The sequence below is a fragment of the Streptomyces sp. NPDC051219 genome (genome assembly GCF_040682335.1).
Lineage (GTDB): Bacteria > Actinomycetota > Actinomycetes > Streptomycetales > Streptomycetaceae > Streptomyces.
Map to the genome: position 1 here is coordinate 1 of NZ_JBFBAS010000033.1, position 56,989 is coordinate 56,989.

General features: G+C 70.1%; 48 protein-coding genes and 3 pseudogenes. 24 read left to right on the forward strand and 27 right to left on the reverse strand.

Features of this window, described 5'->3' with window-relative positions; all coding sequences use genetic code 11:
- Positions 1 to 92: 92 nt before the first annotated feature.
- From AB0M62_RS27985 to AB0M62_RS28005, 5 genes and pseudogenes are all read right to left on the reverse strand, one after another.
- A pseudogene (locus AB0M62_RS27985) lies at positions 93 to 856 on the reverse strand (IS5 family transposase); the annotation flags it as partial.
- A gap of 53 nt (positions 857 to 909) precedes the next feature.
- Positions 910 to 1,212, reverse strand: a pseudogene (locus AB0M62_RS27990) (GntP family permease); the annotation flags it as partial.
- A gap of 98 nt (positions 1,213 to 1,310) precedes the next feature.
- Complete coding sequence (locus tag AB0M62_RS27995; protein WP_366077067.1) at positions 1,311 to 1,730, reverse strand: RidA family protein; 420 nt, start codon at positions 1,728 to 1,730, stop codon at positions 1,311 to 1,313.
- A gap of 16 nt (positions 1,731 to 1,746) precedes the next feature.
- Complete coding sequence (locus tag AB0M62_RS28000; protein ID WP_366077068.1) at positions 1,747 to 2,511, reverse strand: IclR family transcriptional regulator; 765 nt, start codon at positions 2,509 to 2,511, stop codon at positions 1,747 to 1,749.
- Positions 2,508 to 3,737, reverse strand: a complete 1,230-nt coding sequence (locus AB0M62_RS28005; RefSeq protein WP_366077069.1) for a sugar kinase — start codon at positions 3,735 to 3,737, stop codon at positions 2,508 to 2,510. The genes AB0M62_RS28000 and AB0M62_RS28005 overlap by 4 nt, the downstream gene beginning before the upstream one ends.
- 141 nt (positions 3,738 to 3,878) lie before the next feature.
- Between AB0M62_RS28005 and AB0M62_RS28010 the strand changes: the two genes are divergently transcribed.
- The 10 genes and pseudogenes from AB0M62_RS28010 (at position 3,879) to AB0M62_RS28055 (ending at position 14,872) form a co-directional block, all read left to right on the forward strand.
- Positions 3,879 to 5,171 carry an alanine racemase gene (locus AB0M62_RS28010; RefSeq protein WP_366077119.1) on the forward strand — a complete coding sequence of 431 codons (1,293 nt, stop codon included), beginning with the start codon at positions 3,879 to 3,881 and terminating at the stop codon, positions 5,169 to 5,171.
- Between the two features lie 10 nt (positions 5,172 to 5,181).
- On the forward strand, positions 5,182 to 6,816 hold the full coding sequence (locus AB0M62_RS28015) for a D-aminoacylase (RefSeq protein WP_366077070.1): 1,635 nt from the start codon (positions 5,182 to 5,184) through the stop codon (positions 6,814 to 6,816).
- A 164-nt stretch (positions 6,817 to 6,980) separates the two neighbouring features.
- Entirely contained in the window at positions 6,981 to 7,844 is an 864-nt protein-coding gene (locus AB0M62_RS28020; protein ID WP_366077071.1) for an arylamine N-acetyltransferase, read from the forward strand.
- Between the two features lie 183 nt (positions 7,845 to 8,027).
- Positions 8,028 to 8,117 (forward strand): annotated as a pseudogene (locus AB0M62_RS28025) (RNA-guided endonuclease TnpB family protein); the annotation flags it as partial.
- A gap of 353 nt (positions 8,118 to 8,470) precedes the next feature.
- Positions 8,471 to 9,682 (forward strand): pyridoxal phosphate-dependent aminotransferase, encoded by a 1,212-nt coding sequence (locus AB0M62_RS28030; RefSeq protein ID WP_366077072.1) that lies wholly within the window; start codon positions 8,471 to 8,473, stop codon positions 9,680 to 9,682.
- A gap of 85 nt (positions 9,683 to 9,767) precedes the next feature.
- Positions 9,768 to 10,145 carry a hypothetical protein gene (locus tag AB0M62_RS28035; RefSeq protein WP_366077073.1) on the forward strand — a complete coding sequence of 126 codons (378 nt, stop codon included), beginning with the start codon at positions 9,768 to 9,770 and terminating at the stop codon, positions 10,143 to 10,145.
- Positions 10,146 to 10,336: 191 nt separating this feature from the next.
- Positions 10,337 to 11,446 (forward strand): hypothetical protein, encoded by a 1,110-nt coding sequence (locus AB0M62_RS28040; RefSeq protein WP_366077074.1) that lies wholly within the window; start codon positions 10,337 to 10,339, stop codon positions 11,444 to 11,446.
- Between the two features lie 12 nt (positions 11,447 to 11,458).
- Positions 11,459 to 12,634 (forward strand): toxic anion resistance protein, encoded by a 1,176-nt coding sequence (locus AB0M62_RS28045; RefSeq protein WP_366077075.1) that lies wholly within the window; start codon positions 11,459 to 11,461, stop codon positions 12,632 to 12,634.
- On the forward strand, positions 12,631 to 14,280 hold the full coding sequence (locus AB0M62_RS28050; protein ID WP_366077076.1) for a substrate-binding and VWA domain-containing protein: 1,650 nt from the start codon (positions 12,631 to 12,633) through the stop codon (positions 14,278 to 14,280). The genes AB0M62_RS28045 and AB0M62_RS28050 overlap by 4 nt, the downstream gene beginning before the upstream one ends.
- Positions 14,267 to 14,872, forward strand: coding sequence for a hypothetical protein (locus AB0M62_RS28055; protein WP_366077077.1), 606 nt, complete (start codon positions 14,267 to 14,269; stop codon positions 14,870 to 14,872). The genes AB0M62_RS28050 and AB0M62_RS28055 overlap by 14 nt, the downstream gene beginning before the upstream one ends.
- A 42-nt stretch (positions 14,873 to 14,914) precedes the next feature.
- Here AB0M62_RS28055 and AB0M62_RS28060 read toward each other — a convergent pair whose 3' ends face one another.
- The gene (locus AB0M62_RS28060; protein WP_366077078.1) at positions 14,915 to 16,735 is read right to left on the reverse strand and encodes a phosphoenolpyruvate carboxykinase (GTP); all 1,821 of its coding nucleotides are present in this window, start codon (positions 16,733 to 16,735) and stop codon (positions 14,915 to 14,917) included.
- A 200-nt stretch (positions 16,736 to 16,935) separates the two neighbouring features.
- Between AB0M62_RS28060 and AB0M62_RS28065 the strand changes: the two genes are divergently transcribed.
- Entirely contained in the window at positions 16,936 to 17,670 is a 735-nt protein-coding gene (locus tag AB0M62_RS28065; protein WP_366077079.1) for a hemolysin III family protein, read from the forward strand.
- Positions 17,671 to 17,914: 244 nt separating this feature from the next.
- Here AB0M62_RS28065 and AB0M62_RS28070 read toward each other — a convergent pair whose 3' ends face one another.
- The 5 genes from AB0M62_RS28070 to AB0M62_RS28090 form a co-directional block, all read right to left on the reverse strand.
- Positions 17,915 to 20,284, reverse strand: a complete 2,370-nt coding sequence (locus AB0M62_RS28070; protein ID WP_366077120.1) for a galactose oxidase-like domain-containing protein — start codon at positions 20,282 to 20,284, stop codon at positions 17,915 to 17,917.
- A 62-nt stretch (positions 20,285 to 20,346) separates the two neighbouring features.
- Positions 20,347 to 21,546 carry a glycosyltransferase gene (locus AB0M62_RS28075; RefSeq protein ID WP_366077080.1) on the reverse strand — a complete coding sequence of 400 codons (1,200 nt, stop codon included), beginning with the start codon at positions 21,544 to 21,546 and terminating at the stop codon, positions 20,347 to 20,349.
- Positions 21,543 to 23,090: a phospholipid carrier-dependent glycosyltransferase gene (locus tag AB0M62_RS28080; protein ID WP_366077121.1), complete on the reverse strand. Its 1,548-nt coding sequence runs from the start codon at positions 23,088 to 23,090 to the stop codon at positions 21,543 to 21,545. Before AB0M62_RS28080 ends, AB0M62_RS28075 begins: the two co-directional genes overlap by 4 nt.
- A 110-nt stretch (positions 23,091 to 23,200) precedes the next feature.
- Positions 23,201 to 24,463 (reverse strand): glycosyltransferase, encoded by a 1,263-nt coding sequence (locus tag AB0M62_RS28085; protein ID WP_366077081.1) that lies wholly within the window; start codon positions 24,461 to 24,463, stop codon positions 23,201 to 23,203.
- Between the two features lie 398 nt (positions 24,464 to 24,861).
- On the reverse strand, positions 24,862 to 26,901 hold the full coding sequence (locus tag AB0M62_RS28090; protein WP_366077082.1) for a thioredoxin domain-containing protein: 2,040 nt from the start codon (positions 26,899 to 26,901) through the stop codon (positions 24,862 to 24,864).
- A 116-nt stretch (positions 26,902 to 27,017) separates the two neighbouring features.
- On the opposite strand from AB0M62_RS28090, the gene AB0M62_RS28095 reads away from it, so the two are divergent.
- Positions 27,018 to 30,272 (forward strand): tetratricopeptide repeat protein, encoded by a 3,255-nt coding sequence (locus AB0M62_RS28095; protein ID WP_366077083.1) that lies wholly within the window; start codon positions 27,018 to 27,020, stop codon positions 30,270 to 30,272.
- A gap of 129 nt (positions 30,273 to 30,401) precedes the next feature.
- On the opposite strand, the gene AB0M62_RS28100 is transcribed toward AB0M62_RS28095, so the two are convergent.
- On the reverse strand, positions 30,402 to 30,632 hold the full coding sequence (locus tag AB0M62_RS28100; RefSeq protein WP_366077084.1) for a hypothetical protein: 231 nt from the start codon (positions 30,630 to 30,632) through the stop codon (positions 30,402 to 30,404).
- Between the two features lies 1 nt (position 30,633).
- Positions 30,634 to 31,509 carry a mycothiol conjugate amidase Mca gene (gene mca, locus AB0M62_RS28105; RefSeq protein ID WP_366077085.1) on the reverse strand — a complete coding sequence of 292 codons (876 nt, stop codon included), beginning with the start codon at positions 31,507 to 31,509 and terminating at the stop codon, positions 30,634 to 30,636.
- Positions 31,510 to 31,605: 96 nt separating this feature from the next.
- Between mca and AB0M62_RS28110 the strand changes: the two genes are divergently transcribed.
- Complete coding sequence (locus AB0M62_RS28110) at positions 31,606 to 32,013, forward strand: DUF4307 domain-containing protein (protein WP_366077086.1); 408 nt, start codon at positions 31,606 to 31,608, stop codon at positions 32,011 to 32,013.
- A 143-nt stretch (positions 32,014 to 32,156) separates the two neighbouring features.
- Entirely contained in the window at positions 32,157 to 32,654 is a 498-nt protein-coding gene (greA, locus tag AB0M62_RS28115) for a transcription elongation factor GreA (RefSeq protein WP_366077087.1), read from the forward strand.
- 80 nt (positions 32,655 to 32,734) lie between these two features.
- Here greA and AB0M62_RS28120 read toward each other — a convergent pair whose 3' ends face one another.
- The 3 genes from AB0M62_RS28120 to ilvA all read right to left on the reverse strand — a co-directional run bounded on the left by AB0M62_RS28120 (position 32,735) and on the right by ilvA (position 36,034).
- Positions 32,735 to 33,592: an ABC transporter permease gene (locus AB0M62_RS28120; RefSeq protein ID WP_366077088.1), complete on the reverse strand. Its 858-nt coding sequence runs from the start codon at positions 33,590 to 33,592 to the stop codon at positions 32,735 to 32,737.
- Positions 33,589 to 34,650, reverse strand: a complete 1,062-nt coding sequence (locus tag AB0M62_RS28125; RefSeq protein ID WP_366077089.1) for an ATP-binding cassette domain-containing protein — start codon at positions 34,648 to 34,650, stop codon at positions 33,589 to 33,591. Before AB0M62_RS28125 ends, AB0M62_RS28120 begins: the two co-directional genes overlap by 4 nt.
- Before the next feature lie 154 nt (positions 34,651 to 34,804).
- A complete protein-coding gene (gene ilvA / locus AB0M62_RS28130; RefSeq protein WP_366077090.1) occupies positions 34,805 to 36,034 on the reverse strand; it encodes a threonine ammonia-lyase in 1,230 nt (409 codons plus the stop codon).
- Positions 36,035 to 36,180: 146 nt separating this feature from the next.
- Here ilvA and AB0M62_RS28135 point away from each other — a divergent pair, with 146 nt between their 5' ends.
- The 4 genes from AB0M62_RS28135 (at position 36,181) to AB0M62_RS28150 (ending at position 37,798) form a co-directional block, all read left to right on the forward strand.
- On the forward strand, positions 36,181 to 36,705 hold the full coding sequence (locus tag AB0M62_RS28135; protein ID WP_366077091.1) for a MarR family transcriptional regulator: 525 nt from the start codon (positions 36,181 to 36,183) through the stop codon (positions 36,703 to 36,705).
- A gap of 43 nt (positions 36,706 to 36,748) precedes the next feature.
- On the forward strand, positions 36,749 to 37,252 hold the full coding sequence (locus AB0M62_RS28140; protein ID WP_366077092.1) for a sigma factor-like helix-turn-helix DNA-binding protein: 504 nt from the start codon (positions 36,749 to 36,751) through the stop codon (positions 37,250 to 37,252).
- Complete coding sequence (locus tag AB0M62_RS28145) at positions 37,249 to 37,500, forward strand: hypothetical protein (protein ID WP_366077093.1); 252 nt, start codon at positions 37,249 to 37,251, stop codon at positions 37,498 to 37,500. Before AB0M62_RS28140 ends, AB0M62_RS28145 begins: the two co-directional genes overlap by 4 nt.
- A 106-nt stretch (positions 37,501 to 37,606) precedes the next feature.
- Positions 37,607 to 37,798, forward strand: coding sequence for a DUF1059 domain-containing protein (locus tag AB0M62_RS28150; RefSeq protein ID WP_366077094.1), 192 nt, complete (start codon positions 37,607 to 37,609; stop codon positions 37,796 to 37,798).
- Positions 37,799 to 37,936: 138 nt separating this feature from the next.
- Here AB0M62_RS28150 and AB0M62_RS28155 read toward each other — a convergent pair whose 3' ends face one another.
- The gene (locus AB0M62_RS28155) at positions 37,937 to 39,082 is read right to left on the reverse strand and encodes a cystathionine gamma-synthase (RefSeq protein ID WP_366077095.1); all 1,146 of its coding nucleotides are present in this window, start codon (positions 39,080 to 39,082) and stop codon (positions 37,937 to 37,939) included.
- Between the two features lie 51 nt (positions 39,083 to 39,133).
- On the opposite strand from AB0M62_RS28155, the gene AB0M62_RS28160 reads away from it, so the two are divergent.
- Together AB0M62_RS28160 and msrA are read left to right on the forward strand one after the other, a co-directional pair.
- Positions 39,134 to 40,240, forward strand: a complete 1,107-nt coding sequence (locus AB0M62_RS28160; RefSeq protein WP_366077096.1) for a hypothetical protein — start codon at positions 39,134 to 39,136, stop codon at positions 40,238 to 40,240.
- 175 nt (positions 40,241 to 40,415) lie between these two features.
- A complete protein-coding gene (gene msrA, locus AB0M62_RS28165; RefSeq protein WP_366077097.1) occupies positions 40,416 to 41,078 on the forward strand; it encodes a peptide-methionine (S)-S-oxide reductase MsrA in 663 nt (220 codons plus the stop codon).
- Positions 41,079 to 41,196: 118 nt separating this feature from the next.
- On the opposite strand, the gene AB0M62_RS28170 is transcribed toward msrA, so the two are convergent.
- From AB0M62_RS28170 to AB0M62_RS28180, 3 genes are all read right to left on the reverse strand, one after another.
- A complete protein-coding gene (locus AB0M62_RS28170; RefSeq protein WP_366077098.1) occupies positions 41,197 to 41,586 on the reverse strand; it encodes a TraR/DksA C4-type zinc finger protein in 390 nt (129 codons plus the stop codon).
- Between the two features lie 253 nt (positions 41,587 to 41,839).
- Positions 41,840 to 42,196 (reverse strand): YciI family protein, encoded by a 357-nt coding sequence (locus tag AB0M62_RS28175; protein ID WP_366077099.1) that lies wholly within the window; start codon positions 42,194 to 42,196, stop codon positions 41,840 to 41,842.
- Between the two features lie 155 nt (positions 42,197 to 42,351).
- Positions 42,352 to 42,987: a GNAT family protein gene (locus AB0M62_RS28180; protein WP_366077100.1), complete on the reverse strand. Its 636-nt coding sequence runs from the start codon at positions 42,985 to 42,987 to the stop codon at positions 42,352 to 42,354.
- A 214-nt stretch (positions 42,988 to 43,201) separates the two neighbouring features.
- Between AB0M62_RS28180 and AB0M62_RS28185 the strand changes: the two genes are divergently transcribed.
- Positions 43,202 to 44,809 carry a hypothetical protein gene (locus tag AB0M62_RS28185; RefSeq protein ID WP_366077122.1) on the forward strand — a complete coding sequence of 536 codons (1,608 nt, stop codon included), beginning with the start codon at positions 43,202 to 43,204 and terminating at the stop codon, positions 44,807 to 44,809.
- Between the two features lie 234 nt (positions 44,810 to 45,043).
- Here the strand turns inward: AB0M62_RS28185 and AB0M62_RS28190 are convergent, their stop codons facing one another.
- Together AB0M62_RS28190 and AB0M62_RS28195 are read right to left on the reverse strand one after the other, a co-directional pair.
- The gene (locus AB0M62_RS28190) at positions 45,044 to 45,388 is read right to left on the reverse strand and encodes a DUF1330 domain-containing protein (RefSeq protein ID WP_366077101.1); all 345 of its coding nucleotides are present in this window, start codon (positions 45,386 to 45,388) and stop codon (positions 45,044 to 45,046) included.
- A gap of 372 nt (positions 45,389 to 45,760) precedes the next feature.
- Positions 45,761 to 46,861 carry an NAD(P)-dependent alcohol dehydrogenase gene (locus tag AB0M62_RS28195; RefSeq protein WP_366077102.1) on the reverse strand — a complete coding sequence of 367 codons (1,101 nt, stop codon included), beginning with the start codon at positions 46,859 to 46,861 and terminating at the stop codon, positions 45,761 to 45,763.
- A 177-nt stretch (positions 46,862 to 47,038) separates the two neighbouring features.
- Here AB0M62_RS28195 and AB0M62_RS28200 point away from each other — a divergent pair, with 177 nt between their 5' ends.
- Together AB0M62_RS28200 and AB0M62_RS28205 are read left to right on the forward strand one after the other, a co-directional pair.
- The gene (locus tag AB0M62_RS28200) at positions 47,039 to 47,896 is read left to right on the forward strand and encodes a helix-turn-helix transcriptional regulator (protein ID WP_366077103.1); all 858 of its coding nucleotides are present in this window, start codon (positions 47,039 to 47,041) and stop codon (positions 47,894 to 47,896) included.
- A 334-nt stretch (positions 47,897 to 48,230) separates the two neighbouring features.
- The gene (locus AB0M62_RS28205) at positions 48,231 to 48,800 is read left to right on the forward strand and encodes a DinB family protein (RefSeq protein WP_366077104.1); all 570 of its coding nucleotides are present in this window, start codon (positions 48,231 to 48,233) and stop codon (positions 48,798 to 48,800) included.
- A gap of 134 nt (positions 48,801 to 48,934) precedes the next feature.
- Here AB0M62_RS28205 and AB0M62_RS28210 read toward each other — a convergent pair whose 3' ends face one another.
- The 5 genes from AB0M62_RS28210 to AB0M62_RS28230 form a co-directional block, all read right to left on the reverse strand.
- Entirely contained in the window at positions 48,935 to 52,225 is a 3,291-nt protein-coding gene (locus tag AB0M62_RS28210; RefSeq protein ID WP_366077123.1) for a S8 family serine peptidase, read from the reverse strand.
- Between the two features lie 201 nt (positions 52,226 to 52,426).
- Complete coding sequence (locus tag AB0M62_RS28215) at positions 52,427 to 53,110, reverse strand: ABC transporter ATP-binding protein (protein ID WP_366077105.1); 684 nt, start codon at positions 53,108 to 53,110, stop codon at positions 52,427 to 52,429.
- 49 nt (positions 53,111 to 53,159) lie between these two features.
- Positions 53,160 to 54,614, reverse strand: coding sequence for an ABC transporter permease (locus tag AB0M62_RS28220; RefSeq protein ID WP_366077106.1), 1,455 nt, complete (start codon positions 54,612 to 54,614; stop codon positions 53,160 to 53,162).
- Between the two features lie 146 nt (positions 54,615 to 54,760).
- Positions 54,761 to 56,029: an Ig-like domain-containing protein gene (locus AB0M62_RS28225; RefSeq protein ID WP_366077107.1), complete on the reverse strand. Its 1,269-nt coding sequence runs from the start codon at positions 56,027 to 56,029 to the stop codon at positions 54,761 to 54,763.
- 191 nt (positions 56,030 to 56,220) lie between these two features.
- Positions 56,221 to 56,562: a hypothetical protein gene (locus AB0M62_RS28230; RefSeq protein ID WP_366077108.1), complete on the reverse strand. Its 342-nt coding sequence runs from the start codon at positions 56,560 to 56,562 to the stop codon at positions 56,221 to 56,223.
- A 108-nt stretch (positions 56,563 to 56,670) separates the two neighbouring features.
- On the opposite strand from AB0M62_RS28230, the gene AB0M62_RS28235 reads away from it, so the two are divergent.
- On the forward strand, positions 56,671 to 56,934 hold the full coding sequence (locus AB0M62_RS28235; protein WP_366077109.1) for a hypothetical protein: 264 nt from the start codon (positions 56,671 to 56,673) through the stop codon (positions 56,932 to 56,934).
- The last annotated feature ends 55 nt before the right edge of the window (positions 56,935 to 56,989 follow it).

Genomic DNA, 56,989 nt, shown 5'->3' on the forward strand with positions numbered 1-56,989 from the left:
CATCATCAGCAGACCATCATGAACACCGGATCGGAAGGAACCGACGACGATGCCATCGAGCCACAGGTATGACAGCACTGCGGCTTGCTCGTCTCGACTTCGTTGCGGCGGCGGTAGGCCGTCTTGTCGAACCCGGTGGGTCGGCCACCTCGGCTGCCGCGGCGCTGGCGGTTGGCCCGCTGGTCTCTCGGCTCGGGGATCGTGTGCTTGATCTGGCGCCTACGCAGGTGACGCCGGTTACGGCGTGACGAGTACGCCTTATCGCCCCCGACATGGTGGGGTCGAGTACGCGGTCGTCCACCAGCCTGCCGGGGCACGCGGATCTCTTCCAAAACGGGAATCATCTGCGGTGCGTCCCCCCACTGGCCGGGCGTGATCACAAACCCGAGCGGGCGGCACCCGCCCTCCCCGGCAAGGTGAATCTTGCAGGTGAGCCCGCCTCGCGAGCGTCCCAGGGCCTCTCAGAACGGTGACGCGCCGGTCTCCTTCGCCGACCCGGAGACTTCGGGGCGCGAGTGGGGGCGCCAGCCGCGTGCTGATGAGCGCGGCAAGTCGTGGAATCGACGCTGACCATGCTCCAGTCGATCCGGCCCTCGGCATCGGCGTCGGCCTGGACGGCCCGCAGAATTCTCTCCCACGTGCCGTCCGCAGACCACCTTCGATGACGGTCGTGAACCGTCTTCCAGCTGCCGAATCGGGACGGCAGGCCCCGCCAGGGGAGGCCGGTCCGCTGCCGGAACAGAATCCCGTTGATCACACGACGGTGGCATTGCCAGCGTCCACCCCGCCCGCGGTTCGCCGGCAAGTGCGGCTCCAACCGAGCCCATTCTTCATCCGAAAGATCTCCCCGCCCCATATCCCCCGAAACGAGTGCCCAGCGGGAGCGTCACACGACCCATCGGACACGACCTAGACGGCCAGGCTCAGTGCGGCCGCGACCGCGAAGCCCGCGACCGAGAGGACCGACTCCAGAACCGTCCAGGACTTGAGGGTGTCGCGCTCGCTGATACCGAAGTACTTCGCGACGATCCGGAACCCGCCGTCGTTGACGTGCGAGGCGAAGATCGAACCGGCGGAGATCGCCGTGATCACCAGGGCCAGGAAGGCCTGCGAGTGACCGCCGCCCTCCACCAGCGGCAGGACGATGCCGGCCGTGGTGACGATCGCGACTGTCGCCGACCCCTGGGCCACCCGCAGGGTGAGGGAGATCAGTAACGGGGGACTTTCCGGGCAGGGGGGATCACGGCACGGCACCCTGCCGGCTGCCGTGCCGCGGTGCTGGAGCGGCGGGGGGCCGGGCCGGCTGTGCGTCAGCCGAGGACGGCCAGGGCGTCGATCTCGATGAGAAGGCCCTTGGGCAGACCGACGTACACGGTCGTACGGGCGGCAGGGGCCTCCTTCAGGCCCTGCTCCTCGAAGTACGCGTTGTAGATCGCGTTCATCTCGGCGAAGTGGTCCACGTCGGTGAGGTAGACGCGCATCATCATCACGTCGTCCCAGCTCGCGCCGCCCTCCTCCAGGATCGCCTTGACGTTGGCGAAGGTCTGGAGAGTCTGCTCGCGCAGGGTCGGTCCGGCGGTCGTCGGGGCCTTGCCCTCCACCGCGGGCAGGAAGCCGACCTGGCCCGCGACCTGGAGGATGTTGCCCTTGCGGACGCCGTGCGAGAACTTGGCGGGCGGGGCGGTATGGGTGGCGGGCGTGAGTGCGGTCTTCTCGAGCTTCTCGGTCATGCGGTGTCCCTCTCGGTCATGGGGTGCTGTCCCCCTTCGGGCCGGTTCCTGAGTACTCCCGGCTGATGGCATCGGCGGTGCGACGCACCAGGGGCAGGAGGGCGAGGAGTTCCTCGGCGGTGACGACGACGTTCGGCGCGGAGACCGACATGGCGGCGACGACCCGGCCGTCCGCACCGCGGACGGGGGCCCCGATGCAGTTGATGGACTCCTCGTGGCCGCCGAGGTCGGTGGCCCAGCCCTGTTCGCGCACGGTCGCCAGCTCCTTGAGGAAGGCTCCGGCATTCGGGATCGAACGGGGCGTGTACATGGGGTAGTCGAGCTTCTCGGCGATCGCGCGCCGCTCGGTCTCCGGCAGGTCCGCGAGCAGCAGCTTGGCCACGGCGGCGACCGTGATCGCGACGGGCTTGCCGATCCGGGAGTACATCCGGACCGGGTAGCGGCTCTCGACCTTGTCGATGTAGAGGACCTCTTTCTCCTCGTACACCGCGAGGTGGACGGTGTGGCCGCACTGCTCGTTGAGCGCGGTGAGGTGCGGGTGTGCGATCTCCCGGACGTCGAGGTTCTCGACGGCCTCCTGGGCGAGTGCGAAGAGGCGGGCGCCGAGGCGGTAGCGCTGGTCCTGCTGGCGGTAGACGAGGCCGTGCTCGTGGAGCGTGCGCAGCAGCCGGAGGGCGGTTGACTTGTGCACGCCGAGGCGGTCGGCGACCTGCCCGAGGTCTGCGGGCCCCTCCGCGAGCAGCGGCAGGATGCTCAGCGCGCGGTCGACTGTCTGGCTCATACGGTACGTACCTCCACCTGGTCCTCCCCTGCCCCTGCCGCGGTCCAGCCGGGGCCGAGGTGAAGTGTCTCCCAGGCCGGGCCGTCCAGTTCGGCAAGGCGGTCCGCGTGTGCGCGGGAGGGCGGAGTGCCGAGGTCACCTGGGACGGTGAGGGCGGCGGCGGCCATGAGGTGTCCGTGCCGGAGCCGCAGTTCCGGGGGCAGTCCCCGGAGCGTGGCGGAGAGGAACCCGGCGGCGAAGGCGTCGCCGGCCCCGACCGACGCGACGACGTCGACGTCGACGGCGGGCACGAAGGTGACGGTGTCGCCGCCGGGTGCCCGCGCGCTCCCGCCCGCCCGCGCATCCGCGAGCGGGAGGCCGCCGGGAGCGGGAGCGTCGCCGGCCCCGCAGGTGTAGGCCGTGGCTCCCCCGGCGCCCTGCTTGACCACCAGGACTTGCGGTTCCGGGAGTGCCGCGCGGATGGCCTGGCCGTCGGTCAGACCCCAGGCGGCCTCCGCCTCGTCCTCGCCGACGAAGACGATGTCGGCGCCGCGCGCGAGGTCGAGGAGGGCCCGGGGGCCCTCGGCGCCGCGCCACAGGCCGGCGCGGTGGTTGACGTCGAAGGAGACGAGGGGCCGGCCGGGGCGACGGGTGGTGAGTTCGCGCATCAGGGCCAGGCAGTCGTCGGAGAGGGCGGCGGTGATCCCGGAGAGGTGCAGGATCCGCCCGGACCACAGGTCCCGGTACGGCATGGCCCGCGGCGACATCGCGGAGGCGGCGGAACCGGCCCGGTAGTAGGCGACCTCGGCGAACCCGTCGGCCCCGGCGGCGGGCGCGGCACTCGTCCCACCGCCCGCCGGCACGGCACTCGCCCCACCGGCGGCGGCTCCAGCGTGCGCCGGTGCCCGGCCCGTGGCGCGTTCTCCGGCTGTGCGGAAGTAGATGCCCGTCGGGCGGCGGGGGTCACGCTGGACCGCCGTCGTGTCGACGCCGTACGCCGCGATCGCGGCGACCAGGTGGTCGCCGAAGCCGTCCGCGCCGACCCGGCTGATCCACTTCGCCGTATGCCCGGACGCCGCCAGGCAGCAGGCGACGTTGGACTCGGCGCCGCCGATTGCGCGCTCGAACGACGGCACGTCGGCGAGGCTGCCCGGGCACGAGGGGAGGAACGTGACCATGGACTCGCCGAGTGCGACGACATCCGCGTATCCGGTCGTGCAGCCGGTTGCCGGTCCGGGGGCGGTCACGATCGCTCAGGCTCCTCAACTGTCCGTCGACGGGCACCATTGACCCGCCGTTGGCTCGGATGTTAGACAGCGGTAAGCGAAATGCGCAATGGGCGTTGCAGAGAGTGCAACGCGATGGATGCGACCTTCCTGGAGGACCCCATGGCCGCCGACACCGCCGTCGGACGACTCGCCCTCGAACCGGCCGACCACCGCTTCAAGGCCCTGCCGCCGGACGCGGAGGCCGCGGGCCTCACAGTCGGCGCCCTGGCGGCCGAGCACCGGAACCTCTTCACCGGCGGGTTCACCACCCCCGTACTCGCCCTGTCCGCCGAGTCGCTCGAACACAACCTCGCCCTCCTGGAGACGTACGCCGAGCAGCACGGGCTCGCCTTCGCCCCGCACGGCAAGACCTCCATGTCGCCGCAGCTCTTCGAACGCCAGCTGGAACGCGGTGCCTGGGGCATCACCGCCGCCGTCCCCCACCAGGCACGTGTCTACCGCGCCTTCGGCATCCAGCGGATCTTCCTCGCCAACGAGCTGGTCGACGCGGCGGCTCTGCGCTGGCTGGCGGGGCAGCTGGACGCCGACCCCGGCTTCCGGTTCATCTGTTACGCCGACTCGGTGCGCGGCGTCGAGCTGATGGACGCCGCGCTGCGCGACGCGGGCGCCCGCCGGCCCGTCGATGTGGTCGTGGAGCTGGCCGCGGGCGACGGCGCCCGTACCGGCGCCCGCAGCGACGCCGACTGCGCCGCGGTCGCCGACGCGGTCGCCGCGGCCGGCACCCTGCGCCTGGTGGGCGTGGCCGGTTACGAGGGCGAGGTACCGGACGCCGACAGCGGCCGCGTGCACGCCTGGCTGCGCCGGCTCACCGCCCTCGCGGCGGACTTCGACAAGGCGGGCCGGTTCGCCGGGTGCGGGCTCGACGAGATCGTCGTCAGCGCGGGCGGCAGCGCCTGGTTCGACGCGGTGGCGGACGTCTTCGCGGAGATCCCCGACCTCTCCCTCCCCGTACTGAAGCTGCTGCGCTCCGGTGCGTACGTCTCCCACGACGACGGCCACTACAAGCACCTCACCCCCTTCAACCGGGTCCCCGGGGAAGGCGCACTGGAGCCGGCCTTCCGGCTGTGGGCCCAGGTCGTCTCACGACCCACCCCGCAGCAGGCGTTCCTCAACGCCGGCAAGCGCGACGCCGCCTACGACCTCGGCCTGCCCGAGGCGCAGGTCGTACGTGACGCCCGCACCGGCGACATCCGCCCCGCCACCGGCATCACCGTCAGTGGCCTGTCCGACCAGCACACCTGGGTACGTACCGACGAGTCGGCGCGGCTGGAGGTGGGCGACTGGGTGGGCCTCGGGCTGTCCCACCCCTGCACGGTGTTCGACAAGTGGCAGCTGATCCCGCTGGTGGCGGCGGACGGCACGGTCACCGACTTCGTCCGCACGTTTTTCTGAGAGGCGCGCCATGGAACTCGTCATCCGCGACGCACAAGTCGTCGACGGTACGGGCGGCGCCTCGTACCGGGCCGATGTCGCCCTGGACCGCGGCCCGGACGGCTGCCGGATCGCCGCCGTCCGGCGCGAGGGGGACGGTCCGCGCCTCTCCGGCAGACGGACTCTGGACGCGAGCGGCCTCGCGCTCGCCCCCGGTTTCATCGACATGCACGCGCACAGCGACCTCGCCCTGCTGCGCGACCCCGACCACTCCGCCAAGGCCGCCCAGGGAGTGACCCTCGAAGTCCTGGGCCAGGACGGGCTGTCGTACGCGCCGGTCGACGACCGCACACTCGCCGAGGTGCGCAGCCAGATCACCGGCTGGAACGGCGACGGCTCCGACATCGACTTCGACTGGCGGACCGTCGGCGAGTACCTGGACCGGCTCGACCGGAACTTCGAGGGGCAGGGCGTCGCCGTCAACGCGGCGTATCTGATCCCGCAGGGCACGGTCCGGATGTACGCGGTCGGCTGGGAGGACCGCCGCGCGACCCCGACCGAGATACAGCGGATGAAGCAGCTCGTCGCGCAGGGGATGGAGGAGGGGGCGGTCGGCATGTCGTCCGGCCTCACCTACACGCCCGGCATGTACGCGAACGACGCCGAACTGGCCGAGCTGTGCCGGGTCGTGGCGCAGTACGACGGCTACTACTGCCCGCACCACCGGTCCTACGGGGCGGGCGCACTCCAGGCGTACGAGGAGATGGTCGGCCTCACCCGTGACGCCGGCTGCGCCCTCCACCTCGCGCACGCCACGATGAACTTCGGCGTGAACGAGGGGAAGGCGCCGGAGCTGCTCGCACTGCTGGACGACGCACTGGCCGGTGGCGCGGACATCTCCCTCGACAGCTATCCCTACACGCCGGGCTGCACCACGCTCGTCGCGATGCTGCCCAGCTGGGCGAGCGAGGGCGGTCCGGAAGCGGTCCTGGCACGGCTGCGGGACGACGAGACGGCCGAGAAGATCCGATACGTCCTGGAGGAGGTCGGCGCCGACGGCTGCCACGGAGTGCCCATCGAGTGGGACACCATCGAGATCTCGGGGGTCGCCGATCCGGGGCTGGCCGGCTGCGTCGGCAAGACGATCGCACGCAGCGCGGCGGAGAGGAACGAGGAGCCCTGGGTCACCGCACGCCGTCTGCTGATCGACGACAGGCTCGGTTCGACGATCCTCCAGCACGTCGGCCACGAGGAGAACGTCCGCGCGATCATGCGGCACCGGGTGCACACCGGCGGCAGCGACGGAATCCTCCAGGGCTACAAGCCGCATCCGCGCGCGTACGGCACCTTCCCCCACTACCTCGGCCGGTACGCGAGGGAGTTGGGCATCCTGAGCCTGGAGGAGACGGTCGCCCACCTGACCTCCCGCCCGGCGGCCCGTCTCCGCCTCCCCGACCGCGGCCTCGTACGGGAGGGCTACCGCGCCGACCTCGTCCTCTTCGACCCCGAGACGGTCGCGGCGGGCTCCACCTTCGACGCCCCGCGTACCCTCCCGACCGGTATCCCGCATGTCCTGATCGACGGCCGTCTCGTGATCGAAGACGGAAGGCGGACGGATGTCCTGGCGGGCCGGTCGGTCCGGCGTACGTCGTCAAGACCGACGTGACGGGATCGTCGCACAGAACGACCGACCTCCGAAGGCGGCCCAGGAGCGACGGCAGCCCGGGACCGAAGCCGGCCCAGGTCCGAAACGGCCTAGGACCAAGGGAGGAATGCCGGTCACCGCGTGGGCCGAGGCAGGGCCGTGGAGGGGTACGTAGGGTCAACCGTATGGCCGATACAGAGAACACCCCGCAGTTCGACCTCGGCGCCTACCTCGCCCGGACCGGCTGGACCGGGGAGCGGCGGGCGGACGTGCAGACGCTGCGCTCCCTGCACCTCGCCCATATGTACGGCATCCCGTTCGAAAACCTGGACCCGCTCGCCGGGTCCGCGCCCTCCCTCGCGCTGCCCGACCTGGAGGCGAAACTGGTCCGCGGTGGCCGGGGCGGATACTGCTACGAGCACAACACGCTCTTCGCCGCCGTGCTGGAGGCGTTCGGCTTCGGCGTCACGCGCCTGGCCGCGCGCGTCGTGCTGGGCGCCAAGGGTGCGATCCGGCCGCGTACGCACATGCTGCTGCTGCTCGACGTGCCGGGTGAGGAGCAGCCGTATATCGCCGACGTCGGCTTCGGCGCGGGCGGCGCACTGCTCGAAGCGGTCCCGCTGGTCGCGGACACCGAGTTCCGGGACGGCACCCGCCGGCACCGCCTCGTCCACCAGCCGCACAACGGGCCGTTGGAGCTGTGGGTGCTCCAGGCGTACGAGGACGGCGCGTGGACGGACCAGTACGCCTTCACCCTGGAGCCGTACGAGCCCCCGGACTTCGAGGTCATCAACTGGCACGTCGCGACGAATCCCCGCTCCCCCTTCTCCCACACGCTCTACATCCAGCGGACGACGCCGGACGCCCATCTTTCGCTCAACGATCATCACTTCGTCGAGACCCGGCCGGACGGCACCCGCACGGAACGGGACCTGTCCGGTCACGACGAAGTCGTGCGTGTGCTGAGGGCCGACTTCGGCATCGCGGTACCAGAGAAATCTCTGCGACAGGATGCAAAAGGCAGCCAGGTTGGGAAACCGGGATTCTGAGGCCCAGTCACCACTGTGTCCACAGGCCGTGATCCGGACACTGCCGTTGTCCGTCGGTTCGATCGCCGCCACATCGCGCCAGAGCAAGGACCGGCCCTGGCGCTCAAGCCCTTCTGTGCGCAGCACGGTTTCCCCGAATTCCACGGGCCTGCCGGAGTCCAGGGCCGTGGCTGCTTCGCGACCATGGTCCGCGCACCCAAGGCGAAGCCCGACCCGAAGACGCCTGGCAGTTTCCGGCCGAACGGCGCTGCCGCGAAGGCCGGGCTGAACAAGGCGGGCTGTGCCGGGGCTGCCGGAAGGTCCCCGACCCAGTCGACCCGCGTCTCCTCCCGCCCCAGGAAGTGCGCCGACGGGTGACGGCCCTCAGCGCCGTCACCGCGTCCGGGCACCGATCCGGTACCGGCAGCCTGCCCCTCCGGGGGTGACGAGGACAACATCGCCGGCCGTCGGCCGCTCCTGCCCCGCGTAAACCGCAGGTGTCGGCCGCGTCGCGTCGGTGTTTTCGAAGGGCAGACGGCGCTCCCACCGAGTGATGCGCCAAACGGGACATTCTCGTCACGGCCGTGCGGCTCAAAAGCGCCTCAAAAGACGAGGCGGACGTCACCGAGGCCCCGTAAGCTCCCGGCATGCAGGTGATCCAGTCAACGAAGCTCGCCAACGTCTGTTACGAAATCCGGGGCCCGGTTCTCGAGGAGGCGATGCGGCTCGAGGCAGCAGGTCACCGCATCCTCAAGCTCAACACCGGCAACCCCGCCGCCTTCGGTTTCGAGTGCCCGCCCGAGATCCTCGAAGACATGCTGCGCAACCTCGGCGGCGCGCACGGGTACGGCGACGCGAAGGGTCTGCTGTCCGCACGCCGCGCGGTCATGCAGCACTACCAGACCAAGGGCATCGAGTTGGACGTCGAGGATATCTACCTCGGCAACGGCGTCTCCGAGCTGATCCAGATGTCGATGCAGGCGCTGCTCGACGACGGCGACGAGGTCCTCGTGCCGGCCCCGGACTATCCGCTGTGGACCGCGTCGGTCTCCCTCGCGGGCGGCACGGCCGTGCACTACCGCTGCGACGAACAGTCCGACTGGATGCCCGACCTCGCCGACGTCGAGCGGAAGATCACCGATCGCACCAAGGCGATCGTCATCATCAACCCGAACAATCCGACGGGCGCGGTGTACGACGACGAGATGCTGCGCTCCCTGACGGAGATCGCCCGCCGGCACAACCTGGTCGTCTGCTCCGACGAGATCTACGACAAGATCCTCTACGACGGCGCCACGCACACCCCGACGGCCGCCATCGCCCCGGATCTGCTGACCCTGACGTTCAACGGGCTGTCCAAGAACTACCGGGTCGCGGGCTACCGCAGCGGCTGGATGGCGGTCTGCGGGCCCAAAGCGCACGCCGCCTCGTACATCGAGGGTCTGACGATCCTGGCCAATATGCGGCTCTGCGCCAACATGCCCTCGCAGCACGCGGTGGCCACGGCGCTCGGCGGCCGCCAGTCGATCGAGGACCTCGTCCTGCCCGGCGGCCGGATCCTGGAACAGCGGAACACCGCGTACGAGCTGCTCACCGCTATTCCCGGGGTGACCTGCGTCAAGCCGAAGGGCGCGCTGTACCTCTTCCCGCGGCTCGACCCCAAGGTCTTCAAGATCAAGGACGACCGGGCCATGGTCCTCGACCTCCTCCGTGCCGAGAAGATCATGGTCGTGCACGGCACGGGCTTCAACTGGCCGGAGCCGGATCACTTCCGGATCGTCACCCTGCCGAACACCGAGGATCTCGCGGACGCGGTCACCCGGATCGGGAACTTCCTGGACGGCTACACCCAGCCGTAATCCGGCCACCCTCAGACACCACTCAACTTTAGACTGCATCTAAGCTAGGATGGCCTCCTGACGACCCGCGCAGGAGGCCATCCCCATGTACGAGCCGATCCGCACCAAGTCGGTCCATGGCATGGACCGTGGCGCCGACTACCCGCACCGCAGCCGCGAGGAGGAGCTGGACATCCAGCTCGCAGGCCATCTGGCCGCGCTCCTTGCGGTCACCGACGAGCTGGGCGACGCGGGGGCCGCCGAGCGCATCGCCGGCCAGGTTGCCAGGCTGCGCGGCGCCCCGCCGGTCCGCCACACGGGCCTCACCGACGCCGGCGCCGGCGTCCTCCACCGCCGTGCCTACGACATCGCGGGCCGCGCCCTGGTCGTCGCCGCCTCCCGTGCCGACACCGCCGCCGCGATCCTCGCGGCCGAGCGTATGGACGCGCACTCCGCCGCGCTGGAACTGGCGAGCGCCCACTGACGGCCCCGGTCCGCGGGCCGCGGAGGCGCGCGGACCGGGTGCCACACACCCCCTTCGAGCCCGGGCGCACGCCCGCCCGGCCGGAGAGTCCTGTCCGAGAGTCCCGGCGGAGAGTCCCGGCGGAGAGTCCCCTTCCGGTTGCGTACCGGGATCAGGCGGACACCCGTCGTTCATTCAACTCAGCCTGGAATGTGGGTTTCCGCGGGCACGCTGCCCCCGTGAGACGAATCCTCGGAATCGTCCTGGCGGTCCTGCTCATCGGCGGCGTGGCAGTAGCCGTCGTGGCAGGCCGGAAGAGCCAGGAGTCGGAAGGCGCCACGGCAACGAAGACCGTGCGCGGAGTGATCGGATCGGAGAAGGCGGAGTTCTTCGCCGATCCGGATGTGGTGAAGGCCCTTGCTGCCAAGGGCTTCACCGTGAAGGCGGAGACCGCCGGCTCCTGGGCGATGGAACAACTCCCGCTCAAGGGCTACGACTTCGCCTTCCCCGGCAGCAAGGCACCGGCCGATGAGCTGCTGCGCAAGTCTGCCCTCAAGGGCACGCCGCCGCGGCCCTTCTACTCGCCGCTCGTGGTCGTCGCGCACAGCGGCGCGGCACGCGTCCTCGCGGCCAACGGCCTGGCCAGGATGGGCGGCAAGGCGACCGGCACGCTGCTGATGGAGCCTTATCTGAAGGCCGCCGGGGCGGACAGGACCTGGCAGCAGCTGGACGGCGCCGCCGGACAGAGCGAGCTGACCGGGACGGTCTTCATCACCACGACCGATCCCGTCGCCTCCAACTCGGGGGCGCTGTATCTGGCCGCCGCGTCCTATGTCGCCGACGGCGGCAAGGTCGCCACGGACGACGCGTCCGTCGGCCGGACCGCTCCCCTGCTCCGGAAGCTGGTCACCGTCCAGGGCGCGCAGCAGACCAGCAGCGACGCCCCGTTCCGGGACTTCATCAGCGGGGTCGGAAACCCGCTGGTGCTGGTCTACGAGTCGCAGGTGGCCTCCCTGCTCATGCGTGAGCAGGAGGTGGGTGACCTCGTGGTCCTCTACCCGGACACCACCGTCGCCAGCGACCACACCCTCGTTCCCCTGACCGAACTGGGGCGAGCCCTGGGCGAGTTGCTCAGCACCGACAAGCGGCTGCGCGAGCTGGCCGTACGCCACGGCTACCGCCCGCAGGGCGCCGCGCCCGAGTTCACCGCCGCGACCGCGGCCCACACCGCTTACCTCAACCAGAAGCTGACCGGAGTCCGCCAGGCGCCCGTGCCCACCTCCAAGGTGCTGCACGCGATGGCGCAGCGGGCCCGGGGCTAGGGAGTCCCGAAGATGACAACCGAACAGAGTGAGCTGGTCCTCACCCCGCCGGAGCCGGTCGCCCGGGTCGGCAGGGAACAGGCCGCCGGGCTGGTACCGGTCGGCGACGGCGTACGGGAGGACATGGCGCGCCGCGCCGCGGAGTACGTCGCCACCCTCGTCGGCCTGGACGCACGCTCCCCCGAGTTCGCCACCCGGATCGGCGAGATCGCCGGGCTCGGGTCGGGCGACATCCGCAGCGCCGCGCAGCAGTCGAACCGGATGCTGGACCGTACCGTGCGCAGCCTGTCCACCGGTGGCGAGGACGCTCAGTCCCGCGTCTCCTCCTCCCTGGTCGAACTCCGACGCACAGTGGAGGACCTGGACCCGCGCGACACCCCGGGCAAGGGGGCACGGCGGCTGCTGGCCAAACTGCCCGGCGGCAACAGGCTGCGGGACCATGTCGCCAAGTACGCCTCTTCGCAAGCCACTCTGAACAAGATCGTCGGCTCGCTGCGCGGGGGCCAGGACGAACTGCGCCGCGACAACGCCGCGCTCCACACCGAACGCACCCGGCTGTGGGAGACGATGGGCAAGCTCCAGGAGTACGCCGTTCTCACCGAGGCACTCGACGCAGCGGTCGAGCAGCGTATCGCCGCCGCCGGGACCGCCGACCCGGCCCAGGCGGATGCCCTGCGCGCCGATGTCCTCTTCCCGGTCCGGCAGAAGCAGCAGGACCTGCTGACGCAGCTCGCGGTGTGCACGCAGGGGTACCTCGCGATGGATGTCGTACGCCGCAACAACGAGGAACTGATCAAGGGCGTCGACCGGGCGGCGACCACGACCGTCTCGGCGCTGCGCATCGCCGTAATGCTGGCCTCCGCCCTGGACAGCCAGCGCAAGGTGACCGAACAGGTCAACACGCTCCGCGCGACGACCGAGGATCTGATCCGCGGCAACGCCGGGATGCTTGCCACCCAGAGCGGGGAGATCCAGCGCATCGCGGCCGACCCGGCTGTGGGTGCGGAGACGCTGCGCACGGCGTTCCAGCAGATCTACCGGACGCTGGACGCCATCGACACGTACAAGGTCCAGGCGACGGAGTCGATGGCGGCGACCGTCGAGGCGCTGACCGGCGAACTCCAGCAGGCGAGCGCGCACTTGGAGCGCACCCGCCCGGCCGGCGCGCTGGAAGGGGGCGGGCTGTGACGCCGCGGGAGGGCCTCCCCGACCGGAAGGCGCTTCGTGCCGCGTCGGCGTTGCTCGGCCTGGTGCTGCTGGCCGGCGCCGGCGCCTGTTCGGGCGGCGGGGACGAGTCCGGCGGCGGTCCGGCCGCCACCTACCGGCCCGGCACCCTGCGCGTGCTCGCCTCCAGTGAACTCTCCGACATGAAGCCCGTCCTGGAGCAGGCGCGCAAGGAGACCGGCGTCACCGTGCAGCCGACCTGGACCGGGACGCTCGACGCGGTCGAACAGATCGCTTCCGGACAGGCGGACGGGAAGTACGACGCCGTCTGGCTGTCGTCCAACGACTACCTGCGGCTGCGCCCCGGCGTGGCCCCGAAGCTCACCAGCGAGACTCCGGTGATGTCGTCGCCGGTCGCGCTCGGGGTGAAGCGTGAGACCGTCGCCGCGCTGGGCTGGCAGCCGGAGGCCGTCACCTGGTCCCAGGTCCATCAGGCGGTGGCGGCCGGGAAGCTGACATACGGGATGACCGACCCGGTGCGGTCCAACTCCGGTTTCTCCGCGCTCGTCTCGGTCGCATCCGCACTGTCCGGCGCGCAGGCCGCACTCACCGACGCGGACGTCCGCAGGGCTACCCCGCGGCTGAAGGAGTTCTTCGCCGGACAGAAGCTGACCTCGGGATCCTCGGGGTGGCTGGCCACCGCGTACACCCGGCGCGGCACGGTCGACGCGCTGGTGAACTACGAGTCCGTCCTGCTCTCGATGAACCGCGACAGCAAGGCCGGGCTGACCGTGATCCGGCCCAGGGACGGCGTCGTCACCGCCGACTATCCGCTCACTCTCCTGACCGGGGCGCCGGAGGGAGCACGCGAGTCGATGCGGCTGCTGACCGGCTATCTGCGCAGCCCCGAGGCACAGGGCGCGCTGACCGGGCAGACCTTCAGGCGGCCGGTGGTGTCCGGGGTGACGCCCGCGCCGGGACTGGCCGCGGACAAGCGGCGTGAACTCCCCTTCCCCGGCAGCCGGTCGGTCGCCGACGGACTGCTCGCCTCGTACGAGAACGACCTGCGCAGGCCGTCGCGCACGGTGTACGTCCTGGACACCTCGGGCTCGATGGCGGAGGACGACAGGCTGGGGCAGCTCAAGAGCGCACTGGCCGAACTCACCGGAACGGGCTCCTCCCCGCCCGGACAGCGCTTCCGGGACCGGGAGGAGGTGACCTTGATGCCGTTCGGATCGAAGGTGAAGCGAGTCCGTACGCACACGGTCGAGCCGGGCGATCCGTCGGCGGCGCTGGACGCGATCCGGGCGGACGCCCGGTCGATGACCGCGGACGGAGACACGGCGATCTACAGCAGCCTTCAGGAGGCGTACCGCCGGCTGGACCAGGGCGACGGTGACGCCTTCACCTCCATCGTGCTGATGACCGACGGCGAGAACACCCGAGGGACGAACGCCGGCGACTTCGACGCCTTCTACGCCGGGTTGCCGCACGCGCAGCGCTCCACGCCCGTCTTCACCGTCCTCTTCGGCGACTCCGACCGCGCGGAACTGGAGCACATCGCGTCGCTGACCGGCGGCCGGCTCTTCGACGCGACGGACGGGGCCGGCGGAACCGGCGGGAAGAGCTCATTGGACGGCGCCTTCGAGGAGATCCGTGGCTACCAATAGGTTCCTGAGCTACCTGGAGTCCCGCAAGAACCTCACCGGTTCTGCGTGCGGGGTGGCGGGGCTGGCCCTCACCTTCACCGGGCTGGCCGGTGCGTACTGGCCGGCGGTCGTCGCCGGACTGTACGGCGCGGGCGCGCTGATCGCCCCGCCGGAGCGGCCGGCCGCGCCGCACTTCCCGGACCCTGCGGAGCAACTGGGCGTATTGCGAGAGGACTTCGGCACGCTCCAGGCCTACCTCGATTCGCTGGAGCTGCCCCCGGCGGCGGCCGGGAAGCTGACGGAGCTGCGGCAGCTGTACGCGGCGCTGCTCGATCCGGGCTGGGTCACGGACGCGCTCGCCGGTGAGCCTGAGGCGGTGCACGCCCTCTCGCGCGCGATCCGCCAGGACGTTCCGGAGTGCGTCGACACGTACGTACGCACCCGGTGGTGGACGCGGCTCGGGCCGGGAACGGAACCTCCGGAGCGGCACCTGGAGCGCCAGCTGGCGGTTCTGTTCAACGAGGCGGACGCGCTGACGGCGGGCCTCCGCGAAGCAGAGGCCCGCCGTCAGCGGACGCATACGCACTACCTGGAGGAGCGGGAACGCTCCTAGCGCTCCTCCTGTGCCGGCGCCTGGCAGGATCCGAACGAAAAACTAGCCGAGGCGCTTCACCAGCGCGCGGTACTCGTCCCACAGTTCCTTCGGGGCGTGGTCGCCGAAGGTGTTGAGGTGCTCGGGGACCAGGGCCGCCTCCTCGCGCCAGACCTCCTTGTCGACCGTGAGCAGGAAGTCGAGGTCGGACTCGGAGAGGTCGAGGCCGTCGGTGTCCAGGGCCTCCTTGGTCGGGAGGATGCCGATGGGGGTCTCGACACCCTCGGCCTTGCCCTCCAGGCGCTCGACGATCCACTTCAGGACGCGGCTGTTCTCGCCGAAGCCGGGCCACACGAACTTGCCCGCGTCGTTCTTGCGGAACCAGTTGACGTAGTAGATCTTCGGGAGCTTCGCCGGGTCCTTGTCGGCACCGACCTTGACCCAGTGGCCCATGTAGTCGCCCATGTTGTAGCCGCAGAACGGCAGCATGGCGAAGGGGTCGCGGCGCAGCTCGCCGACCTTGCCCTCGGCGGCGGCGGTCTTCTCGGACGCGACGTTCGCGCCGAGGAAGACACCGTGCTGCCAGTCGAAGGACTCGGTCACCAGCGGCACGGCGGTGGCGCGGCGGCCGCCGAAGAGGATCGCCGAGATCGGCACACCCTTCGGGTCCTCCCACTCCGGCGCGATGATCGGGCACTGCCCGGCCGGGACGGTGAAGCGGGCGTTGGGGTGGGCGGCCGGAGTGCCGGACTCCGGCGTCCAGTCGTTGCCCTTCCAGTCGGTGAGGTGCGCGGGCAGCTCCTCGGTCATGCCCTCCCACCACACGTCGTTGTCGTCGGTGAGCGCGACGTTGGTGAAGACCGAGTTGCCCCACATGGTCTTCATGGCGTTGGCGTTGGTGTGCTCACCGGTGCCGGGCGCGACGCCGAAGAAGCCGGCCTCGGGGTTGATCGCGTAGAGGCGGCCGTCCTCGCCGAACCGCATCCAGGCGATGTCGTCGCCGATGGTTTCGACCGTCCAGCCGGAGATCGTGGGCTCCAGCATGGCGAGGTTCGTCTTGCCGCAGGCGCTCGGGAAGGCGGCGGCGACGTACTTCGACTCACCGTGCGGCGGGGTGAGCTTCAGGATGAGCATGTGCTCGGCCAGCCAGCCCTCGTCGCGCGCCATGACGGAGGCGATGCGCAGGGCGTAGCACTTCTTGCCGAGCAGGGCGTTGCCGCCGTAGCCGGAACCGTAGGACCAGATCTCGCGCGACTCGGGGAAGTGCGAGATGTACTTGGTGGAGTTGCAGGGCCACGGGACGTCCGCCTGACCCTCGGCGAGCGGCGCGCCGAGGGTGTGGACGGCCTTGACGAAGAACCCGTCGGAGCCGAGCTCGTCGAGGACCAGCTGACCCATACGGGTCATGGTGCGCATGGCGACGGCGACGTAGGCGGAGTCGGTGATCTCGACGCCGATGGCGGACAGCGGCGAGCCGACCGGGCCCATGCAGAAGGGCACGACGTACATGGTGCGACCGCGCATGGAGCCGCGGAAGACGCCCTCCTCACCGGCGAAGATCTCCCGCATCTCGGCGGGGTCCTTCCAGTGGTTGGTCGGGCCCGCGTCCTCTTCCTTCTCGGAGCAGATGAAGGTCCGGTCCTCGACGCGCGCGACGTCGGTCGGGTCGGAGGCGGCGTAGTACGAGTTCGGGCGCTTGATCGGGTCGAGCTTCTTGAACGTGCCCTTGGCGACGAGCTCGTCGCACAGGCGCTCGTACTCGGCCTCGGAACCGTCGCACCAGACCACCTGGTCGGGCTCGGTGAGGGCAGCGATCTCGTCGACCCAGGAGATCAGTTCCTGGTGGTTGGTCGGGACGGTGGGAGCCGCGTTGTCGCGCGCCACGATTGCTCCTTGATGAGGGGTTTTTTAGGTATATGCCCCGTGGGGGCTGCGACCCGGATGCTTCGTAGCCGCTCATCCGGTGCCGACCGCACTCATCTGATCATCGGTGCACTCCGCCCATATGTCCAGAGGACCCCTCACGTGAGCATCGCCACTCGACTGTTTCGTACCGTTACGTAACCTACGGTTGCGTAGGTAGCATGGATGCCATGACTTCAGCCGCGTCCGACGACTCGCGCCCGCACTCCTCAGGCCCCCACGAGTCGGACGAGGGGCCGGTCGAAATCCAGCTCCCCACTCCGGTCAAGCCCAAACTGCGCGGCTGGCTGCACGCCGGAATGTTCCCGGCGGTGCTGGTGGCCGGGGTGGCACTGATCGCCTTCACCGACTCCACGCGCGCCCGGGTGGCCTGCGGGATCTACATCCTGACCGCATGCCTCCTCTTCGGCGTCAGCGCGCTCTACCACCGCGGCACCTGGGGCCCACGCGGCGAAGCCGTCCTGCGCAGGCTCGACCACGCCAACATCTTCCTGATCATCGCGGGTACCTATACCCCGCTGACCATGCTGCTCCTCCCCGCGTCGACCGGACGGACGCTCCTGTGGGCGGTCTGGGCCGCGGCGCTGGCCGGGATCGCCTTCCGCGTCTTCTGGGTCGGCGCCCCGCGCTGGCTCTACACACCCTGTTACATCGCGATGGGCTGGGCGGCGGTCTTCTTCCTGCCCGACTTCATGCGCGCGGGGGGAATCGCCGTGCTCGTCTGCGTGATCGTCGGTGGACTGCTCTACAGCGCCGGCGGCGTGATCTACGGCATCAAGCGCCCCAACCCGTCACCGCGGTGGTTCGGGTTCCACGAGGTCTTCCACTCGCTCACCCTCGCCGCCTTCGTGGTGCACTACATCGGCATCTCCCTGGTGGCCTACCAGCACGCCTGAGCCACCACAATGATCCCCAAGGCGTCCTCCTCCGTCCCCGGCGACGAGGCCCCGCGACCGGGGCTGCGCGAACGCAAGAAGCTCAGGACCCGGATCGCGATCCGCCGGGCCACGTACGCGCGGCTTCCGGGACGACCTGATCGAGCTGGTCGACCGGGCTCTGGACACCGTGAAGGGCGGCCTGGCGCTCTGAACGCCGGGCCGCCCCTCACACGCACGTACTCAGCTGGTCACCACGGACAGGTCACCGCCTGAGCAGGTCTCCCTTCCCACACGTGCGGCCGTCCCGGTCCGGGTCCAGCCGCAGTGGATCGTCCTTGCCGTTGACCTTCAGCCGGCCGTAGTCATGGGCCGCGAGCCACTCGCAGCGGGCCTTCGTCGTCGCCTTGACCGTCTTCGGGAAGACGGTCGGGACGCACACGTTGGCCGTGCCGTAGTGCCGGTCACAGCCGGCGATCGTCGGCGCGACCGGGGCCGAAGCCCGCTTCTTCAGCGGCTTCTTGGGCGCCTTCTCCGGATCGTCCGCGAACGAGTGGACGTGCGCCGACGGGGCGTCCTGCGCCAGAGCCGCGGGCCCGCCCAGGTGCACCCACTTCGCCACCGACGGAATGCCGTTGGCGTCGACCGCGTAGAGCATGTACCAGCCGGGCGGAGCCAGGTTCGGATTGCTGGTGACATTGAGGTCGATGTTGTTGCCGTCGACCGTGAGCGGCAGGTCCACGAACCGCTGGTTGGGGTCGGAGGAGTGGGTCACCGCCGCCGGACGGATCAGCTCCGCCTTGGCGATGGGCCGGTTCACGGTGATCCGCTGGGTGTCCCCGTACGTCCACTGCGAGTCGATGACCGAAGTGATCTGCGGTCGGGCGCCCTTGAGCAGGTACGGGGGCGTGTAGACCGACACGTTGTGGTTGAAGGTGCCGTTGCCCGGGTTGTCGCCGACCGCCATCACCCGGCCGTCGGGCAGCAGGAACGCCGACGAGTGGTACGTCCGCGGAATCGGGTCCGCCGCAAGACCCGACTCGTACGTGTTCGTCGTCGGGTCGAAGAACGACGCCTCGTACACCGGATCGGCCCTGTCGTGCAGACCGCCGCCGGTCTCCAGCACCTTCCCGTCGGGCAGCAGCACGGCCGAGACGTACATCTTGCCCTCCGCGCCCGTCTGTGGACGCTTGCCCTGCCCCTGGTCGACCTGGCCCTGCGGCAGCGGCGGGCCGGGCGTGTAGACCGGGTTGGACTCCTTGAGGTCGATGATGTCCGTGTACCGGTTCGCGACCGGGTTGCTCTCGTTGTTTCCGCCACCGACGGTCAGTACCCGCTGGTCCTGCGCCGGGGGCAGCAGCACGCTCGCCGACTCGTCGCGCTGGTCCTTGCTCTGCAGACCGGGCACGTCGGTGATGGTGTTGGCGTCGTAGTCGTAGATGGAGGCGCCCGTGCCCGGCGTGCCGTTGCCGAAGACGTGACTGCCGGAGTAGAACAGCCGGCCGTCCTGCATCAGGATCATCGACGGGTAGAGGCCCCAGTACGACCAGGTCTGGTTGACCTGGTGCATGGGCAGCCAACGGTTCTCCGCCGCGGAGAACTTCTCCGCCGTCACATTGCCGGTGGAGTCCTCCTTCAGACCGCCGAAGGAGATGACGTCACCGTTGCCGAGGACCGTCGCCGACGGGTACCAGTGCCCGCCGTTCATGTCGTTCGTCTTCGTATACGTCTCGGTCGCCGGGTCGAAGGTGTACGAGTCCTTCAGTCCCTGGTACCCGATCGAGCCGTCGGCCGACGGATAGCCCTTGTTGCCGCTCATCACCAGCACCCGGCCGTCCTGCAGCTGCACATGGCCGGCGCAGAACATGTCGACGGGCGTGGGAATGGTCTTGAAGGAGCCGTTCGCCGGGTCGTACACGGCCGAGGTGAAGGTGCCCGCCGCGAACATCGTCGGATCGTTGCCCGAGCCCGCGATCAGCAGGACCTTGCCGTTGTGCAGCACGACTGAGTGCATGGAACGCACCGGGTTCTGCACCGGAAGGACGTCCCAACGGCCCTTCTCGCACTCCACGGGAGTCGCCGTGCACTGCGGCTCGGGCGCCGGCGGCGCGACCTCTTCCATCACGTAGTCGTCGGTGGTGACACTGCCCGTGCCGTACACCGAGACGCCCCAGGTGATCTGGTCGGTGCCGGGCGGGATGACGGGCGTACGGACCTCGGCCCGCAGGTAGCCCGGACTGACCGGGAGAGTCTTGAGGTCCGTCCAGTACTGCCAGCCGGCCGTGGTGTCGTGCCGGAAGAGTGTGACCGAGGTGTCGGGGGTGTCGCTCTTGTACCAGAGCGACAGATCGTACTGCCGGTCCGGCGTCACCTTGGGCGCGCACGACGCGTTCTCGGTGATCAACGCCTTGCGGTCACCGTCCAGCCGCCGCGTCAGCGTCACCTTCATCGCCTTGGTGCCGGAGTGCGCGTCGGGAACGGTGGCGAACGTGAAGTCGTTGTCGCCCCAGCCGGACTTCGACCAGCAGGCCGGCATGTCTCCCGTGCCCGCCGTCTCGAAGCCCGCATTGGAGATCAGGTTGGGCGGCCCTGCCGAGGCCTGCTGCGGGACGGACACCAGCAGTCCCGCCGTCATGGCCCCGACAGCCAGCATCGCCTGTCTGCGCCTGCGGCCCTTCGGGATCGTGGATGGTGGCATTACGCGGTCCTTTCTGTGCGGCTCCCTCGGCTGCTTCGGCCGCTCCTGCGCGGCAGATAGACCAGGGCTTCGGTGGCCGCGAACCGCAGCACGAAGGTGGTCAGCAGCGCGAGCGTGGTGGCGGGCAGAACCGCCAGGTCGAACTGGCCCACGAACAGGGCGATCAACGGGATGCGCAGCAGCAGGTCGGCGTTCGCCAACAGAGCGAACCGGCCCACCCGGTCAGCCCAGTGCCGGTGCGCACGGCGGTCGCGGAACAGCAGCACCTCGATGAGGAGGAAGTTCCACACGACGCCGAACTGGTTGGCAATGACCTCCGCCGGCAGGAAGTGCATCCCGGCGGAGGTGAGAAGGGAGAGGGCGACCAGGTTCGGTACGAACCCGGTGAGCCCGATCAGGCCGAACGCGAGCATCCGGGCCAGCGGCGACGACGTACGCAGCGCGGACAGGTGCTTGAGGAAGCGCACCCCTTCCTTCGCCGTCGACTTGGACTCACCGGCGAACCTGTCCTGGAAGACGAACGGCACCTCGGCGACCTTCTCCGGCCGGCATCGCACCGCCAGTTCCAGCAGGATCTTGTAGCCCAGCGGCCGCAGCGCGTCCGCGGTCACCGTGGACCGCCGGATCGCGAAGAAGCCGCTCATCGGGTCGCTGATGCCGCGCAGGCGGCGCGGGAAGAGCGCCTTGGCCAGCCAGGTGGCGCCGCGCGAGACGGCGATCCGGTAGCCGCCGGCCAGTCCGGCCCGGCTGCCACCGCGGATGTAGCGGCTGGCGACGACGAGTTCGGCGCCTGACCGCTCGCCGGCCGCGACCAGGTCGGGCACGAGCGCGGGCGGATGCTGGAGATCGGCGTCCATGACGACGATCCAGTCCGAGCCGGCCGCCTTGATGCCCTCGACGACCGCGCCGCCGAGGCCGCCCGTCGGAGTGTCCCGGTGGATGACGGAGACCGGAAAGGGGCAGTCCTGCGCAGCCTTGCCGATCACCTCCGGGGTGTCGTCCGTGGAGTCGTCGACGAAGACGACCTCGCACGGCAGCCGGGAGGGCACGGAATCGGTGAGCCGGCCCAGCAGCTCCCTCACGTTGGCCGACTCGTTGAAGGTCGGAATGATGATCGTGACAGCGCCGGGCTCGGCCACCTCGGCGGCCTGGAGTTCCGGATCGCCGAGCTCCTCGGCCCCTGTGGGATACACGCTCACCGCTCATCAGCTCCCGTGATCTTCCGGATCTCGATCCGGTCCTCGCCCTCGCCGAAGACGGCGACCGGCGTCGAATGCTCCAGTGCGGCCTTGACGTTGGGCAGATCCACGGCATCCCGGCGAACGGTCGGGGACGAGACGACGAAATCGATGTCCTGCCAGCCGCGCGGCATCGTCTTCGTCACCGCGGGGTCCAGGTCGGCCTTGTAGAACCAGATCGCGCCGAGCCCCGGCTGGTAGCCCTGGTGAACCAGGTCGAGCCAGAGGGCGTCGTCGACCAGCACCCGGGCGTCCGACGGGTCCGGCACCTCCTTACCGAGCCACGCGGCAGCCTGCCGGTACGGGCCGTTGGCGTCGGTGGTGAGCGCCGCCTGGTTGCCGTCGTACCAGCGCGGCACGACATACACGGCCGCAGCCGCGGCCAGCACCACGGCCACTGTCCAGCGGCCGTACGTGAACGGCTTGCCCTCGTGCTCCCGCCGCCGCTTGCGCAGTACGGCGTGGGCGACGCTCGCCGCGCCGCCGGCCAGCACCAGGGCCAGGAACGGCAGCGCCTGAATGACGTACATCGCGGGCAGGTAGCCGGACGGGCGCATCGCGACCACCGCGAGGATGGCCACCACCAGCGCGGGACCCGCGAGCGCCCGTGCGGTGACCGACCAGCGGGTGGTGAGCAGCAGCAGGGCCGCACCGGCCAGGCCGCCGAGCGGCAGCACCCGGTCGTAGTAGAGCCAGGACCTGAAGACGCCGTGCGAACCGGAGGCGGTGTCGAAGATGGAACCCGAGCCCTCGCGACCCATCTGGTACGTGATGCCGTCGATCAGCGACACATGGCCGGGCCCGGGGAACAGCTCGTTGTTCAGCAACGCGAACAGCGGGTAGGACAGGCCGATCATGGCGCAGGCGGTGATCGCACCGGTCACCGCGAACTTGCGGGTGTCCTTGTGGCTGTGCCGCCACATCGTCACCAGCAGCGCGGGCAGCACCACCAGCATCGTCTCCTTGGTGAGCACGCCGACGGCGGCGGCGAGCCCGGCACCGAAGTGGTGCCACAGGTGACGGTTGGGGGACGCGGCCAGGCAGAATGCCAGCAGCATCCACATGACCGCGATGTTGTCGAGGAAGATCTCACGCTGGAGCACGACGGAGAGCGGCGACAGCCCGAACAGCACCATGGCCAGCGCGGCCGCCCAGCGCGGCAGGAACAGCCGGCGCGCCAGTACGTACAGCAGCACCGCGCACGCGGCGCTGACCAGCAGCATCGCGAAACGCATCGTGGCCACGGTCATGGACTCGGGGGCGATCAGCGACGGAATCCAGGTGAGGCCGGCTATCTGGATCCAGCCGAGCGGCGGATGGTCGTACCAGTACGTGTAGTGGGCGAGGCCGTCGCCCTGCTGCACGGCCCACGCCTGCGCGAGGTAGGTGCCCTCGTCGTCGCTGAGCGTCGGGAAGTGGGTGATGTTCCAGCCCTGGACGAGCATGATCACGGCCAGCAGGCCGAAGCAGAGCAGCAGGTCGGGACGGGAGCTGCGGAACCGGATGACGGGCCGGACGTGTCCCGGGGCGGCCGTTTCGAGAGCCGGCCGCTGTGCGGCGAGGGTGGCTGTGTCGGTGTCGGTGTCGGTGTCAGTGGCCGTGGGCAGAGTTGCGGTCACCGGTGGACATCCTCTCGGGTCTCGGTGAGGTGCGCGCCGACGTGGCTGGTCAGCTCCCACTCGTTGCGGCCGCGCTGCTCCCGCCAGACGGCGCGCATCGCGGCGCCGGCCAGGAGGACCTGGTAGAACGGGCCGCCGACGATGAGCTTGAGGTAGTGGACGAAGCGGACGCGGAGGCCGTACTGCTTGCCGAAGTCGTGCAGTCCGACGATCTCGAAGACGAACGTGACCATGGCCGTGATCAGCGGCAGGAAGGTCACGATGGCGATGCCGACGGGGACGTCGAGGAAGAACGCGATGCCCGCGTTGAGCGGGATGATCACGCCCGAGAACGCCTGCAGGAAAGGCGTCATCAGGGTGTAGCGGGCGAGCAACCGCTGCCCGCGGCCGGGGAGTTGCTTCCAGTCCTTCTTCCGGTAGACCTGCAGAAAACCCTGGTTCCAGCGGGTCCGCTGCTTGAGCAGGCTCATCAGGGTGCCGGGGGTCTCCTCGCGGGTGACCATGTCGCTGTCGTACGCGACGACGACCTTCTTGCCGACGCTCGACAGACGTACGCCGAGGTCGCAGTCCTCCGCCAGGCAGTTCTGGTCCCAGCCGTCGGCCTCGCGCAGCACGTCCGTACGGACGAACACGGTGTTGCCGCCGAGCGGGATGAAGCCTTTCTGCGCGTGCAGGTGGAGGCGGGAGCGGAACCAGAAGAAGTACTCCAGGCAGTTGCGCAGGCTGTACCAGCTGGAGTGAAAGTTGATCAGCTGGACGCCGCCCTGGACCACATCGGCGCCGGTGGACACAAAGGCGTGGTCGACATGGGCGAGCAGTTCCGGGTGAACCTGGTCCTCGGCGTCGAAGACACCGACGATGTCGCCACGGCAGTGCGGGAGCGCGGTGTTGAGTGCCTTCGGCTTGTTCTTGACCTCGTGGGTGTCGGTGATGACCCGCACCCGCACCGGGTCGCGGGACGCCGCACGCTCGGCCACGGCGGCGGTCTCCGGGTCGTCGTGCCCGACGATCACGATGATCTCGTAGTTGGTGTGGCTGGATTCGAGCAGTCGCTCGATGGTGTGCTCCAGCACGGCCTGCTCGTGCCGGGCAGGCAGCAGCAGGGAGAAGGAGAGCCCCAGGCCCCCGTGCGGCCGGGCGAAGCTGGTGGCGGCGAGCGTCTCCGGCGTGCGCCATGCATGCATCTGCCACCAGAGCGTGAACGCCGCCATCCAGAACAGCGCCAGCGAAACGGCAGCAATAAACACAGAAGTGAACAAAAGGTCCCCCCTTGGACCTGCTGAGGCGCCGTGCGCCGCAGCATCGCGTGATTCCCCCAAGGGGCGGATCGCAGCCGGACCCCCTGTCCGGCGCTGCCCCTGTCTTCCCCCTCCGCGCACTCCCCAGTACGCGGGTCCGAGTCTCTCGTGGAGAGAATAGGGGGAGAAGGTGAAACTCAGACACAGATCAGATAAATACTGTGTTTCTGAACTGGCATGCGATCAAGTCGCGTTGACGCCGTGTACGGTGCACCCGCACGCGGCCCCCGGTCACGCAAGACCGCAGGTCCGGCGGGGCTGTCAGGCACCAACTCTTGTGTGCCGGGGGGCGGTCTGATCCGCCATCACGTATCCCGCGTCATGTCGGGCGTCACGTCGCGCGTCACCTCACCGTCACGTCACACGCCCGGCCGGACCCCCAGCTGCTCCGCCAGCGCCGACACGTCGGAGGTCGGTGCGGCACACACGAGGTGGCGGCAGACGAAAGCTGCCGGCCGGCCGTCCACCAACGGCCGCCCGGCAGGCAGCGGCAGCTCGTCACTCCCCGGCTCACCCACCGCTACCACCGCGCCCGGAGCCGTTCCCAGCAGTGCCGTCCGGTGCAGCTCCCGCGTCCGTACGTCGTCGAGGGCACCCACGACGGCCACCTCGCGCGGCCCGTCGAGCAGCGCCTCGGTGACCGCGAGTCCCCAGCCGATGAACCGCGGGGCACGCGGCCCCAACGCCTTTACCACACCCAACGCCCGCTCGGCAGCGGTGCGATGGCCCTCCGACCCGGTGTGCGCGGCATACGACAGCAGCGCGCCGGCAGCCGCCGTCCACCCCGACGGCGTGGCACTGTCGGTCGGGTCCTGGGGCCGGCGGATGAGCTGCTCGGCATCGTGCGCCGTGTCGAACAGGACGCCGTCCTCCCCCGTGAACTGATCCAGCACGATGTCCGTCAGGAACCCGGCGAACTCCAGCCACACGCCCTCCCCGGAGACCGCGGTCAGCGCCAGGAACCCCTCGGCGACGTTCGCGTAGTCCTCCAGCACACCCGCGTGCGCGCCCGTGCGGCCGTCCTTGGAGGTCCGGGCCAGTCGGGCATGGTCGTCCATGTGCACCCGGACCAGCAGATCGGCGGCCTCGGTCGCCCGCTCCACCAGGTCCGGCCGGCCGAAGAACGCCCCCGTCTCGGCGAGCGCGGCGATGGCCAGCCCGTTCCAGGCAGCCACGATCTTGTCGTCCCGGCCGGGGCGCGGCCGCTGCTCGCGGGCGGCCAGCAGCCGCTCCCGTACCGACGCGACCCTCGCGGCGTCCGCGACGCCGTCGCCCTGCGGCAGCTGAAGCACGGAGGCGCCCTCCTCGAAGGTGCCCTCCTCCGTCACGCCGAAGTACCGGGCGGCGAAGTCGCCGTCCTCCTCCCCCAGCACCTCACGCAGCTGCGCCGGAGTCCACACGTAGAACGCGCCCTCGACGTGCTTGCCCGTACCGTCGTCACTGTCGGCGTCCAGCGCCGAGGCGAACCCGCCCTCGCGCGTCCGCAGCTCTCGCACCATGAAGTCGGCCGTCTCCAGGGCCACCCGGCGGGCCTGCTCGGAACCGGTGGCCCGCCACAGATGCGCGTACACCCGGCAGAGCAGCGCATTGTCGTACAGCATCTTCTCGAAGTGCGGCACGACCCACTTGCGGTCCACCGAGTACCGCGCGAACCCGCCTCCGAGCTGGTCGTAGATCCCGCCGCGCGCCATGGCGTCACAGGTGTCCGCCGCCATCTGCAGTGCGCCCTCGGCTCCGGTGCGTGCGTGGTGCCGCAGCAGGAACTCGAGCGTCATGGACGCCGGGAACTTGGGCGCCCCGCCGAAACCGGCATGGTTCGCGTCGTAGTCCCTCGTCAGCCCGAGCAGCGCCTGCGCCAGCTCCTCCTCCCCGGGCACCCCGGGCGCCCCGTACGAGAGCGTGCGTCCGGCCAGGTCCCGCACGATCTTCCCGGCCACCTCCCCGACCTCCTGCCGCCGGTCGGTCCAGGCGGCCCTGATTCCTTCCAGGACCTGCTGGAAGGAGGGCATGCCGGGCCGGGGCTCGGGCGGGAAGTAGGTACCGAAGTAGAACGGCTCGGCGTCGGGCGTCAGGAAGACGGTCATGGGCCAGCCGCCCTGACCGGTGGCTGCCTGCACGGCTTCCATGTAGACGGCATCGACGTCGGGCCGCTCTTCGCGGTCGACCTTGACGTTGACGAAATGCTCATTCAGAAATGCCGCAGTTTCATCGTCTTCGAACGATTCGTGAGCCATTACATGACACCAATGACAACTGCTGTACCCCACGCTGAGCAGCACCGGCACCCCGCGCTCGCGCGCCTCCTCGAAGGCCTCGGGCGACCACGGCCACCAGTCGACCGGGTTGTCCGCGTGCTGGAGCAGGTACGGAGACGTCTCATGAGCCAGGTGATTCGGCATACTCCCATCCTGCCCCAACGTCCAGGTGATCCCCGTGATCGTCCGACTCCCTCGCGCTCGCGCGCCCCACGCAGGACACTTGTTCACTGAACCGAAGCTCTCGGAGGGGGATCCACATGCGGGACAGCCATCGCGCGGAAGCCGAGAGGCTGTTGGCACGGGCCGTGGAGGAAGAGATACGGCGGACCGGCGGGCAGGCGGACCGGACGGTGCTGACGGCACGCGCCCGCGAGGGGCTGGATTCCATGGCCGCCGCGGCGGCCGAGGAGTACACCGCCTACCTGCACGCTCTCGACGAGGCGGAGGCCGGACGGCAGCCGATCGGCGATCGCCTCACCAGACAGAGTCTGGGAACTCCCGTGCTCGTCACGGCGGTTGCCGCAGCCGCGGCCGTCGGGGCGGACCTGGCGCTCGGCACCGGAGCCGGGCCCGCCCTCGGGGCCGGGATGGTGGTCGCCGCCGCCGGGGCGGCGACGACCGTCCTGAAGGTGACCGCCTCGCACTGGCCCGCCGCCCATCGCCGGGCCGGTGCGCTGGCCCAGCCGGGCGGGGCCGAGCAGCTGCGGCTGCAGTGGCTGACGGCTCTGGACGTACGGGGCATCCGCCCGTTCCTGGACCAGCAGCGGATGGTGGCCGCGGCGACCCGTACGGGAACGGGGCGGGCGGCGAAGAAGAAGGCGGCGGCCGGTCCGCCCCTGCGCGGCACCGACCGGAGTGCGGCGGCCCGGCGGCGCACTGTGCTGGAGCAGTCGTTCGGGCATCTTCCGGAGCCCGCCGGGCCGTTCGCCGGCCGGCGGACCGAGCTGACCCGGATCGCGCAGTGGGTGCAGGCGGCTCGGGCCAGTACGGAGACGAAGCCGGTGATCGTGGTGCTGCACGGGCCGCCGGGAGTGGGGCGCACGACGCTCGCGGTTCGGGCGGCGCACCACCTGAAGGACCAGTTCCGGGGCGCCTGCCTGGTCGACATGCGCGGCGACAGCCGGGACGAGGCCCCGCTGTCGACGCGGGACGCTCTGCTGCATCTCCTGAACCGGCTGGGTGCACCGCGCGAGCAGCTGCTGTTCCGGGAGCGGTCCTCCGCGGAGCAGCAGGTCCGGAGGCTGGGCGAGCTGTACCACCAGCAGCTGACCGGCCTGCCGGTCGCGGTTGTCCTGGACGACGCGAGCGACGCGGCGCAGGTCCGGACGCTGGTGCCGGAGCGTTCGGAGAGCCTGGTGCTGGTGACCGCGCGCGGGCCGCTGGAGCTGCCCGCGGATATTCCGGCGTGGGTGCACCAGCTGCCGGTGGAGGCGATCGACGAGGCGGGGGCGGAGGAACTGCTACGGGCTGTGGCCGAGGATGCCGAGGGCCCGTACGACGGTGAGGCGACTTCGCTGGTACGGGAGTTGTGCGGAGGGCTGCCGCTGGCGCTGCGGATCGCGGGGTCCTCGCTGGGGCCGCGTACGCCGCGGGAGCTGGCCGCGGACCTGGGTGCGTACGGGCCGGTCGAGCCGGTCGAGCGGGCCCTGTGGCTGCGCTACACGGATCAGTCGGAGCAGGCGGGGCGGCTGCTGAGGCGTCTCGCGCTGGCCGGGCGGGCCAGTCTGGGGACGGCGGCGGCCGCCGCGCTGCTGGCCGCGGACGAGGAGGAGGCGCAGCGGCAGCTGGCGGCGCTGGCGGGAGCGGGGCTGCTGGACCGGGTGCGGGGCAGCCGCTACCGGCTGCACGACGCGGTCCGGGCATTTGCACATGCGCGGCTGGTCGACGAGGAGGAACCGGCCGAGCGGTCGGCGGCCCAGGAGCGGCTGATCCGCAGTTACGCGGAGCTGGCGGACTCGGTGATCCGGCTGGTGGACGGCAAGACGTCGACCCGGGCCGACCAGTTCGGGGGGCACGGGTTCACGTCGCTCGATGCGGCGCTGCGGTGGCTGGACGACGAGTCGAGCTTCATCACCGCGGCGCTGCGGCACGCGGAGGGTGTGGACCAGCGGGCCGTACTGGATCTGCTGGGCGCGCTGTGCGACTACTGCCTGCTGCGCGGCGACCTGTACCGGCTGGGCGAGATCAGCGAGCTGACGCAGGCGGTAGACCAGGGACTGCTGGTCCGGTCGGTGCAGTGGCGTACGGGCATCGCGGCGCGGCAGCTCGGTGAGCTGGACAAGGCCCGTACGACGCTGTCGTCGGTGGTGGACCTGTATTTCGAGGCCCAGCACGAGGCGGGCGCGGCCCGCGCCCTGTGCTCGCTGGGCATCACCCTGCACCATCAGGGGAACCTCACCGAGGCGGCGGCCAAGCTGCGGGAGGCACTGCGACTGCAGTCCGGCGACGAGCTGGCCGCGGACCGGGCGTGGACGCTGCACGCGCTGGCGGCGGTGGAACGGGACCGGGCGCAGCTGGCGGAGGCACTGACGCTGCTGACGACGGCGCTGACCCTGCACCGGGACAGTGAGAGCCTGCACGGCCAGGGCTGGGCGCACTTCCAGCTCGGGCAGCTGTACCTGCGGACGGGCGACGTACCGGAGGCCGAGTCGCAGCTGCGCGAGGCGCTCGACCTGTACGGGCGTACGCGCGACGGCCGCGGCGAGGCGTGGGCGATGACTCAGCTGGCCCGGGCCCGCCTGGTGGACGGCGACCCGGCGTCTGCCGTGGACCAGCTGCGGCCGGCGTTGTCCCGGCACCGCGAGGCGGAGGACGCGCGCGGCGAGGCCTGGACGCTGTACTACCTGGGCCAGGCGCTGGAGGAGCGCGGGGACATGGATGAGGCGGTGCGGGAGCTGGAGCGGTCGCGCACGATGTTCTCCCGCATGCGGGACGTGTACGGCCTGGCATGCGCCCGGCACCACTCGGGCCGGGCGACTCGCGATCAGCGCGCCGCGCAGACGGGGAACCTGCGCAACAGCGGTTTCGCCCGGCAGCTCCTGGTGGATGCCCGCCAGGACTTCCACCGGATCGGGGTCGCGCACGGGGAGGCGTGGACGTGCCTGGAGCTGGCGGTGATCGACGCGGGGAACCATCGCGCCCCTCAGGCGCTGGAGCTGTGCGACGAGGCGGCCCGCCTGTTCGCCTCGTACGGCGACCTCCGCGGCGGGGACTGGGCGCGCTTCCTGCGCTGCACGCTGCTCCCGTACGCCTCGGCGGGCGGCTCGGAGATCGGCACGGCGGTGGCCCAGGAGGAGCTGGCGCAGCTCCTGCGGAGCACGCATGCGACGCGGGACGGCAAGCTGGAGGACTGCGCGGAGGCGTACGCGCTGATCGTGGAGCGGGGCGTGAAGCTGGAGGACGGCTGGCAGGCCTGGCAGCTGGGCATGATCCCGAACCGTCACGCGCGTGAGGTCATGGGCGTACCGGTGGGCGCCGCCCGGCCGGCCCCGGCCGACCCGCCGACCGGCTGAGCGGCTGCCCCCAGGGCCCGGCCGCCCGGCCGCGGGGCGGCCGGTGCGCCGCCCGCGCGGAAAGTGCCCGGCGAGGCCCGGTGGAGGCCGCAAGCCTCCGGGCCCGGGGCGTGGTCGCCGGGGCGGCCGTCAGCCGCGATCGGGCTTCGGACCGGTGGCGGCCGGCTTCGCCTCCGCGGGGTCGGGGGCTTCCTCGAAGTCGACCCGGCCCATGTGGCGGTTCATCGACTTCATCAGCATCCACACGCCGACGGCCAGGGCCGCGAAAACGAGGAAGCCGAGGACTCCCGGGGTGACCTTGTTCTTGTCGAAGTCGGCGGCGAGCGGGACGAGCTGGGTCAGTGCGTGAGTAGCGCTCATGTCAGGCATTGTCCCGGATGCCCGCGAAGAGGTCGTCCTCGGGGAGGGAAGTGTCCACGAGCGACTTGGCGAGCTCGTACTCCTCGGTCGGCCAGACCTCCTTCTGGAGGTCCAGCGGCACGCGGAACCAGCCGCCGTCGGGGTCGATCTGCGTCGCGTGCGCGAGGAGCGCCTTGTCACGGATCTCGAAGAACTCGGCGCACGGGATGTACGTCGTCAGTGTGCGTTCGGCGCGCTGGAACTCCTTCCAGCGCTCGAGCCATTCCCCGTACGGGGAGTCCATTCCGCGTTCCAGCAGCGCCTCGTGCAGGGCGACGGTGCGCGGGCGGTTGAAGCCCTGGTTGTAGTAGAGCTTCTGCGGCTGCCAGGCCGGGCCCGCGTCGGGGTACTTCGCCGGGTCCCCCGCGGCGTCGAAGGCCACCATCGAGATCTTGTGGGTCATGATGTGGTCGGGGTGCGGGTAGCCGCCGTTCTCGTCGTATGTCGTGATGACGTGCGGCCGGAACCGGCGGATCAGCTTCACCAGCGGCTCGGCGGCCTCCTCGACGTCCTTGAGCGCGAAGCAGCCCTGCGGCAGCGGAGGCAGCGGGTCCCCCTCGGGCAGGCCGGAGTCGACGAAGCCGAGCCACTCCTGCTTGACGCCGAGGATCTCGCGGGCCTCGTCCATCTCGCGGGCCCGGACCTCGTGGATGTGCTCCTCGATGTACTTGTCGCCCTGAAGCTTGGGATTGAGGATGGAGCCGCGCTCACCACCGGTGCAGGTCGCGACCAGCACGTCCACCCCCTCGGACACATACTTGGCCATGGTGGCCGCGCCCTTGCTCGACTCGTCGTCGGGGTGGGCATGGACGGCCATCAATCGAAGCTGCTCAGTCAAGACTCGATCCTCAGTGATTCGTCGCGATGGGCGGCTTCTATAGTGACCGAATCGGGGGGCGGAAAATTCCTGAGCCCCTGACCAGGAGGATCGATCATGAGCGTGGCTGGTGAGCTGCCCGAGGGCCGGTACGGCCGTTCCGCGGACGCGCGCGCCGACCGGACACTCAAGATCGTGGGGGCGGTCCTGGCCGCCGGCATGATCGCGCTGATCGGCTGGTTCGGGTACAGCCATGTCGTGGCCAAGGATCTCAGCGCCGAAATGATCAAGTTCAAGGTGGTTTCGGACACAGAGGTGCAGGTGCATCTCGAAGTCCGGAAGGACGCCGGCGCGAGCGGCGTCTGCACGCTCAGCTCGCAGGACGAGCAGCACCGCGAAGTGGGCCGCAAGGACGTTCGGTTCGACCAGCGGGCCGACCGTGTGGACGAGATCGTCAAGCTGCGTACGACAGGCCGCGCGAACATGGTGGAGCTGGTCGGTTGCCAGTCCGGCACCGGCCGCTGAACCACCCGCGGGCACATACGGGACGTCAAACGTCCTCCCCCTTTTCCGCCTGAATTGTTAGGCTCGTGGTTTCGCCCGCCCATGACGGCACATCCTTTGGGTAGGGCGATGCTTTGTATTCCCAGTACCGACGAGGAGCACCTGTGACCCAGACGACCGAGAGCGTCACCTGGCTGACCCAGGAGGCGTACGACCAGCTCAAGGCCGAGCTGGAGTACCTGTCGGGTCCCGCACGCACGGAGATCGCTGCCAAGATCGCGGCGGCCCGTGAGGAGGGTGACCTGCGGGAGAACGGCGGTTACCACGCGGCCAAGGAGGAGCAGGGCAAGCAGGAGCTCCGGGTGCGGCAGCTGACTCAGCTGCTCGAGCACGCGAAGGTCGGCGAGGCCCCTGCGACCGCCGGTGTGGTGGCGCCCGGCACGGTTGTCACGATCGCCTTCGACGGCGACGAGGACGACACGATGACGTTCCTGCTGGCCTCGCGCGAGTACGCGTCCTCGGAGATCGAGACGTACTCGCCGCAGTCCCCGCTGGGGACCGGCGTCAACGGCAAGAAGATCGGCGAGAACGCCGAGTACGAACTGCCGAACGGCAAGAAAGCTTCGGTGAAGATCCTCGAGGCCAAGCCCTACTCCGGCTGACCGGCCCGTACGCACGCAGAACAGACAGGAGCCCCCGGCCGTCACACGACGGCCGGGGGCTCCATCTCGAGTGCCTGCGGTCAGACGGCCGCCGAGCGGTACTTGCGCACCGCCAGGGTCCGGAAGAACGCGATGATCAGGACCGACCAGATGATCGATGCCCACACGGGGTGCTGCATGGGCCAGGCGTCGGGTGCCCGGTAGCCGGGCGGCAGGTTCCCGAAGAGCTCCCGGGCGGCCTGCACGGTGGCGCTGAACGGGTTCCACTCCGCGATGTGCCGCAGGAAGGTCGGCATGTTGTCCGACGGCACGAACGCGTTCGAGATGAAGGTCAGCGGGAAGAGCCAGATCAGCCCACCGGACGTGGCCGCCTCGGGGGTGCGGACCGAGAGGCCGATCAGCGCGCCGATCCAGGAGAAGGCATAGCCCAGCAGGAGCAGCAGGGCGAAGCCGGCCAGCACGCTGCCGACGTTCTCGTGGGTACGCCAGCCGACGATCAGGGCGACGATCGCGAGAACCACCAGGGTCAGCGCCGTCTGGACCAGGTCGGCCAGGGTGCGGCCGGTGAGCACCGCGCCACGGGCCATGGGCAGCGACCGGAAGCGGTCGATGAGGCCCTTGTGCATGTCGTCGGCGATGCCCGCGCCCGCACCCGCCGTGGCGAAGGTGACGGTCTGGGCGAAGATGCCGGCCATCAGGAACTCGCGGTAGGCGGCGGGCGAGGTGTTGCCCTCGACGGAGATGGAGCCGCCGAAGACGTAGCTGAACAGCACCACGAACATGATCGGCTGGATCATCCCGAAGATGATCATCTCCGGGATGCGGGTCATGCGGATCAGGTTGCGTTTGGCGACGACCAGCGAGTCGGAGACCGACTGGACGATGCCACCGCGCGGCCGGGGTGCCGCGACCTTCACGGCGTCCTGTACGGCAGTCACTGTGCGGCCTCCTCGTCGGCCTTGCCGGTTTCCTCGGCCCTGTCGGCCCTGTCGGCCTTCTTGGCCTTCTTGTTCCTCGCCGCGCCGGGACCGGCGCCCTCGCCGGTCTCGTCGTCGAGCTCAGCCGCATGACCGGTCAGCGAGATGAATACGTCGTCGAGAGTCGGGCGGCGAAGGCCGATGTCGTCGATCTCGACGCCCCGGGTGTCCAGCTCGCGGATCACCTCGGCGAGCAGCTTGGCGCCGCCCGCGACCGGGACGGTGAGCTTGCGGGTGTGGTCCTCGACCGCGACCTCGCCCTTGCCGAAGCCGCGCAGCACCTCGCCGGCGGGCTCTATCTGCTCGCGCTGGTGCACGACCACCTCGACGCGCTCGCCGCCCGTCTGGGCCTTGAGCTGGTCGGAGGTCCCGCGGGCGATGACCCGGCCGTGGTCGATGACGCAGATGTCGTGCGCCAGCCGGTCGGCCTCTTCGAGGTACTGGGTGGTGAGCAGCAGTGTCGTACCGCCGGCGACCAGTTCCTCGATGACCTCCCAGAGGGCCATACGGTTTCGCGGGTCGAGTCCGGTGGTCGGCTCGTCCATGAACATCACGGGCGGGCTGACAACCAGGGCGGCCGCGAGGTCGAGCCGGCGGCGCATACCGCCGGAGTAGGTCTTGGCCGGCCGGTCGGCGGCGTCGGCGAGGTTGAAGCGGTCGAGCAGTTCGCCCGCGCGGACCTTCGCGTCCTTGCCGCTCATCTGGTAGAGCTGACCGACCATCTGGAGGTTCTCGCGACCCGTCAGGTATTCGTCGACGGCAGCGAACTGGCCGGACAGGCCGATGGAGCGGCGGACCTCGTTCGGATGCCTGAGCACATCGATCCCCGCGACGACCGCCTTGCCGCTGTCGGGCTGCAGCAGGGTGGTCAGTACGCGCACGGCGGTGGTCTTGCCCGCGCCGTTGGGACCGAGCAGGCCCAGGACCGTGCCCTCGGGGACATCGAGGTCGACGCCGTCCAGAGCCCTTACGTCGCCGAAGGTCTTCACGAGCCCTTCGGCGTAGATGGCGCCTGGCATGTGGGTTCTCCCAGTTTTTATTTTGGGTGATTGCGAGGACACGGTATCGCGTTATATCGCGTTCCTCAACGGGTTCGGCCCCATCGGCCGGACGGATCCTGCCCGGACGGGTTCCGTCGGACGGGTTCCGCCGGACGGATCCTGCCGGACGGTCCTACTCGATGACCGTGTAGCCCGCCTCGCGAAGCGCCTCACCGACCTCGACGCAGTGCTCCGGGCCCTTCGTCTCCAGATGGAGCTCCACCTCCACCTCCGTGAGCCCGAGCCGCGGGTCCGTCCGTACATGGCCCACGTCCAGGACGTTGGCGTCCACCACCGACAGCACCCCCAGAAGCGTTGCCAGCGCCCCCGGCCGGTCCGTCAGTCGCAGCCGGAGGGACAGATACCGTCCCGCGGCCGCCATGCCGTGTCGCAGGATCCGCTGCAACAGCAGCGGATCGACGTTGCCGCCGGACAGCACCGCCACCACCGGCCCGTCGAACGACCGCGGCTCGCTCAGCAGCGCCGCCACCGGGCTGGCGCCGGCCGGCTCGACGACGAGCTTGGCCCGCTCCAGGCAGAGCAGCAGCGCGCTGGAGAGCGCGTCCTCGGAGACGGTACGGACCTCGTCGACCAGATCGCCAATGATTTTGAAGGGGACATCGCCCGGACGGCCGACCTTGATGCCGTCCGCCATGGTCTGCGGCGCGTCGAGCGACACCGGATGCCCGGCGGCAAGAGAGAGCGGATAGGCGGCCGCCCCTGCCGCCTGCACGCCGACGATCTTCACGTCGGGCCGCAGCGCCTTGACCGCCACAGCGATACCCGCCGCGAGGCCGCCGCCACCGACACCGACGACGATCGTCCGTACCTCCGGGCACTGCTCCAGGATCTCCAGGCCCAGCGTGCCCTGCCCGGCGATGATGTCGCGGTGGTCGAAGGGGTGGATGAAGACGGCGCCCGTCTTCTCCGCGTACTCCTGCGCCGCGGCAAGGGTCTCGTCCACCACCTGACCGTGCAGGCGCACCTCGGCCCCGTACTCCCGGGTCGCCGCGACCTTCGGGAGCGGCGCCCCGGCCGGCATGAAGACCGTCGACCGTACGCCGAGAAGGGAGGAGGCGAGCGCGACGCCCTGGGCATGGTTGCCCGCGCTCGCGGCTACGACCCCCGCCGCCTTCTCCTCGGGGGAGAGGCCGGCGATCCGGACGTACGCGCCCCGCAGTTTGAAGGAGCCGGTGCGCTGAAGGTTCTCGCACTTGAGGTGGACCGGGGCTCCCACCAGGTGGGACAGGTGCCGGCTGCCCTCCATCGCGGTCACTCTCGCCACCCCGGAGAGCATCTTCTGAGCACCACGGATGTCATCGAGGATCAGGGGAGGCAAGGGGTGTGACGTACGGAAGCTCATGACCGCCAGTCTCGCAGCTCACAGGCTCCCCGGCCGCCCCGGAAAAGGCGTGGGTACGGGTTTGCTCAGCGCAGGTACGGGGCCGCTTCCGGCCGCGTACTCTGTCCCCCAACCCACCGACCACCGCACGAAGAGAGCCCCAGGCCATGCCCACCACTCCGGACATGACGACCCGTTTTGACCAAGGCCTCCTCGATGCCCTCCAGCACCAGGTGGCCGTCTTCGCCCGCCGTGCCGAGCAGACCCGGCTCGGCGGTGTCGGCCAGGTACGCAACTCCATGGACCGCGCGGCGTACCTGCTCCTCAACCGCCTGGACCAGGAGGGACCGATGGGTGTCAAGGCACTCGCGGCCGGCATGGGAATCGACTCCTCCACCGTGACGCGGCAGGTCGCCCCGCTCGTCGACACCGGCCTCGTCAAGCGCACCTCGCACCCGGAGGACGGCCGCGCGGTCGTACTCCAGCTCTCCCCGCGCGGCCTTGCCCGGCTGGAGGAGGTGCGGTCCTCGCGTCGCGAGCTGATGGCGCAGGTGACGGAAGGCTGGAGTCCGGAAGAGCGCGAGTCGTTCTGCACCCTCCTGACCCGTTTCAACTCCTCCCTCTCCGCCAGGATGGCCGCAGCGGCCGAGGCGGACGCCGTCTCCGATGCCGGGGGCGTTCCGACCTCTTGACCCGGGCGCCGCACCTGGCCTCATATGAGTGCCAGGAGGAACGGTGCGAGAACGGGCGGCGAACCACGGCAGCCGCCGGGCCCGGGAGTTCGAGGCATTCGTCGCGGGCGCGGCCGGCCGGCTGCTGCATGCGGCGACACTGCTCACCGCAGAGACGGACGAGGCGAACGAGGAGGCGCAGCGGCTGCTGACGGCCGCCCTCGCCCACACGTACGCGGAGTGGGACCGGCTGCGCGGCGAAGACCCGTACGACCACGCCCGTCAGGAACTGGCCGCCCGCTTCGCCCGCACCGCCTGGCGTCACCACAAGGCACGCGGGGGCGTACTGGCCCGGCTGTCCCCGCAGGAGCGCCTCGTCCTCGTCCTGCGGCTGTACGAGGGGGCCGCCGAGGAACAGACGGCGGCGCAGCTCGGCCTGCCGGTGGAGCGGGTCCGAGCCATCTGCACGCGCGCGACGGCCGCCATGCGCAGCGGCCGGCCCGGCGGACCGCCGCCCCCCGCGCACCCTCGGCCGACGGCCGCCCGGCCCGGGGAGGTGGCGCCGTGAGCCCGCCGGACCGCAAGGAGGACGAGGTCCGCCGGATGCTGGAAGGTCCGCACCCGGCGGTACCGGCGGATCTCGCGGGTCACGCGGCAGAACGCGGCCACCGCATACTGCGCCGCCACCGGGCGGCACGGCGGTTGCTGTGGCTGCTGCTGGTGGTGGCCGTGGTCGCGTTCTCGGTGTGGGCGGCGCTCGCCGAGCCGTGGCTGGAGCCGTCGTCGGACATCGCGCCGCCGCTGGAGGGCTGGTGAGCGAGGTCGACCTGGGAAGGCAGCGGGACAGCCGGCGAGAGAGCAGCCGTTTCATCCGGTTCTATGCTGGTATGAGCGGCATACAGCATGAGCCGAGGAGGCCGTCATGACCCGAAAAGTTGCCGACTGCCGCAACTCGCCGAGCGTAATGAACTGCAGCCTCACCATCTCCGGTGAGGAGGAGGAAGTCGTCCGGGCCGCCACCGAGCACGCGGTCTCCGTCCATGGCCACGAGGACAACGCCGAGCTGCGTCAGATGGTCCGCGGCTCGCTCCAGGACGAGAAGGTCAACGCCTGAGCGGCACCCGGTTCCAGGATCACGCGCGCATGATCCCGGAACCGGTCCGTCTCTCCCGCCTTCCGGGCCCGCCCTGGAGGGCGAAAGCAACCGAGGCATCGTCAGCCCCGTTTTTTGGGGCGTCAGCCCCGGAAGGCGTCAGCCCAGCGCCTGAGCCAGGTCCGCCAGCAGGTCGTCGGCCGCCTCGATACCCACCGACAGGCGGACCAGGTCGGCGGGAACCTCCAGGGCCGACCCCGCCACCGAGGCGTGGGTCATCCGGCCCGGGTGCTCGATCAGCGACTCGACTCCGCCCAGGGACTCGCCCAGCGTGAAGATCTTGGCCCGGTTGCAGACGGAGACAGCCGCCTCCTCGCCGCCCTCGACCTGGAACGACACCATCCCGCCGAACGCCCGCATCTGCTTGGCGGCCACCTCGTGCCCCGGGTGCTCCGGCAGACCGGGGTAGAGGACCTTGGTGACCTTTGGGTGCTTGGTGAGCATCTCGGCGATGCGCCCGGCGTTCTCGCTGTGCCGGTCCATACGGACCGGCAGCGTCTTGATGCCGCGCAACACCAGCCACGAGTCGAAGGGCCCCGCGACCGCGCCCATCGCGTTCTGGTGGTACGCCAGTTCCTCGCCCACCGCCGCGTCCGCCGCGATCAGGGCGCCGCCGACGACGTCGGAGTGACCGCCCATGTACTTGGTCAGCGAGTGCACGACGATGTCCGCACCCAGAGACAGCGGCTGCTGCAGATACGGGCTGGCGAACGTGTTGTCCACGACGAGCTTCGCTCCTGCCGTGCGCGCGATGTCAGCGACGGCCGTGATGTCCGTAATGCCGAGCAGCGGGTTCGACGGCGTCTCGACCCAGATCACCTTCGTCTTGGGGGTCAGCGCGGCCCGCACCGCCGCCGGGTCCGAGGTGTCCGCGACGGACCACTCCACGCCCCAGCGCGACACGACCTTCGCGAAGAGGCGGAAGGTGCCGCCGTAGGCGTCGTTCGGGATGACCACATGGTCGCCGGGCTCGAGCAGCGTGCGCAGCAGGCAGTCCTCGGCCGCGAGGCCGGAAGCGAAGGCGAGTCCGCGCCGGCCGCCCTCCAGTGCCGCGAGGTTTTCCTCCAGCGCGGTGCGGGTCGGGTTCGCGGAACGGCTGTACTCGTAACCGCCGCGCAGCCCGCCCACGCCGTCCTGCTTGTAGGTGGAGACCTGGTAGATCGGCGGGACGACTGCGCCGGTCAGAGGGTCTGCGGTGTTGCCCGCGTGGATCGCGAGAGTTTCGAAGCTGTGAGGGTCGCTCATGGATCAGAGCCTAGTTCGTCAAGGGGGGAGGTGGTCTGGTTCGCTTGAGGCATGGAGATTCTCTGGTTCCTGATCGCGCTGGGCATGCTGGCGGCCGTCATCGGTCCGTACGTCATGCGCAGGCGCGCCGGCCTGCGGCAGGTCGCGCCCGGCACCCCGGACGCCGCCGACCCCGCCGACTACGGCTTCGTACGCCAGGAACTGCTCGACATCCGGGTGCCCGGACGCGACCAGGACCTGATGGACGTCCTGGAGCTGGTGCAGCGCACGCAGGACTGGCGGGCCGCATCGCAGCTGCTGGCCGGGACCGGCAAGGACGGCGAGGCGCGCTGGCAGCGCGTGCAGGCGTTCGCGGGCGCGGCGGCGTTCGAGCTGGCCCAGCAGCCGGGCGTCGGTGGCCGCTGGCTGCAGACCTGGCGCGCGGAGGCGCCCAAGGACGCGGGCGGGGCGCAGGTGCACGCGGAGTTCCTGGTGCAGCAGGCATGGCGCGCCTCGGGCGGCGTCGGCGCCGACGACCACCGGATCATCCTCGAGGAGGCCCGTACGGTGTGCCGCGAGGCGGCGCTGCTGGCCCCCGGGGACCCCGTCCCGTACATCGTCGAACTCGCCGTCGCGCGCGGACTGGGCTATCCCCGCGAGGAGTTCGAGGCGCTGTGGGCGAAGATCATCGACCGCGCGCCGTCACACATGGGCGCGCACCTGGCGGCGCTGCACTACTGGTGCGAGAAGTGGCACGGCTCGCGCGAGCTGGCCGACGCCTTCACGCACGCGGCCGCGGCGCGCGCGCCGCAGGGCAGCCTGCTCGCGGCGCTGCCGCTGTTCGCTGTGTACGAGCACCTGCCCGAAGTGAACCTGGTGCAGGGCTTCTATCAGAGCGCGGTGGTGACCCGCGCCGTCGAGGGCGCGCTGTTCGCGGTGCACTCGGCCCGCGCCGACGACCCGATGCTCGCGCACGTGCGCCATCTGCTGGTGTTCTTCCTCGTCCGCTCCGAGCGGTGGGCGGAGGCCATGGACCAACTGCGCCACGTGGACGGATACGTGGGGGCGCTGCCGTGGTCGCACAGCGGCGACCCGGCGGCCGAGTACGCGGTGTACCGGGCCCTGGCGGTGGCGGGCTACGAGGCGAACGGCGGCAACCCGGCGACGCTGCCGCACTGAGGCGGAGGGCGGGGGGGGCCGTGGAAGGGGCCGGCAGGGTCAGGAGTGCACTGGGCCAGTTCCCGGCTGAGGCAGCCGGCGGGACGGGCCACGGCCGGCCGGAATCCCTCGCCCCACCCAGACGTTGTCAGAGGTGACGTCGTCAGAGGTGACGTCCGCCCCCGGAGGAGACCAGATGTTCCTGCACCGTACCCCCGAGCTGCCCACCCCCGAGGAGGCCCTGAAGGGCCGGCCCGAGCCGGAGTTCCAGGTCCCTTCCCGCCACACCGTCCTGGGCAACCCGCTCCTGGGCCCGTACCCCGAGGGCCTGGAAGTCGCGGACTTCGGCCTGGGCTGCTTCTGGGGCGCCGAGCGCAAGTTCTGGCAGACACCCGGAGTCTGGACGACGCTGGTCGGCTACCAGGGCGGCCACACCGAGAACCCGGCGTACGAGGAGGTCTGCTCGGGCCTCACCGGCCACACGGAGGCGGTCCGCGTCGTCTTCGACCCGTCCGTCGTCTCGTACACCGCACTGCTGAAGCTGTTCTGGGAGTCCCACGACCCGACCCAGGGCTTCCGCCAGGGCAACGACGTGGGCACCCAGTACCGCTCCGCGATCTACACGCACTCCCCCGAGCAGGCGGAAGCGGCGGAGGCGTCGCGGGACGCATACCAGCCGGTGCTGACGCGGACGGGCCACGGCGAGATCACCACGACGATCCTCCCCGCCGAGACCCGCACCTTCTGGCCGGCGGAGCCGTACCACCAGCAGTACCTGGACAAGAACCCGGGAGGCTACTGCGGCATCGGCGGCACGGGGCAGGCGTGCCCCATCGGCGTGGCATCGGCGGACGGCTGAGCCGCTGGTCGGCCCGCGATCAGGTAACCGGATGCGGCCCGTATCCGGTCACCGTCGCACTCCGAAACCGGTCACCGTCTGACCTGGCAAGGCGCGGGGAGTACCTGAGCCCGCCTGGTCAGCGGGGGCGGGCCGCGGCGCAACGCACGCAGGTGTTCGCTGCCGGGCGTACCTCGAGGCGTTCTGCCGGGATCGGCTCGCCGCAGCCCTCGCACTGCCCGTAGTCCCCACGCTCCAGCCGTTCCAGCGCCCGATCCAGATCGACCAGATGGTCGCGCGCCTGCGCGAGCAACGAGGCGACATGGGCCCGCTCGAAGGCGGTGCTCGACCCCTCCGGGTCGTGCTCGTCGTCGACCGCCACCAGGGCATTCGCCTCGACGATCCCGTCGTAGTCACGGCTCAGTGCCGCGATCTGCGCGCTCGTGCCGGCGCGTTCGACCGACAGCCGCTCGCGGACGATCTCCCGCTCGGATCGGAGGAAACCGGCATCAGGGGATGAATCACTCACCAATGCGACAACATCAACATTCGGGTTCGCATTCCGCGCAACCCGCGCTCTGGGTGCGATGGCCCGGCCCCTTCCCCGGCCCCTTGTTCGCCGTCCTCGGCCAGAACTACTGCGGCATCGCCGGTTCGGGCAGGCACGCCCGATCGGATTCGTGCCTGCCCTGACGAACGTCCGACCTTGTCGCCCAACCTCTGGAGAACCTGCGACAGTCCGCGCGGACCGCGCCGCCCGGCGCGGAGCAAGCGTGGCCGGATCAGCCCTCGGCGATCTCACGGACCTCGGCGGTGACGGTCCAGTGCTCCGGGTGGATCTGCAGGAACCGGTTGGTCCACTCCAGGGCCTCGGCCTTGTCCTTGGCCTGGATGATGGAGTATCCGCCGATGACTTCCTTGCTCTCGGTGAACGGCCCGTCGGTGTAGTGGATCTTGCCACCGGACCAGGTGACCCGGGTGCCCTCGGAGGTCGGGGCGAGTCCGGCCGTGTCCAGCATGACCCCGGCCTTGGTGATCTCCTCGAACAGCGCGCCCATGCGCTCCTCGAACTCGGGGCCGGGGTCGTCGGTGGGGGCATTCTGCTCGTCGATGCGGATCATCGTCAGGTAGCGCGGCATCGTCACTCCTCGGTCGGGAGGGCGGGGACGTCCCCTGCCTCTCACCCCTACGTCGAACGGGCGACGGCCGGATCGACACCTCCCTTGAGGTTCTTCCCCGAGATGCTGCGCAGCGAACGAGGCGTCGGGGACCTGCGCCTGCTGGGGCCCGGCTCTCAGGCGGTTGCGTCGTCTCGCCGTACCTGGTTCTTGGCGGCTCGGAGCCGGGCGCCGAGGTTCGCCTTCGCGGCGGGCCACTCGTCGGCGAGCAGGGAGAAGTAGACGGAGTCCCGCCATGTGCCGTCCGGACGCAGGCGGTGGCGTCGCAGTACGCCTTCACGCTTGGCGCCGAGCCGGGCGATGGCGGCTTGGGAGCGATGGTTCATGTGGTCGGTCTTCAGCTGCACGCGCCCCATGCCCAAGTCTTCGAAGGCATGGGTCAGTAGCAGCAGCTTCGCCTCGGTGTTGGCCGCCGTGCGCCAGAACGCGCGGCCGTACCAGGTCCAGCCGATCTCCAGACGCTCGTCCGCCGCGTCGACGTCCATGAACGTGGTCCAGCCGATCGCACGGTCGGTCGCACGATGAATGACGGCGAACGGTATGTACGTGCCCCGCTCGGCGGACGCGAGCAGCTCTGCGAGTTTGAGGCCGAGATCTGCTCGCGCGTGCGGTGTCGGCCCTCCCTGCCAGCGCCAGACCTCGTCGTCCCCTCCACCGGCCGCGAAGAGGTCGTCGAGATGATCCATCGCCAACGGCACGAGGCGTACGTGGTGGCCGGTGAGCGTTACTGGCAAGGGTGTCTTGGCAGGCATGATCCAAACGGTAGAGGCATTTCACACTAGATGCAATGCCATTTTGTACTAGTACTAAACCGGTGCTGCGCCCGCGTGCCCAGCGGCGTTCACCCAGTGGCCCGCTGCCGGTGCGGTGGTGCCCGTTACAGTCTCGGCCGTGGGGATCAGTCTGGTAGCGCGGTCGCGCGGCGGGGTCGGGGAGGCTGCCGCGGGCGTGGTCGGCCGTTGGCGGATGTGGCAGTTCTGGCGGGTGCCGGTGATCGTTACGGGCTTGGCGGTGCCGCTGTACGTCCTGTGGGCAGCCGAACTCGCGACCGGCGGCGGGGACCTGGCCGCGCAGCTGGCGTGGGCCGGATTCACCGCGCGGCATCCCGGGTCGGCGTACAACCTGTCGTGGTACGGCGGCACTCACAGCGCCAACTACAGCCTGCTCACCCCCCATCTCATGGCCGCGCTGGGAGTGCGGACCGTATCGGTGGCGGCCGGGCTCGCGGGGTCGTGGGTGATGGCGAGGATCCTCGTACGGGCAGGGCTGCGCAGGCCGTTGTGTCCTGCGTTGCTCGCCTCCGCCGCACTGTGGTGCAACGTCGTGTCGGGGCGTACGACTTTCGCCCTGGGAGTGGCGATAGGGCTCCTCGCCCTCCTGTACAGACGGCGGTTGCCGGTCGCGGTGCTGTGCAGCGCGCTGGCGACGATGGCGAGTCCGGTGGCGGGGCTGTTCCTGGTGGTCGCCGGTGCCGCCTATGTCCTGGACCGGCAGTGGCGGAAGGGCGCCGCGCTCGTCGTGGCGCCCTTCGTGGTCGTGGGGACGACGACCGTGCTCTTCCCGTTTCAGGGCGAACAGCCCATGGCCCCCGGCAAGCTGTGGATGCCGCTCCTGGCGTGTGCGGCTCTGTGCATGGCGGCGCCCCGGGACTGGCGTGTGCCGCGACTCGGGTCCGCGGTGTACGGGGTCGGGGTCGTACTGACGTTTCTGATCGCCTCGCCGATCGGCACGAACGTGGAGCGGCTGGTTGGTCTCATGGGGCCGCCCGTCCTGCTGGCCGCGGTACTGGCGGCGGGGCCGCGCGAGGAGTCCTGTACTGGGCCGTCCGCGGGGCCGCGCGCGGGGCGGTGGCCGCAATGGCACTGGCGGCGCGGCGTGCTGGCCGGGGCGCTCGTCGTGTCCTGCTTCTGGCTGGCCGACAAGACCATGGACGACGTGCGGGTGGCGACCGAGATACCTGCCTGGGCCGCGCAGACGGAAGGGGTGCTGGCGGAGCTGCGACGGCTGGACGCCGAACGGGGCCGGGTCGAGGTGGTGCCGGCCCGCAACCACCGGGAGGCGGCCGTGCTGGCGCCGTACGTGAACATGGCGCGCGGCTGGAACCGGCAGCTGGATGTTGAGCGCGGGCGTCTCTTCTACGACGGGAGCCTGACCGCGGAGACGTACCGGGCGTGGCTGGACCGCTGGGCCGTCCAGTACGTCGTCGTGCACGCGGGCCGGCCGGACGGCCCGGCCGAAGGGGAGGCGGCCGTAGTGGCGGCGGCGCCGGACTGGCTCGAGCCGGTCTGGTCCGACGCGGGCTGGCGGATCTACCGGGTGCGGGACGCCGTGCCGCTCGCCACGGCACCGGCCTCGGTCGTACGAGGCGACAGCGCGGAGCTGGTGATACGGGTGCCGAGGGCGGGGACGGTGACGGTGCGCGTCGCGTACTCGCCGTGGCTGCGGGCGGAGGGGGCGTGCGTGCGCCAGGACGGCGAGTGGACCTCGCTGACGGTGCGGAAGGCCGGTGACTACCGGCTCGGCTCGGAGTACGCGGGTTACGCGGCGGATGTGCTGCGAAGCCGGGGGTGCTGAGTGGCGGGTGGGGGCGGGGGCGCGCCCACCCCGTACGGGCAGCCCTTTCCGCGCCGCCCGTACCCGGCTTCGAGACGCTGTACGCGGTCTCCGCCAACTCCCGCCGCTTCTGGAAGCTGACCCGGCAGTTACACCCCGGCCGACGACGCCGAGGCGTACGCGGACCGGATCCAAGGCGCAGAGAGCCCTCTCGACCCGGAGGCGCCGCAGGCGGGCCCTATGCCGAGCCGGGGTTCACGCTGCCGTATCTTCCCTGAGCCGAGCGACGGTCTGTGAGGCGTCGTAGTCCGGGTCGACGCCTTCGACCAGGATCACTTCGCCTTCCATGTGCTTGGTGCGAAGCGGCAGGATCTCCTGGTACGCCGCCGAGAGGTACCAGTCGCGGGCCTCTGTCATCCCCGGAAACCGGATCATCACGATGGTCCCGGGCCACGGCCCCTCGAGAACCTCCACGGTCTTGCCGTGGACGATGAAGCGCCCGCCGAACGGATCCAGCGTGGCCTGGATCCGCTCCATGTACTCGAAGATCTCCTCGTTGAGCCGCTCGGGGCGGATGTGGCCAACGGCGTAGGCGGTCATGGCTGCTCTCCTGGTGTCGTCATGCAGCCTGGCGGCTGCCCCGGCCCGACCTGTCGTCGAGCTGCCTCGATGCTTGCCGACCGGTTCCCGCTCGTCGATTACGTCCGAGGTAAAGACGCACTCCCCTGCCCCAAGCCTCTCTGTGCGCGGCGACCTTGGAGGACGCCCAGGTGACCATCGCCGGCGTCGTACCCTGAGCGTCCACCGTCGCCGAGTCATCAACGGAAAGCTACAAGCCAGGTCGCAGCCGGCCGACCGATCGCGCGTCCAACCGATCGCGAACGGCCGAGGATCCCCGCGGGGCGGCATGCTGCTCTGCCCCCTGGTGCCCGAAGACGCCCGCAGCAGAAGTGGACAGCGGGCTGTGCGCCGTCAGATCGTCGCCGTGTCGATCACGAAGCGGTAGCGCACATCGCTCGCGAGCACCCGCTCGTACGCCTCGTTGATCTGGTCGGCACGGATCAGCTCGATCTCGGAGCCCAGTCCGTGCTCCGCGCAGAAGTCGAGCATCTCCTGCGTCTCGGCGATGCCGCCGATCATCGAGCCCGCCAGCGTCTTGCGGCCGCCGATGAGCGAGAACATGTTCAGTGAGTTCGGCTCCTCAGGGGCGCCGACATTCACGAACGTGCCGTCCGTCTTGAGCAGTGCCAGGTAGCAGTCCATGTCCAGCGGCGCCGACACCGTCGAGACGATGAGGTCGAAGGTGCCGGCGAGCTCCTCGAACGTCGTCGGGTCGCTCGTCGCGTAGAAGTGGTCGGCGCCGAGCTTCAGCCCGTCGTCCTTCTTCCGCAGGGTCTGGCTGAGTACGGTCACCTCGGCGCCCAGCGCATGCGCGATCTTCACGCCCATGTGGCCGAGGCCGCCCAGACCGACGATCGCGACCTGCTTGCCGGGGCCCGCCTGCCAGTGCGCGAGCGGCGAGTACAGCGTGATGCCGGCGCACAGCAGTGGGGCGGCGACGTCCAGGGACAGACCGTCGGGGATCCGGACGGTGTAGTTCTCGTCGACGACGATGTGGGTGGAGTAGCCGCCGTACGTGGGCTCGCCGTTCTTGTCGATGGCGTTGTACGTGCCCGTCGCGCCCTGGCTGCAGTACTGCTCCAGGCCCTGCTTGCAGTACGTGCACTCCCCGCAGGAGTCGACGAAACAGCCCACGCCCACCCGGTCACCGACCGCGAACCGGGTCACGGCGGGGCCGGTGGCTGTGACGACGCCGGCGATCTCGTGGCCGGGCACCATCGGGAAGATGGCCTCGCCCCAGCCCTCGCGGGCCTGGTGGATGTCGGAGTGGCAGATCCCGGCGTACTTGATTTCGATCAGGACGTCGTGCTCCCCGACCGGGCGGCGCGGCACGGTGGTGCGCTCCAGCGGCGCCTTGGCTGCCGGGGCGGCATACGCCGCAACGGTGGTGGGGGAGGCACCGGTTGTCGGAGTGGTCGTCGGAGTGGTCGTCGGAGGTGTTGTGGCGGACATGCCTGAGACTCCTTGGCAAGGGGAAGGGTGGGTGCGGCGGGCGTGGTCCGCGCCGGTCGCACGAGCAACCCTGCAGGAAGCCGAGCCGGTCACCCAGACCACCGCTTCGCCTACGACCAGTGGTCCTACTACTGCTGGGGTCAGGCTCCCGTGCGTATGAGCGGCGATACTGGCCGCATGGACCAGCGAGCCGAACTGAGTGAGTTCCTCCGCTCCCGCCGGGCGCGGCTGCAGCCCGGGGACGTGGGGCTGCCCAGTTACGGCCGGCACCGCCGGGTGCCGGGGCTGCGGCGTGAGGAGCTGGCGCAGCTGGCGGGGGTCTCGGTCGCGTACTACACGCGGCTCGAGCAGGGGAACGGGCGCAACGTGTCGGCCGAGGTACTGGACTCGATCGCGCGGGCACTAAGGCTCGACGACACCGAGCGGGCCCACCTCACCCACCTCGCCAAGCCCAAGCTCAAGAAGAAGAAGCCGGTTCGCCCGCAGCAGGTGCGGGTGGAGCTGCAGCGGCTGATCGACGCGATGGACGGCGTGCCGGCGTACATCCTCGGACGGCGCCTCGACGTACTGGCCTGGAACCGGATGGCGCGAGCGCTCCTCGGCGACTTCGCCGCGCTGCCGCCGGCCGAGCGCAATATGGCGCGGATGGTCTTTCTGGATCCCAACTCCCGTGAACTGTACGCCGAATGGGAGTGCAAGGCGTGCGAGGTGGTCAGCTATCTGCGGCTGGACGCCGGCTGCCACCCGGACGATCCGCAGCTGTCGGCTCTCGTCGGTGAACTCTCGGTCAAGGACGAGGAGTTCAGGAACCTGTGGGCGGCTCACACGGTGCGGGACAAGGGGCACGGCATCAAGCGGCTGCGCCATCCGCTGGTGGGTGAGCTGACGCTGTCGTACGAGACGTTCCGGCTGCCCGACAACCAGGAGCAGTCCCTGATCACCTTGCACGCCGAGCCGGGCTCGGCATCGGCGGAGGCACTGAGGTTGCTGGCCTCCTGGGGCGTGGACACGGACGTCGACGCCGTCGGCCGCTGACGCCGCCGCCCCAGGCCGCTACGGCCACAGGCGGGGCTCCCTGGAGAGCCGACGCCGAGTGGGGAGAGAACGCGGAGACCCAGTGCATCCAAAACCGTTCGGGATGCGCCCAGTACCCACCGGCGGGTCCTAGACTCACCCATGCACACTGGTGAGGAACGGTAGTCCTGATGTATGAGCATCCTGATGGGTGCGGTCTGACCCGCACCCGACCGAAGCGGATGCAGTACCGGCCTGGCCTGCTGGAGGGCCTCGTCGCCGAGACCGGTGCCTGATCCTGACGCCACCGCGAAAGTGAAAACTCAGTAGCGAGCTCGGGCCGTTACACACGATCATGCGACGCATGATTGATCAACCCGCGCGATGGAGTCAGGCAACGGTCTACCCCGACATGTGGGCCGATCCGGACGATGACCCCCGCAACAAAGACGGGGCCAGTCCGGAGGGCGAGCCGGCGACGCTGCTGGACTTCCTGACGGGCTACCGCATGACGTTGCGGATGAAGTGCGAGGGTCTGGATGCGGAGCGACTGGCCCGGCGGTCGGTTCCGCCGTCGACGTTGTCGCTGCTCGGCCTGGTTCGGCACCTCGCGGAAGTGGAACGGGACTGGCGCAATTGGATCACGGACGGTGACCCGCTGCCGAAGCTTTACGGCGAGAAGGACGCGGACTTCAACGGAGCTGTCGCGGAGCAGGCCGTGGTCGACGCCGCGTACGCCGATCTGGAGCGCGAGCAGGCCGCGACCGACGCCGCGCTGGCCGAGCACCCGGATCTGGGCGAGCGGGTGGGGAAGGACCAGGTCGCGGTGCGGGAGTTGATGGTGCACAGGATCGAGGAGTACGCCCGTCACTGCGGGCACGCCGACCTGTTGCGCGAGTGCGTCGACGGAAGGGTGGGCCAGTGACGAGGGCCGGGATCTGCACCCGCCCCCACCGGCACGTCACCTCGAAGTGAAAGCCTCAGACAATAGTGCCCCACGCGCAGTGGCCCGCCGGAGCGTGTGCTCCGGCGGGCCACTGGTCGTTCACGTTCCGGCGGCTACTTCGCGAGGTACGCGTTGTAGACGGACACCGAACCGGTGTTGCCCTGCTTGTCCGTGACGACCGCGCGGAGGGAGACCGCCTTGCCCGCCGCGGGGTTCTTCACGCTGACCTTGCCGTTGCTGACGGTCAGCTTCTTCCAGGTCTTGCCGTAGTCGTACGAGACGTACGCGGCCAGCGACTTGAGGTTGGCACCCTTCGCCGCGCCCTGGACGGTCAGCGGAACCGCGACCGTCCTGCCCGCCGCGGAGGTGCTGTCCATGGCGAGAGTCGGGCCGAAGCGGACGGTGGAGGCCGGGAGCTGCACCTCGCCGCTCACCTTCTTGGAGCGGAACGTCCAGCTCGAGTCGATCCGGGTGGAGACCTTGGAGAGCGTCGCGTTGCGACGGACCGACGTGGTCAGCCGGTATGCGGCGTCACCGGCCGGAACGGCGAACTCGGCACCGCCCTGCAGCGGGTCCTTGTTCTCGCCCACCTTGACGCCGTTGCGGGAGAGAACCGTGGTGACGGAGGCGTACTGCGAGCCGCCGGGCTGGTTGTTCCCGTCGGCGAACAACGGCAGGAAGCCGTAGATGTTGTTGCCGTCGCGGAACAGTCCGAAGGACGCGTCGACGCGCGGGCCGAAGACACCGACGTTGAACGTCTGCGTGTAGCTCTTGCCCGGCAGGTAGACCCGCGACGAGCCGAGCGAGTAGCTCGCCTCGGTCACCGGGAAGCCTTCGGCGTCCTTGTCCCCGTACTGCTCGAAGTCCAGACTCCAGCTGACCTTGTCCGCGGTCGACAGGTACAGCGTCACGGTGGCGGGAAGCTTCCGCGGGAAGATGATCCCCGAGCCGCCGTCGCTCTCCGGCAGCTCGCCCAGCGCGCCGACCGCGCCCGTCTTGCCGGCGACCGAGGTGCCGAGCCGAGCCTTCACCGTGGCCAGATCGGCCGCCTTGAGGTGCTTGGTGTAGCCGGTGGCGAGCTGCTTCACCTTGGAGCCGAGGACCACGTGGTACTCGGAGCCGCCCTTCGCCCAGTGGCCGTCCCACTGCTGGAAGAGCGACCCGTCGGTGATCTGCGGGCCCAGGTGCTTGGTGCGGAAGTTCTCGTACGTGTCGAGCCACCAGCCGAAGCCGAACGAGCCCTCCTCCCCCGCCTCGAGGGAGTAGAACGGCGCCGCGAACGCGGACTTCGCCGTCGCGTCGGGAACGGTGATGTCCACCGGCTTGGCGGTCCGGGCGTCGATCGTGACCGTGGTGTTCGCCGCGACGGCGAGCTTGGGCTGGGCGATCCAGTCCGCGCCCTTCTTGATGTCCTCCGGGTCCGCGATGACGGCGGCGTCGAGCAGGTAACCGCCCTTGGGGGCGCGGACCGTGACCGTGCCGGACTCGTTGTACGGGTCGAACCGCGTACCGGCGGCGCCGCCCGACAGACCGGCGAGGGTCGTTCCGTAGAACTTGGCCGGAGCGCCGTCGCGACCGATGTGCTTGAGCGTCACGTCGTACGACTCGACCTCGCGCTCGACGGCGGCTGCCGTGCGCACGGTCTGGCCGCCGCCCGTCGCCACCACGTAGGCGCTGTAGGAACCGTCGAGTGTGCCCAGCTTGGTGTTGCTGGTCAGTTCCGCGTCGGCGGTGCCGCCCGCGGGGACGGTGATCTGCTGGGTGCCGAGGGTGAAGAAGCCCGCGGGTGCGGGGCTGCCGTTGGGACTGAGGGCCGTGACCGCGAGGTCGAGGGTGACGGCCTCCTTGCCCAGGTTGCGGTACGTGACCTTCTTGGTGACCGGGGCGTCGTCGGTGTGCGGCCACTGCTGCAGGCCGAAGCTGACCGACACCGGCTCGGCGACGACCGTCTGCGTCAGCGCCTGGTCGACCGCGATCCGGCCGCTGCCCTGCTGGAACGGGGTGTACGCGCCGGGCTTGGTGGATGCGGCCAGGGCGCCCTTGAGCTCCGAACCCTTCCACTCCGGGTGCTGCTGCTTGAGCAGGGCCGCGGCGCCCGCGACGTGCGGGGTCGCCATCGACGTACCGGAGATGGTCAGATAGCCGGGCGGGTTCTGGCCGACCTCCTGGTCGATGACGCTGCCGGGTGCGGCTGCCGCGGTGGTGTCCACGCCGGGCGCTGTGACGTCCGGCTTGATGGCGCTGTCGCCGACGCGGGGGCCGGTGCTGGAGAACTCGGCCAGCTTGTCGTTGTCGTCGACGGCGCCGACGGTGAGCGCGGCGTCCGCGCTGCCAGGGGAGCCGACCGTGCCGGGCCCGAACTCGCCGTCGTTGCCCGCCGCGATGGCGAACAGGGTGCCCTTCTCGGCGGAGAGCTTGTTGACGCCCTCCTCGAGCGGGTCGGTCTCGGGGGTGTCGAGGCCGCCGAGGCTGAGGTTGACGATGTCGGCGCCCTGGGCCACAGCCCATTCCATACCGGCGAGGATGCCGGAGTCGTCGCCGGAGCCACCGTCGTCGAGCACCTTGCCGTTGAGCAGCTTGGCGCCCGGTGCGACTCCCTTGTACTTGCCGCCCGACTTCGCGCCGGTGCCGGCGGCGATGGAGGCGACGTGGGTGCCGTGTCCGAAGTGGTCCTTGGCGTCGGTGGCGGACGTGAAGTTCTTCTCGCCGACCACCTGGCCCGCGAGGTCCGCGTGGGTGGCGTCGACACCGGTGTCGAGGACGGCGATCTTCACGCCCTTGCCGTCGTATCCGGCGGCCCATGCCTTGTCGGCACCGATCTGCTTGACGCTCTTGTCGAGGCTGGCCTTGCGGACACCGTCCAGCCACACCCGGGCGACCCCGGAGGCGGTGGTGCGTGACGCACTGCCGCGCTGCTCGCTCGTGAGCGCCTCCCATACGGCGCCCGCGTCCTCGTGGGGCGTGCTGAGAGCCTCGGCGTTCAGCGAGTTCAGGGTCCGGCGGACCTTGGTGCCGCCGGCGTCGTGGACTTCGGCCTTCGCGGCCGGGGCGGCGGCGCCCTTGTATCCGACGATCAGCTTGAGACCGCTGCGCTGGGCCTTGCGGTTCTCGGGCTTGGACAGCTCGGTGATGTCGAAGAGCCGCGCGTCCAGCTTGCCGCTGCTGATCAGGCGCTGCGCGTCGAACGGCACGACGCTGGTGTGCCCGTTGCCGCGCTGGACCTTCACGGGTATGTGCTCGCGTCCCTTGGCGCGTTCGAGGCCTACGGGCCGGCCCTTGGCGTCGATGACGACGCGGTCGCCGGTGATCAGCGTGATGCGCTGCTTGCCCGCGAGCGCGGCCCGGTCACCGGTCGCCTTTCCTGCGGACTCCGGCGACGGCGCCGCTGCGGACGGGGTGGTCATACCCGCCGCCAGCGCCACCGCGGCGGCTGCGGCGACGGTGGCCGTACCCGCCTTCTTCAGTTGTCTGCGCAAGTCTCCCCCTGGAGATGAAAGAAGCTTCTCGCGCGGGGAACGTGGACCGCCCCCCGGCATACGCAGTATGTCGGGGGGCTAACTCTTGCTCAATAGGGTTCCGGATGAGACCGGTTGGGGTGGCTGATGTCAGGCGTCCACATTGTCGGCAATAGCCACTTTGCCCTTCCGGATGGTGGCGAGGCGCGGCGCGCGGCGCGCGATCGCACTGTCGTGGGTGACCATGACGAACGTCAGCCCGTACTCCTTCCACAGCCCTTCCAGCAGTTCGACTATCTCGTCGCGCATCGACTCGTCGAGATTGCCGGTCGGTTCGTCGGCCAGCAGTACCTTCGGCCGTTTCACCAGGGCCCGGGCGATCGCGACGCGTTGTTGCTGACCGCCGGACATCTCGCCGGGAAGATGACTCAAACGCTCCCCCAGCCCGACCGATGCGAGCACCTCGGCCGCCCGCTCGCGCCGCGCCGCGGCTTTGACGCCGAGCGGCACGAGGGCCGTCTCGACGTTCTCCTGCGCGGTCAGCGTCGGGATGAGGTTGAAGCTCTGGAAGACGAAGCCGATGTTCTGGGCACGGACCTTGGTGAGCCGGGCCTCGCTGAGCCGGGCGAGGTCCACACCGTCGAGCTCGACGGTGCCCGCCGTCGGCCGGTCGAGGCCGCCGAGCATCTGAAGGAGGGTCGACTTGCCACCGCCGGTGGGGCCCTGGATGACGAGCCGGCCGCCGTCCTCGATGATCAGGTCTACACCGGCGAGGGCGTCGACGGTGGCCTTGCCGCGCCGGTAGCGCTTGGTGACGCCGCTGAGCTGGTACATGGTGGGTCAACTCCTGCTTTACATTGACGAATTGGGGGACCCGCGGCTGCTACTCGACGCGCCGCAGCGCGTCCGCGGGGCTCAGCCGGGAGGCACGCCAGCCGCCGAAAGCGCCGGCGACGAGTCCGCCCGCGACGGCGAGGCCGACCGCCAGGACGATGGTGGTGACCGAGACGGGCGCGCCGAGCGCGATGTCCAGCGCCTTGGTGGCTGCCTGCCGGCCGGGGCCTGCCATGGCCAGGCCGCCGGGCGCGGCGCCCGGGCCGCCGCCCGAGGACCCGATCTCGGCGGTGAGTGTGGGGCTGAGGGCCGTGACGGCATACGCACCGGCGAGACCGACGGCGATGCCGAGCGCGCCGCCGAGCAGCCCGTTGACCAGGGCTTCCCCGACGACCTGGCGGGTGACCCGGCCGCTCTTCCAGCCCAGCGCCTTGAGCGTGCCGAACTCCCGCACCCGGCGGCTGACCGCCGCGGAGGTGAGCAGTCCGGCCACCAGGAAGGCGGCGGCCAGTACCGCGAAGGAAAGCCACTTGCCGACGTTGGCGGCGAGGTCGGAGGCGGTGGAAAGGGAGCCGGAGACGGTGTCGGCGAGGTCGGAGGCGGTGGTGACCGTGGTCCCCGAAATGTTCTTCTGGATGGTCGACTTGACGCTGTCGATCTGCTGCGAGTCGGCGGCCTTGACGTAGACCGTCGTGACCTTGTCCTTGGCGTCGGCGAGGGTCTGGGCCTGCTTCAGCGGGATGTAGAGGTTGGCGGCCGCATCTCCGCTGTCGGCCGTAGCGATGCCGATCACCTTGAGCTTGGTGCCGGAGACGGTGACCGTGGAGCCGACCTCGATCTTCTTCTCCTTGGCGTACGCGCTGTCCGCGACGGCCACCTTGGCGGCGGTTTCGGTGCTCGCGAACGTGCGCCCAGAGGTGATCTGGGAGGAGGTCAGCGGGCCGAGCCCGAGGCGGGTCACGTCCGTTCCGTACACGGTGAAGGAGTTGACGTCGAACGCGGCGCCACCGCCGCGTACTTCGCCGCCCGTGCCGCCGGTCTGGCCAGGCTTTCCGCCGGGGGCGGGCTGCGCCTGCTTGAACTCGCCGCGCTTGAACTGTCCGTTGACCTTCATCACCTGAAGGCTCAGTCCGCCGACGGCGTCCGCGACGCCGTCCTGCTTGCCGACCTGCGCGACCGTTGCGGCGGCCAGGGTCTGGAAACCCTGCACCATCACGAGGTCGCTGCTCTGTTCCGTGTCGTCGTCGCTGTCCTTGGCGCCGAACTCGAAGCGCGGTTTGCGTGTGGTGTCGTTCTCGCCGGGCGGGGCCGCGGCCTTGGTGACGGTCATGTCCGTACCGAGCCCGTACAGCGACTGCAGCACCTTGCCCTGCGCCTGCTCCATGCCGGACGAGACCGAACTGACGACGATGACGAGGGCGATGCCCAGCGCGAGCCCGGAGGCGACGACGAGGGCCGCCTTCCGGCGGCGGCGCAACTCGCGCCTGAGATACGTGAAGAACATGGGCGTGAAGCTAGGGGCCGCCCGTGATGAGGAGATAAGGCCCGGGTGAGAGCGGGGTGAGAGAACGACGGCGGCGGCACCCGCGAGAGGTGCCGCCGCCGTGGTGCGGAGCTTCGTCGTACGAGGAGTTGAGGAGAACCCGGGGGTCAGACCGCCGAGCCGGCCTTCCACTCCGCCCAGCTCAGGTTCCAGCCGTTGAGACCGTTGTCCGGCTTGATGGTCTTGTCCGGGGAGTTCTGGACGACGACCAGGTCACCGACGATCGAGTTGTTGTAGAACCAGGCGCCCGGCTGGCCGGGGTCGCCCGCGCCCTTGACGTCGTTCAGGCCCACGCAGCCGTGGCTGGTGTTGGCGCTGCCGAAGATCGAGTCCGGTCCCCAGTAGTTGCCGTGGATGAACGTGCCCGAGTTGGACAGCCGCATGGCGTGCGGCACGTCCTTGATGTCGTACTCGCCCTTGCCGTCGTCGTCCGTGAAGCCGACGGTGGCGCCGTTCATCCGGGTCTCCTTGAACTTCTCGGAGATCACCATCTGACCGTTGTACGTCGGGTTTTCCGGTGAGCCGGCCGAGATCGGGATGGTCCGGACCGTCTTGCCGTCCTGCGTGACGGTCATCGTCTTCGCCTTGGCGTCGACGATGGAGACCTGGTTGCGGCCGATCTGGAAGGTGACCGTCTTCTGCTGCACGCCGAAGACACCGTCGGCGCCCTCGACGCCGTCGAGCGCCAGCTTCAGGGTGACGGTCGAGTTCTCCTGCCAGTACTGCTCGGGACGGAAGTCCAGGCGCTGCGTGTTGAACCAGTGGCCGACGACCTCCTGGCCGGAGCTGGAGCTCACGGTGATCGCGGACTGCACGGCCTTCTTGTCGGTGATCGCCTTGTCGAAGTTGATCGACACCGGCATGCCCACGCCGACCTGGGAGCCGTCCTCCGGCGTGAAGTTGCCGATGAAGCTGTTGTCGGGCGAGACGGTGGTGAAGGAGCCGTTCTCGTGGGCCTCTCGGCCCTCGGAGTCCTTGGCCGTGGCGGACAGCACGTACTTCGTGGCCCGCTGCAGCCTGGTGTCCGGCGCCCAGCTCTTGCCGTCCGCCGCGAGCGTGCCGGCCACTGCCTCGCCGGCCGAGGTCTTGAGCTCGACCTTGGTGAGCGTGCCGTCGCTGACGGTGACCTTCGTGGAAGTGTTGATGCCGACGTTGGTGGCGCCGTCCTTCGGGGTGATCGCTATTCGGGCCTGCGAGGCGTCCTTCGCAGCCGCCTCGTCCACCTGCGCCTGTGACTTCTTCGAGCTGTCGCCGCCGCCCTTGCCGTCGTCGGCGCCGCCACTGCACGCCGAGAGCACCAGGACGCCGCCGAGCAGTGCGGACGCGGCCATCAGACCTTTGCGCCGCTTGCTGTCCGTGATCACACGCTTCTCCATCGTTGCCGAATCCCCAAACCCCGGGGCAGGACCGCCAGGACAGCACTTCCCTGCCAATGCTTTACAACGCCAGAACGGCCCCGCCCGTTCCGCATGAGTTGCGGATGTGGGCAACACCACTCACGCGGGACGGTCCCGGACGGCCGCGCCGACGCCCGGCCGTCCGGGACGAGGCCGCCCCAACTCCTGCGCTAGGACCGGCCGCCGTCCGCTTCCTCGTCCCCATCCTCCTCGTCGAGGTCCCACTCGACGGAGTCGGGGTCGTACTCGACCGGCTCGCTGCTCCAGGACGCCTGTGCGAGGTCCACTCCCGGCACCTCGCTGACCAGATCGAAGGGGTCCACGAGGTACGCGAGTGCCTCGGCCTCGTCTTCCCGGACGGCCGCTTCGGCATGCGCCCGTTCTTCGTCGGGCATGAACTCGTCCTGCGCGATGCGTTCGAGCGCGGCGCCGGTGAGCGCGTCGGAGTCGGCAATCTCCAGCACCAAATCCACGCGAAGCCGTACGAACCGTGATGTCTCAGAAGTGGTCATACGACGGAGCGTAAGGCTCTGCGGCCCCCCGACTTTCCCGCGACCCGCTGCTTTCATTAGCATCGGCGCACACGGCCAATTCGCTGCTGCCACAAGGGGGATCGATCCGTGTCCGCACGCCGACCGCTGCTGACCGCCACTGCCGCGGGCACGCTTCTCTGCGCCCTGTGGTTCGTCCCTTCGGCGAACGCCACGGCGGAAAAGGGCGAGGCCGTCGCCGGGAAGGCAGAGGTCATCTCCTCCGAGGAGCAGCTGTCCCTCGCCGACACGGGCAGCGTCGACACCACGCCATATCTGGTCGGCGGCACGGCCTTCCTGGGACTCGGCGCCGGCTTCGTGGCCTTCTCGGTGCGCCGCGCCCGCCTGCTCTGAGCACGCCGGGCCGAACCCGGCGGGTCCGGCCCGACCGCTCCGGAGGAGACCCTCC

Coding starts and splice junctions, on each gene's coding strand:
- AB0M62_RS27995 (WP_366077067.1), bottom strand. CDS start 1,730: ATGACCGAGAAGCTCGAGAAGACCGCACTCACGCCCGCCACCCATACC.
- AB0M62_RS28000 (WP_366077068.1), bottom strand. CDS start 2,511: ATGAGCCAGACAGTCGACCGCGCGCTGAGCATCCTGCCGCTGCTCGCG.
- AB0M62_RS28010 (WP_366077119.1), top strand. CDS start 3,879: ATGGCCGCCGACACCGCCGTCGGACGACTCGCCCTCGAACCGGCCGAC.
- AB0M62_RS28015 (WP_366077070.1), top strand. CDS start 5,182: ATGGAACTCGTCATCCGCGACGCACAAGTCGTCGACGGTACGGGCGGC.
- AB0M62_RS28020 (WP_366077071.1), top strand. CDS start 6,981: ATGGCCGATACAGAGAACACCCCGCAGTTCGACCTCGGCGCCTACCTC.
- AB0M62_RS28030 (WP_366077072.1), top strand. CDS start 8,471: ATGCAGGTGATCCAGTCAACGAAGCTCGCCAACGTCTGTTACGAAATC.
- AB0M62_RS28035 (WP_366077073.1), top strand. CDS start 9,768: ATGTACGAGCCGATCCGCACCAAGTCGGTCCATGGCATGGACCGTGGC.
- AB0M62_RS28045 (WP_366077075.1), top strand. CDS start 11,459: ATGACAACCGAACAGAGTGAGCTGGTCCTCACCCCGCCGGAGCCGGTC.
- AB0M62_RS28065 (WP_366077079.1), top strand. CDS start 16,936: ATGGATGCCATGACTTCAGCCGCGTCCGACGACTCGCGCCCGCACTCC.
- AB0M62_RS28070 (WP_366077120.1), bottom strand. CDS start 20,284: ATGACGGCGGGACTGCTGGTGTCCGTCCCGCAGCAGGCCTCGGCAGGG.
- AB0M62_RS28090 (WP_366077082.1), bottom strand. CDS start 26,901: ATGCCGAATCACCTGGCTCATGAGACGTCTCCGTACCTGCTCCAGCAC.
- AB0M62_RS28095 (WP_366077083.1), top strand. CDS start 27,018: ATGCGGGACAGCCATCGCGCGGAAGCCGAGAGGCTGTTGGCACGGGCC.
- AB0M62_RS28100 (WP_366077084.1), bottom strand. CDS start 30,632: ATGAGCGCTACTCACGCACTGACCCAGCTCGTCCCGCTCGCCGCCGAC.
- AB0M62_RS28110 (WP_366077086.1), top strand. CDS start 31,606: ATGAGCGTGGCTGGTGAGCTGCCCGAGGGCCGGTACGGCCGTTCCGCG.
- AB0M62_RS28125 (WP_366077089.1), bottom strand. CDS start 34,650: ATGCCAGGCGCCATCTACGCCGAAGGGCTCGTGAAGACCTTCGGCGAC.
- ilvA (WP_366077090.1), bottom strand. CDS start 36,034: ATGAGCTTCCGTACGTCACACCCCTTGCCTCCCCTGATCCTCGATGAC.
- AB0M62_RS28135 (WP_366077091.1), top strand. CDS start 36,181: ATGCCCACCACTCCGGACATGACGACCCGTTTTGACCAAGGCCTCCTC.
- AB0M62_RS28150 (WP_366077094.1), top strand. CDS start 37,607: ATGACCCGAAAAGTTGCCGACTGCCGCAACTCGCCGAGCGTAATGAAC.
- AB0M62_RS28155 (WP_366077095.1), bottom strand. CDS start 39,082: ATGAGCGACCCTCACAGCTTCGAAACTCTCGCGATCCACGCGGGCAAC.
- AB0M62_RS28160 (WP_366077096.1), top strand. CDS start 39,134: ATGGAGATTCTCTGGTTCCTGATCGCGCTGGGCATGCTGGCGGCCGTC.
- msrA (WP_366077097.1), top strand. CDS start 40,416: ATGTTCCTGCACCGTACCCCCGAGCTGCCCACCCCCGAGGAGGCCCTG.
- AB0M62_RS28175 (WP_366077099.1), bottom strand. CDS start 42,196: ATGCCGCGCTACCTGACGATGATCCGCATCGACGAGCAGAATGCCCCC.
- AB0M62_RS28180 (WP_366077100.1), bottom strand. CDS start 42,987: ATGCCTGCCAAGACACCCTTGCCAGTAACGCTCACCGGCCACCACGTA.
- AB0M62_RS28185 (WP_366077122.1), top strand. CDS start 43,202: ATGTGGCAGTTCTGGCGGGTGCCGGTGATCGTTACGGGCTTGGCGGTG.
- AB0M62_RS28190 (WP_366077101.1), bottom strand. CDS start 45,388: ATGACCGCCTACGCCGTTGGCCACATCCGCCCCGAGCGGCTCAACGAG.
- AB0M62_RS28195 (WP_366077102.1), bottom strand. CDS start 46,861: ATGTCCGCCACAACACCTCCGACGACCACTCCGACGACCACTCCGACA.
- AB0M62_RS28200 (WP_366077103.1), top strand. CDS start 47,039: ATGGACCAGCGAGCCGAACTGAGTGAGTTCCTCCGCTCCCGCCGGGCG.
- AB0M62_RS28205 (WP_366077104.1), top strand. CDS start 48,231: ATGCGACGCATGATTGATCAACCCGCGCGATGGAGTCAGGCAACGGTC.
- AB0M62_RS28210 (WP_366077123.1), bottom strand. CDS start 52,225: ATGACCACCCCGTCCGCAGCGGCGCCGTCGCCGGAGTCCGCAGGAAAG.
- AB0M62_RS28215 (WP_366077105.1), bottom strand. CDS start 53,110: ATGTACCAGCTCAGCGGCGTCACCAAGCGCTACCGGCGCGGCAAGGCC.
- AB0M62_RS28220 (WP_366077106.1), bottom strand. CDS start 54,614: ATGTTCTTCACGTATCTCAGGCGCGAGTTGCGCCGCCGCCGGAAGGCG.
- AB0M62_RS28225 (WP_366077107.1), bottom strand. CDS start 56,029: ATGGAGAAGCGTGTGATCACGGACAGCAAGCGGCGCAAAGGTCTGATG.
- AB0M62_RS28230 (WP_366077108.1), bottom strand. CDS start 56,562: ATGACCACTTCTGAGACATCACGGTTCGTACGGCTTCGCGTGGATTTG.